Annotated in this window: 46 protein-coding genes; 16 read left to right on the forward strand and 30 right to left on the reverse strand. The window is 70.8% G+C overall.

Annotated elements, in window-relative coordinates; all coding sequences use genetic code 11:
• Positions 1-554 precede the first annotated feature (554 nt).
• Genes ACIBO2_RS07045 through ACIBO2_RS07070 form a run of 6 tightly spaced genes read left to right on the forward strand, consistent with a single transcriptional unit; the run spans position 555 to position 7,285 of the window.
• Positions 555-2,303 carry a protein kinase gene (locus ACIBO2_RS07045; protein ID WP_358538178.1) on the forward strand — a complete coding sequence of 583 codons (1,749 nt, stop codon included), beginning with the start codon at positions 555-557 and terminating at the stop codon, positions 2,301-2,303.
• Between the two features lie 10 nt (positions 2,304-2,313).
• Positions 2,314-3,975, forward strand: coding sequence for a serine/threonine-protein kinase (locus ACIBO2_RS07050; protein WP_397295806.1), 1,662 nt, complete (start codon positions 2,314-2,316; stop codon positions 3,973-3,975).
• Positions 3,976-3,983: 8 nt separating this feature from the next.
• Positions 3,984-4,850, forward strand: a complete 867-nt coding sequence (locus tag ACIBO2_RS07055; RefSeq protein WP_358538184.1) for an AraC family transcriptional regulator — start codon at positions 3,984-3,986, stop codon at positions 4,848-4,850.
• 11 nt (positions 4,851-4,861) lie between these two features.
• A complete protein-coding gene (locus tag ACIBO2_RS07060) occupies positions 4,862-5,524 on the forward strand; it encodes an AzlC family ABC transporter permease (RefSeq protein ID WP_358538187.1) in 663 nt (220 codons plus the stop codon).
• Positions 5,521-5,832, forward strand: a complete 312-nt coding sequence (locus ACIBO2_RS07065; protein ID WP_357641961.1) for an AzlD domain-containing protein — start codon at positions 5,521-5,523, stop codon at positions 5,830-5,832. Before ACIBO2_RS07060 ends, ACIBO2_RS07065 begins: the two co-directional genes overlap by 4 nt.
• Before the next feature lie 10 nt (positions 5,833-5,842).
• Complete coding sequence (locus tag ACIBO2_RS07070) at positions 5,843-7,285, forward strand: protein kinase (RefSeq protein ID WP_358538189.1); 1,443 nt, start codon at positions 5,843-5,845, stop codon at positions 7,283-7,285.
• Positions 7,286-7,326: 41 nt separating this feature from the next.
• Here the strand turns inward: ACIBO2_RS07070 and ACIBO2_RS07075 are convergent, their stop codons facing one another.
• The 3 genes from ACIBO2_RS07075 to ACIBO2_RS07085 are packed head-to-tail and all read right to left on the reverse strand — an operon-like array spanning position 7,327 to position 9,183.
• Positions 7,327-8,256, reverse strand: a complete 930-nt coding sequence (locus ACIBO2_RS07075; RefSeq protein ID WP_397295810.1) for an RluA family pseudouridine synthase — start codon at positions 8,254-8,256, stop codon at positions 7,327-7,329.
• Positions 8,249-8,830, reverse strand: coding sequence for a signal peptidase II (gene lspA / locus ACIBO2_RS07080; protein ID WP_358538195.1), 582 nt, complete (start codon positions 8,828-8,830; stop codon positions 8,249-8,251). The genes ACIBO2_RS07075 and lspA overlap by 8 nt, the downstream gene beginning before the upstream one ends.
• Complete coding sequence (locus ACIBO2_RS07085) at positions 8,794-9,183, reverse strand: TraR/DksA C4-type zinc finger protein (protein ID WP_357945428.1); 390 nt, start codon at positions 9,181-9,183, stop codon at positions 8,794-8,796. The genes lspA and ACIBO2_RS07085 overlap by 37 nt, the downstream gene beginning before the upstream one ends.
• 440 nt (positions 9,184-9,623) lie before the next feature.
• Between ACIBO2_RS07085 and ileS the strand changes: the two genes are divergently transcribed.
• Entirely contained in the window at positions 9,624-12,770 is a 3,147-nt protein-coding gene (ileS, locus tag ACIBO2_RS07090; protein ID WP_397295813.1) for an isoleucine--tRNA ligase, read from the forward strand.
• A gap of 240 nt (positions 12,771-13,010) precedes the next feature.
• Here ileS and ACIBO2_RS07095 read toward each other — a convergent pair whose 3' ends face one another.
• The gene (locus ACIBO2_RS07095; RefSeq protein WP_358538201.1) at positions 13,011-13,961 is read right to left on the reverse strand and encodes an SDR family NAD(P)-dependent oxidoreductase; all 951 of its coding nucleotides are present in this window, start codon (positions 13,959-13,961) and stop codon (positions 13,011-13,013) included.
• A 111-nt stretch (positions 13,962-14,072) separates the two neighbouring features.
• On the opposite strand from ACIBO2_RS07095, the gene ACIBO2_RS07100 reads away from it, so the two are divergent.
• Positions 14,073-14,663, forward strand: a complete 591-nt coding sequence (locus tag ACIBO2_RS07100; protein ID WP_358538204.1) for a TetR family transcriptional regulator — start codon at positions 14,073-14,075, stop codon at positions 14,661-14,663.
• A 485-nt stretch (positions 14,664-15,148) separates the two neighbouring features.
• Here the strand turns inward: ACIBO2_RS07100 and ACIBO2_RS07105 are convergent, their stop codons facing one another.
• The 18 genes from ACIBO2_RS07105 to mraZ form a co-directional block, all read right to left on the reverse strand.
• Positions 15,149-17,722 (reverse strand): hypothetical protein, encoded by a 2,574-nt coding sequence (locus tag ACIBO2_RS07105; RefSeq protein ID WP_397295815.1) that lies wholly within the window; start codon positions 17,720-17,722, stop codon positions 15,149-15,151.
• Between the two features lie 42 nt (positions 17,723-17,764).
• Positions 17,765-18,637, reverse strand: coding sequence for a DivIVA domain-containing protein (locus ACIBO2_RS07110; protein ID WP_357945415.1), 873 nt, complete (start codon positions 18,635-18,637; stop codon positions 17,765-17,767).
• A gap of 106 nt (positions 18,638-18,743) precedes the next feature.
• Positions 18,744-19,037, reverse strand: a complete 294-nt coding sequence (locus ACIBO2_RS07115) for a YggT family protein (protein WP_357945412.1) — start codon at positions 19,035-19,037, stop codon at positions 18,744-18,746.
• Between the two features lie 80 nt (positions 19,038-19,117).
• Complete coding sequence (locus tag ACIBO2_RS07120; protein ID WP_225291780.1) at positions 19,118-19,618, reverse strand: cell division protein SepF; 501 nt, start codon at positions 19,616-19,618, stop codon at positions 19,118-19,120.
• Positions 19,619-19,758: 140 nt separating this feature from the next.
• On the reverse strand, positions 19,759-20,463 hold the full coding sequence (locus ACIBO2_RS07125) for a YggS family pyridoxal phosphate-dependent enzyme (protein WP_397296616.1): 705 nt from the start codon (positions 20,461-20,463) through the stop codon (positions 19,759-19,761).
• A gap of 734 nt (positions 20,464-21,197) precedes the next feature.
• A complete protein-coding gene (gene ftsZ / locus ACIBO2_RS07130) occupies positions 21,198-22,691 on the reverse strand; it encodes a cell division protein FtsZ (protein ID WP_358538210.1) in 1,494 nt (497 codons plus the stop codon).
• A gap of 640 nt (positions 22,692-23,331) precedes the next feature.
• Positions 23,332-23,994: a cell division protein FtsQ/DivIB gene (locus ACIBO2_RS07135; protein WP_397295819.1), complete on the reverse strand. Its 663-nt coding sequence runs from the start codon at positions 23,992-23,994 to the stop codon at positions 23,332-23,334.
• 413 nt (positions 23,995-24,407) lie between these two features.
• Positions 24,408-25,808, reverse strand: coding sequence for a UDP-N-acetylmuramate--L-alanine ligase (gene murC, locus ACIBO2_RS07140; protein WP_358538216.1), 1,401 nt, complete (start codon positions 25,806-25,808; stop codon positions 24,408-24,410).
• On the reverse strand, positions 25,805-26,881 hold the full coding sequence (murG, locus tag ACIBO2_RS07145; protein WP_358538218.1) for an undecaprenyldiphospho-muramoylpentapeptide beta-N-acetylglucosaminyltransferase: 1,077 nt from the start codon (positions 26,879-26,881) through the stop codon (positions 25,805-25,807). Before murG ends, murC begins: the two co-directional genes overlap by 4 nt.
• 12 nt (positions 26,882-26,893) lie before the next feature.
• Positions 26,894-28,189, reverse strand: coding sequence for a putative lipid II flippase FtsW (gene ftsW / locus ACIBO2_RS07150; protein ID WP_358538220.1), 1,296 nt, complete (start codon positions 28,187-28,189; stop codon positions 26,894-26,896).
• Complete coding sequence (murD, locus tag ACIBO2_RS07155; protein WP_397295822.1) at positions 28,186-29,565, reverse strand: UDP-N-acetylmuramoyl-L-alanine--D-glutamate ligase; 1,380 nt, start codon at positions 29,563-29,565, stop codon at positions 28,186-28,188. The genes ftsW and murD overlap by 4 nt, the downstream gene beginning before the upstream one ends.
• Positions 29,550-30,605: a phospho-N-acetylmuramoyl-pentapeptide-transferase gene (mraY, locus tag ACIBO2_RS07160; RefSeq protein ID WP_357945394.1), complete on the reverse strand. Its 1,056-nt coding sequence runs from the start codon at positions 30,603-30,605 to the stop codon at positions 29,550-29,552. Before mraY ends, murD begins: the two co-directional genes overlap by 16 nt.
• Complete coding sequence (gene murF, locus ACIBO2_RS07165; protein WP_358538224.1) at positions 30,602-32,062, reverse strand: UDP-N-acetylmuramoyl-tripeptide--D-alanyl-D-alanine ligase; 1,461 nt, start codon at positions 32,060-32,062, stop codon at positions 30,602-30,604. Before murF ends, mraY begins: the two co-directional genes overlap by 4 nt.
• A complete protein-coding gene (locus ACIBO2_RS07170; RefSeq protein ID WP_358538226.1) occupies positions 32,059-33,591 on the reverse strand; it encodes a UDP-N-acetylmuramoyl-L-alanyl-D-glutamate--2,6-diaminopimelate ligase in 1,533 nt (510 codons plus the stop codon). The genes murF and ACIBO2_RS07170 overlap by 4 nt, the downstream gene beginning before the upstream one ends.
• Before the next feature lie 40 nt (positions 33,592-33,631).
• Positions 33,632-36,055, reverse strand: coding sequence for a penicillin-binding transpeptidase domain-containing protein (locus tag ACIBO2_RS07175; RefSeq protein WP_397295824.1), 2,424 nt, complete (start codon positions 36,053-36,055; stop codon positions 33,632-33,634).
• Positions 36,052-36,570 carry a hypothetical protein gene (locus ACIBO2_RS07180; RefSeq protein WP_358538231.1) on the reverse strand — a complete coding sequence of 173 codons (519 nt, stop codon included), beginning with the start codon at positions 36,568-36,570 and terminating at the stop codon, positions 36,052-36,054. Before ACIBO2_RS07180 ends, ACIBO2_RS07175 begins: the two co-directional genes overlap by 4 nt.
• A complete protein-coding gene (gene rsmH / locus ACIBO2_RS07185) occupies positions 36,554-37,525 on the reverse strand; it encodes a 16S rRNA (cytosine(1402)-N(4))-methyltransferase RsmH (protein WP_358538233.1) in 972 nt (323 codons plus the stop codon). Before rsmH ends, ACIBO2_RS07180 begins: the two co-directional genes overlap by 17 nt.
• A 215-nt stretch (positions 37,526-37,740) precedes the next feature.
• Complete coding sequence (mraZ, locus tag ACIBO2_RS07190) at positions 37,741-38,172, reverse strand: division/cell wall cluster transcriptional repressor MraZ (RefSeq protein ID WP_214637671.1); 432 nt, start codon at positions 38,170-38,172, stop codon at positions 37,741-37,743.
• A 408-nt stretch (positions 38,173-38,580) separates the two neighbouring features.
• On the opposite strand from mraZ, the gene ACIBO2_RS07195 reads away from it, so the two are divergent.
• From ACIBO2_RS07195 to ACIBO2_RS07205, 3 genes are read left to right on the forward strand one after another with little or no spacing between them, the layout of a single operon-like run.
• The gene (locus ACIBO2_RS07195) at positions 38,581-39,624 is read left to right on the forward strand and encodes an AAA family ATPase (protein WP_393472151.1); all 1,044 of its coding nucleotides are present in this window, start codon (positions 38,581-38,583) and stop codon (positions 39,622-39,624) included.
• Positions 39,621-40,883: a DUF58 domain-containing protein gene (locus tag ACIBO2_RS07200; protein WP_357945380.1), complete on the forward strand. Its 1,263-nt coding sequence runs from the start codon at positions 39,621-39,623 to the stop codon at positions 40,881-40,883. Before ACIBO2_RS07195 ends, ACIBO2_RS07200 begins: the two co-directional genes overlap by 4 nt.
• The gene (locus ACIBO2_RS07205; RefSeq protein ID WP_397295827.1) at positions 40,880-43,309 is read left to right on the forward strand and encodes a transglutaminaseTgpA domain-containing protein; all 2,430 of its coding nucleotides are present in this window, start codon (positions 40,880-40,882) and stop codon (positions 43,307-43,309) included. Before ACIBO2_RS07200 ends, ACIBO2_RS07205 begins: the two co-directional genes overlap by 4 nt.
• Positions 43,310-43,380: 71 nt before the next feature.
• Here ACIBO2_RS07205 and ACIBO2_RS07210 read toward each other — a convergent pair whose 3' ends face one another.
• The 3 genes from ACIBO2_RS07210 to ACIBO2_RS07220 form a co-directional block, all read right to left on the reverse strand.
• A complete protein-coding gene (locus ACIBO2_RS07210) occupies positions 43,381-43,776 on the reverse strand; it encodes a DUF3040 domain-containing protein (protein WP_358538237.1) in 396 nt (131 codons plus the stop codon).
• Between the two features lie 203 nt (positions 43,777-43,979).
• Entirely contained in the window at positions 43,980-45,221 is a 1,242-nt protein-coding gene (dinB, locus tag ACIBO2_RS07215; RefSeq protein WP_358538239.1) for a DNA polymerase IV, read from the reverse strand.
• A 42-nt stretch (positions 45,222-45,263) separates the two neighbouring features.
• On the reverse strand, positions 45,264-45,983 hold the full coding sequence (locus ACIBO2_RS07220) for a methyltransferase domain-containing protein (protein WP_358538242.1): 720 nt from the start codon (positions 45,981-45,983) through the stop codon (positions 45,264-45,266).
• 295 nt (positions 45,984-46,278) lie between these two features.
• Between ACIBO2_RS07220 and ACIBO2_RS07225 the strand changes: the two genes are divergently transcribed.
• Positions 46,279-46,959 (forward strand): hypothetical protein, encoded by a 681-nt coding sequence (locus tag ACIBO2_RS07225; RefSeq protein WP_358538244.1) that lies wholly within the window; start codon positions 46,279-46,281, stop codon positions 46,957-46,959.
• A 327-nt stretch (positions 46,960-47,286) separates the two neighbouring features.
• On the opposite strand, the gene nusB is transcribed toward ACIBO2_RS07225, so the two are convergent.
• The 3 genes from nusB to ACIBO2_RS07240 are packed head-to-tail and all read right to left on the reverse strand — an operon-like array spanning position 47,287 to position 49,333.
• Positions 47,287-47,697 (reverse strand): transcription antitermination factor NusB, encoded by a 411-nt coding sequence (gene nusB, locus ACIBO2_RS07230; protein ID WP_225291799.1) that lies wholly within the window; start codon positions 47,695-47,697, stop codon positions 47,287-47,289.
• 1 nt (position 47,698) lies between these two features.
• The gene (gene efp / locus ACIBO2_RS07235; protein ID WP_357639628.1) at positions 47,699-48,259 is read right to left on the reverse strand and encodes an elongation factor P; all 561 of its coding nucleotides are present in this window, start codon (positions 48,257-48,259) and stop codon (positions 47,699-47,701) included.
• A 24-nt stretch (positions 48,260-48,283) separates the two neighbouring features.
• Positions 48,284-49,333 (reverse strand): Xaa-Pro peptidase family protein, encoded by a 1,050-nt coding sequence (locus ACIBO2_RS07240; RefSeq protein ID WP_358538247.1) that lies wholly within the window; start codon positions 49,331-49,333, stop codon positions 48,284-48,286.
• A gap of 102 nt (positions 49,334-49,435) precedes the next feature.
• Between ACIBO2_RS07240 and ACIBO2_RS07245 the strand changes: the two genes are divergently transcribed.
• The 3 genes from ACIBO2_RS07245 (at position 49,436) to ACIBO2_RS07255 (ending at position 53,414) form a co-directional block, all read left to right on the forward strand.
• Entirely contained in the window at positions 49,436-51,313 is a 1,878-nt protein-coding gene (locus ACIBO2_RS07245) for a glycoside hydrolase family 9 protein (protein ID WP_397295832.1), read from the forward strand.
• A 202-nt stretch (positions 51,314-51,515) separates the two neighbouring features.
• The gene (locus tag ACIBO2_RS07250; protein ID WP_358538253.1) at positions 51,516-52,232 is read left to right on the forward strand and encodes a helix-turn-helix domain-containing protein; all 717 of its coding nucleotides are present in this window, start codon (positions 51,516-51,518) and stop codon (positions 52,230-52,232) included.
• Positions 52,233-52,244: 12 nt separating this feature from the next.
• Positions 52,245-53,414, forward strand: a complete 1,170-nt coding sequence (locus ACIBO2_RS07255; protein ID WP_397295835.1) for a cytochrome P450 — start codon at positions 52,245-52,247, stop codon at positions 53,412-53,414.
• Between the two features lie 214 nt (positions 53,415-53,628).
• On the opposite strand, the gene ACIBO2_RS07260 is transcribed toward ACIBO2_RS07255, so the two are convergent.
• Positions 53,629-55,329 (reverse strand): serine/threonine-protein kinase, encoded by a 1,701-nt coding sequence (locus ACIBO2_RS07260; protein WP_397295837.1) that lies wholly within the window; start codon positions 55,327-55,329, stop codon positions 53,629-53,631.
• 270 nt (positions 55,330-55,599) lie between these two features.
• The gene (locus ACIBO2_RS07265) at positions 55,600-55,905 is read right to left on the reverse strand and encodes a hypothetical protein (RefSeq protein ID WP_358538261.1); all 306 of its coding nucleotides are present in this window, start codon (positions 55,903-55,905) and stop codon (positions 55,600-55,602) included.
• Between the two features lie 536 nt (positions 55,906-56,441).
• Here ACIBO2_RS07265 and ACIBO2_RS07270 point away from each other — a divergent pair.
• Entirely contained in the window at positions 56,442-56,813 is a 372-nt protein-coding gene (locus tag ACIBO2_RS07270) for a hypothetical protein (protein WP_397295839.1), read from the forward strand.
• Positions 56,814-57,671 lie beyond the last annotated feature (858 nt).

A 57,671-nucleotide genomic window follows, 5' to 3' on the forward strand; every position in this document is an offset into this window, starting at 1 on the left:
CCGGCCCTCCCGGAGCCGGCTCGGTAAACGCGTAGCGACAAGTCATGTCTAGACTTTACACCGGCCCTCCACCTGCTGGACTCCCCCTCTCACATAGCGGACTAGCGTCTTCGGTTCCCTGTGTTTACCTAGGTAAAGCGGACATCGGCGTAGGCTCGTCGCACCCAACCGGGGCCGGGCAGTGATCCGGTGGAAGCCGAAGCCGCGTCCGTCCGGCAAGCCGGGCGGACCGTGGATGAGAACCGCGTTGTCGGGGCCTGACTGCGCACTCCTGGAGGAAGTGCGCCTCTTGGGCCGCCGCCCCGCCGGACGCTGTCCCGTTGGTGCGGACACCAACGGGGGCGGGGACCGAGCGCCAGTCAGGCACCCGGCTGTGACAGAAAATTACCTCACGATTACCCTCCGTCGCAACCGAGCGATCAAACAACAGTTCTACCGGTAGCCATCGACTCGCATAGCGAGCGCCAGCAACGGTTCGTAGCCTTCAGGCGAGTCGCCGTTGATCCCTCGCTATGGGAGTATTTCCTGGCCTAGAGGAGGGTACGAGGCCGTTGATGTCGGATCGCAAGCGGGACGGACGCCGCATCGCCGGTCGTTACCAGCTGCAGGAACCCATCGGCAGGGGTGGCATGGGCATCGTCTGGCGAGCCCATGACGAGCTTCTGGACCGCACTGTCGCGGTCAAGGAGGTCAGATACGCCGCCGCCCTGGGTGACGAGGTGCAGCTGCTGAACCGGCGCACGATGCGTGAGGCGAGGGCAGCGGCCAGGTTCGAGCACCCGAACGTGATCGTCGTACACGACGTGATCGAGGAGGACGGCCGGCCCTGGATCGTCATGCAGCTCGTCCAGTCACGCTCCCTGGGAGCAGTGATCAAGCAGGATGGGCCATTGCCGCCCAAGCGGGTGGCCGAGATCGGCCTGGCCGTGCTCGACGCGCTGCATCGCGCGCACGAGTCCGGCGTCCTGCACCGGGATGTCAAGCCGGAGAACGTACTGCTCGCCGATGACGGCCGGGTGGTGCTCACCGACTTCGGCATCGCGACGCTGGAGACGGAGACGCAGCTCACGGTGACGGGGCTGGCGGGCACTCCGGCGTTCATCGCGCCCGAGCGGCTCAAGGGGCTGCCCGCGCGGCGCGAGTCGGACCTGTGGTCGCTCGGCGCGACCCTTTACACGGCGGTGGAAGGCCGCTCACCCCACGAGCGCGGCATGGCGCTCGCGACCATGCACGCTGTCTTAACCGACGAACCGGACCCGGCTCCCCACGCCGGGCCGCTCAGCGGCGTGATCAGCGGCCTGCTGACCAAGGAGCCGGTGCAGCGCCTCGGCTACGAGGAGACCGGGGAGTTGCTGCGGGCCGTCATCACGCAGCAACGGTCACGGAAGTCCTCGGCGTCCGCGCCCGCGCCGACCGCGGTGATCCCGCCGGCCGTGGACGAGACCCCGACCGACCCCAACCTGCTGGAGGCCGCCGCAGCCCCGCTCGAGACCGGTGCGCGGCTCACCCCGGCGACCGGCGAGCATTCCGAGGAACCTCCCCAGTCCACCCAGAACGCCGTCCGGCACGACGGCCGACGGTGGGGCCCGATCGTCGCCGTGGTCGTCGCGGTCGTGCTCGTGGCGGGCCTGGGCGGCTATCTCGGCCTGCGCTCGGCCAAGGACAGCCCGGAGGAGGGGACGAAGTCCGCGTCCGTCACGCCTCCTGTCAAGGAGTCGGCCAAGCCGCCCGCGGCGACCGCCGACCCGCCGAAGACCACGCCGAGCAGCGCGGCTCCATCCGCCACGCCGACCGTCAGCCCGTCCGCCGCGCCGACTCCGACGCCGACGGCGAAGCCCACTGAGACGGCCGCCGCGGTGCCCGACGGCTGGAAGATGTACACGAACAAGAAGCTGAAGTTCTCCGTCGCGCTGCCGAAGGGCTGGACGAGATACCGGCACAGCAGCAACCAGATCGCCTTCCATGGCAAGGGTGCGGGCAGCAACGCGTACATCATGTTCGAGATGACGAAGAGCCCCGGCAAGGACCCCCTCAAGGACTGGAAGAATCAGGAGAAGACCGCCAAATACGGGTTCGGCGGCTACGACAAGATCAGCATCAAGGCGGTCGACTTCCGCGGCTGGCCGGCCGCCGACTGGGACTTCACCTGGAACACGAACACGGGCCCGACCAAGGTGCGCAACCGCGGCTTCGTCGCCAACGGCCGCGGCTACGCGATCTACTGGCACAACCTCACGAGCAGGTGGAAGAAGGACAAGCACTTCTTCGACACGTTCGCCGCGACCTTCACCCCGGCCAAGTAGGCTTCCCTGCGTGGAAAGGCAGGTCAGTAACCGATATAGGCTCATCGAACCGCTCGGCGAGGGCGGGATGGGCGTGGTATGGCGTGCCTACGACGAGCTGCTCGACCGTACGGTAGCGATCAAGGAAGTCCGCTACACCGGTGTCGGTGAGGACAAGCGGGCCGAGCTCAACCGCAGGACCATCAGGGAGGCCAGGGCGGCGGGCCGCCTTGACCACCCCTCGGTGATCGTCATCCACGACGTCGTCGAGGAGGACGGCCGCCCGTGGATCGTCATGCAGTTGATCCGCTCGCGGTCGTTGGCCGAGGTGATCCGCGAGCACGGTCCGCTGCCGGTCGCGCAGGCCGCGGCGATCGGCGGCAGGGTGCTCGACGCGCTGCGGGCCGCGCACGCGACCGGGGTGCTGCACCGCGATGTGAAGCCCGAGAACGTGCTGCTCGCCGATGACGGCCGGGTGGTGCTCACCGACTTCGGCATCGCCTCGCTGGAGGCCGAGGCCGGTCTGACCGCCACCGGTGGCCTGGTGGGCACGCCCGCCTACATGCCGCCCGAACGCCTCAACGGCGAGCCCGCCCGGCCCGAGTCCGATCTGTGGTCGCTGGGCGCGACGCTGTACGCGGCCGTCGAGGGCGCGCCGCCGTTCAAGCGCGACTCGTGGGCGGCGACGGTCGCGGCGGTGCTGCGCGACCTGCCTGGGCAGCCGGTCCGGGCAGGCGTGCTCGGCCCGGTGATCATGGGCCTGCTGCAGCGGGACCCGGCCGCGAGGATGCCCGCCGACGAGGCCGCCCACCTGCTGCGGACCGCCGCCGCCGAACCCATGGTGTACGGATATGCCGGACCTCAGACCCCGCAACCCGGCGGCCCGGTAGCCGGCGGGTTCGGGTCCGCGGGAGCCCAGCTACCCGGCGGGTTCGCGTCCGCGGGAACCCAGGTACCCGGCGGATTCGCGTCCGCGGGAACCCAGGTACCCGGCGGATTCGGGCCCGCGGGGACCATGCCCGTACGGACCCGTCGCCGCGGGTGGCTCATGGCCGTGCCCGCGGTCGTGATCGCCGTCGGGGCGCTGGGCACGGGCGGCTGGTACGTCATCTCCTCCCAACAGCCCCCTACCGGCACGTCGACCCCCACCCCCACCCCCAGCGGGACGACGACGCCCACCCCCACCCGTACCGCCGAGCCGTCCGCGACTCCCAGCCCGCCGCGTCTGCCCGACGGCTGGCGCCGGCTCGTCAACTCCACCGGGCGCTTCTCGATCGGCCTCCCCGAGGGCTGGCAGGCCAAGAAGAACCCCAACCGGGACAGCGTCACGGTCACCGGCCCCGGCTCAGTGGGCCAGATGATCGTCGAGTGGACCGTCCCCGAGAAGCCTTCGGCCGACCCCGAGCGCCGCTGGGTGGAGCTGGAGAAGGAGATCCAGGCCAAGGGGGAGTTTCAGCGCTATAAGCGGATCGGCATCCGGGCCACGACCTACCTCGGGCGGTCGGCCGCCGACTGGGAGTTCACCAGGCTGCGCGGCAGCACGCTGATCCACGTGATCAACCGCGGCTTCCGCACCGCCGACGGCCGCCACTTCGCCCTCTACTGGGACACGGCCGACTCATCGTGGGACCAGGACCGCCACTACTTCGACGAGTTCGTCAAGACGTTCAGGCCCCAGCGAACGATCCAGTGAACGATCCAGTGAACGATCCAGTGAACGAGGCGGCGAAGGAGCGGGCGCGCTTCTGGCGCCACCCGGCGCTGCCCCAGCTGGACCTGCTCAAGGCCCACTACGTCACCCACCGCTTCACCCGGCACGTGCATGACGGCTACGCGATCGGGCTCATCCTCGACGGCGTGGAGGAGTTCGAGTACCGCGGCGACCTGCACCGGGCGGGCGCGGGCGAGATGGTGCTGGTCAATCCGGACGCGGTGCACACCGGCCAGGCGGGCACGGCGGACGGCTGGTCATACCGGATGCTCTACCCCTCGGTGGAGGCGCTCTCGGGGCTCGCGGCCGAGCTCGGCCTGCCGTACACGACGCCGTATTTCCCCGAGCAGGTGGTGCGGGACCAGGCGGTCGCGGCGCTGCTCGGCCGGGCGCACCTGGCCGCCGAGCGCGGTGACGCGCTGGCCGCCTCGTCGCTGATGCGCGGCTTCTTCGCCCGGCTGCTGATCCGGCACGCCACGCCGCGCCCGTCCGCCGTCCTGCCCGCCGAAGGCGGACGAGCGGTCGCCGAGGCGCTGGAGGTCCTGCACGAGAGCCTGGTGGACCCGCCGTCCCTGGACGATCTCGCGCAGGCCGTCGGAGCGCGGCCGTTCCCGCTGCTGCGCGCGTTCAAGGCCGCGACCGGCCTGCCGCCCCACGCCTACCTGATCTCCGTGCGGATCCAGCGGGCCCGCCGGCTCCTGGATTCGGGCGTACGGCCGGCGCAGGTGGCCGCCGAGCTGGGCTTCACCGACCAAGCCCACCTGAACCGGCACTTCAAACGCATCGTGGGCGTGCCACCCGCGGCCTACCAACGGTCAGCAGGAACGTACAAGACCGGCGATTTCCTCTTCACCTAGCCTCACCTCTCATGGGACAGACAACACACCGTTCCGCCGCAATACGGGACGGTCTTGGCGTGGGCCTGGCCGTGGGGCTGTCCGGGCTCGCCTTCGGCGCCGCGGCGATCACCGCGGGCCTCAGCGTGGCGCAGGCGTGCGTACTGAGCCTGCTGGCCTTCACCGGCGCCTCGCAGTTCGCGCTGGCCGGAGCGGTGGGCGCGGGCGGCGACCTGGTGGCGGCCGCCGCGGGCGCGCTGCTGCTGGGCGGCCGCAACACCCTGTACGGGCTGCGCCTGGCCGACCTGCTCCGGGTACGCGGCCCGCGTCGCCTCCTCGCCGCGCAGGGCGTGATCGACGAGACCACCGCCGTCACGCTCGCCCAGCCCTCGCCCGAGGCGGCGCGCACCGCGTTCGCGACCACCTTCGCCAGCCTGTACGTCACCTGGAACCTCACCACGCTGGCCGGAGCGCTCGGCACGTCGTTCCTGGGCGATCCTGGTGCGCTGGGCCTGGACGCGGTCGGCCCGGCGACCTTCCTGGCCATCCTGTGGCCGCGCCTGACGGGCAGCGCCCAGCTCAGGTGGCTGGCGCTGGCCGGCGCGGCGGTCGCGCTCTGCGCCACGCCGTTCTTCCCGCCGGGCGTGCCGGTGCTGCTGTCGGCGGTCGTGGTTCTGGCGGTGCTGGTCCGATGACGCTGTGGTGGGCGATCGCGGCCGTGTGCGCCGGGTGTTACGCCCTCAAGCTGGCCGGGCTGGCGGCACCGCGCCGGGTGCTCGACCATCCCCGGGTCCGCCGCTTCGCCGAACTCGTGCCCGTGGCGCTGCTGGCCGCCCTGATCGCGGTGCAGATGTTCACCGAGCACGGCGAGCTCCACTTCGACGCCGCCCGCACGGCCGGGCTGGGCGCGGCCGTCGTCGCGCTCCTGCTGCGCGCCCCTTTCCTGGTGATTCTGGCGACAGCAGCAATAGTGACCGCGCTTGTCCGGGTTTTTATCGGGTAGACGGCGGAGCATGTCCGATTCTGCGCTGCTGGTCGGCGGACGTTACCGACTGATCAGAACCATCGGCCAGGGTGGGATGGGAACCGTCTGGCAGGCCCACGACGAAGTACTCGGCCGAGACGTGGCGGTCAAAGAGATCCATCCCCCTCCTGACCTGACCGACCCCGAGCGAGACGTCTTCTCGGTGCGTACCTTCCGCGAGGCCAGAGCCGCGGGGCGGGTGGCGCATCCCGGCGTCGCCACCGTCTATGACGTGCTCGAAGAGCACGGCCACCCGTGGATCGTCATGCAGCTCGTCCACTCGCGCACCCTCGGCGAAATGGTGCGCGAGGACGGCCCGATGGCACCGGCCGAGGCCGCCGACATCGGGCTGCAGTTACTGGAGGCGCTGCGGGCCGCGCACGCCGCCGGGGTCCTGCACCGCGACGTCAAACCGGACAACGTGCTGCTCACCCCGGACGGCCGGGCGGTGCTCACCGACTTCGGCATCGCCACCACCGAGGGAGAGGCGCCCGTCACGAGGACCGGGGTGCTGCTCGGCACGCCCGCGTTCATGGCGCCGGAGCGGGCGGCCGGCGGTGAGGCCCAGATCGCCTCGGACCTGTGGGCGCTGGGCGCGACGCTGTACTACGCCGTCGAGGGCCAGTCGCCGTTCCAGCGCCCCCACGCGCTGGCCACGCTGGGCGCGGTGCTGCACTCCGAGCCCGCCCCGATGGCCCGCGCGGGCATGCTGGCCCCGGTCATCCTCGGGCTGCTGCGCAAGGACCCGGCCGAGCGGATGGCGCTGGACGAGGCCGAGCAGCGGATCCACCGGCTGCTGATCGGCAGCTCTCCGGAGGAGACCGCGCCGGTGAACGTCCCGGCGCCGCCCATGGAGCTCAAACGGGACCCCATGCCGCAGACGGGCGCGATGATGGGGCCGGGAGCCATGGCCGCGCCCGCCGCGGCGGCGGAACCCGAGGCGGACCCGGCGCCATCCGGGAGGCGTCGCAGACCGCCGCTCACCGCGGTCGCGGCCGGCACGCTCGCCCTCGTCGTCCTGACCGCGGGCGCGGCGTGGTGGACGAACCGGCAGTCCCAAGTCCGCCAGCCGGCCACGACGGTCCCGGCCGTGGTGCGTACGACCAGCGTCCGCCCCTCGGGCCCGACCCCCTCGGCGACGCCCACACAGACGGTGACAGAGACGCACGAGCCGACCACCAACCAGAACCAGGTACGGCAGAGCGCCCCGCCCTCCAGCGACCGGACCGGCGAGCCCACCCCGGCCCCGACCGGAACGCCGACGAAGAAGGAGCCCACGAAGGAGCCGACGAAAAAGAAGGAGCCGACGAAGAAGCCCTCGGCCACGCCCACCAAGAGCAAGACCCCCAAGAAGAGCACCAAGACCTCGGCGAAGGCCACCGACGAGCCCGACCAGCCCGTCGACGTCCCTCCGGCCGACAACGCCGACTAGGACGCCGTCCCGCACCGGAGAAGACCGGAGAAGGGCGCCGGTCAGGACTCGTCGCGCACGGCGTCCAGGGCCCGCTGGAGGTCGGCGGGGTAGTCGGTGGTGAACGTCAGCCACTCGCCCGAGCTGGGGTGCTCGAACCCGAGCGACACCGCGTGCAGCCACTGCCGGGTGATGCCCAGCCGGGCGGCGAGCGTCGGGTCGGCGCCGTACATCAGGTCGCCCACGCACGGGTGGCGTAGCGCGGACATGTGCACCCGGATCTGGTGCGTACGGCCGGTCTCCAGCTTGATGTCCAGCAACGAGGCCGCCCGGAACGCCTCGATGGTGTCGTAATGGGTGACCGACGGCTTGCCCCCGGCGACCACGGCGAACCGGCCGTCGCCCGACGGGTGCCGGTCGATGGGCGCGTCGACAGTGCCCCTGAACGGGTCGGGATGTCCCTGTACGAGCGCGTGGTAGCGCTTGTCGACCGTGCGCTCCTTGAAGGCGCGCTTGAGGTGGGAGTAGGCGTGCTCGCTCTTGGCCACGACCATGGCGCCGGTCGTGTTGGCGTCGAGCCGGTGCACGATGCCCTGCCGTTCGGCCGCGCCGCTGGTGGCGATCGTGTGACCGGCGCCGAGCAGGCCGCCGATCACGGTCGGGCCGGTCCAGCCGACGGTCGGGTGGGCGGCCACCCCGATCGGCTTGTTGACCACGACGATGTCGTCGTCCTCGTACACGATCGACATGCCGGGCACCGGCTCGGCGATCGGCATGGGCGTACTGACCGGCGGAGGGAGGGTCACGTCGAGCCAGGCGCCCGCGTGCACCCGGTCGGACTTGGTGGGCGCGTGCCCGTCCACGAGCACCTCGCCCGCGACGATCAGCTCGGCGGCGCGGGTGCGGGAGAAGCCGAACAGGCGCGAGATCGCGGCGTCGAGCCGCTCGCCCTCCAGCCCGTCGGGCACGGGGAGGCTACGCTGGTCAGCCACGCTTGCCGCCCTCCCTGGTGCCGTCGATCTGGTAGCCCCGCCAGGCCAGGACCACCGCGAGGATCCCGCCGCAGACGATCGCCGAGTCGGCCACGTTGAACACCGGGAAGTAGTCGATCACCGGGAAGTGTCCGGGCAGCACCTCGATCCAGTCGACCACGTGCCCCTGGAACTGCACGGACCTGCCGATCCCGGACGGATAGCGCAGCAGCCGGTCGGTCAGGTTGCCCAGCGCCCCGCCGAGCAGCAGCCCCAGCGTGATCGCCCACGGCAGGCTGCGCATCTTGCGGGCCGTGCGGAGGATGGCCACCACCACACCCGCCGCGATGAACGTGAAGATGATCGTCATTCCGGTGCCGATGCTGAAGGCGGCACCGGAATTGAAGATCACCCGGAACTGCAGTACGTCCTGGATGACCACCATGGGCGCTTTGCCGTCGAGCGTCCGCAGGACGAGCGTCTTGGTGATCAGATCGGCCGCGTAGATCACGACCGCCAGCACGACGAGGACCGCGAAGAGGCGGCCGCGCCGCCCCCCTACCGGCGCTCCTCCTTCTGCTTGCAGGCCACGCACAGCGTCGCCCTCGGGAACGCCTGCAGACGTTCCTTGCCGATCGGCTTGTGGCACGATTCGCACACTCCATAGGTCCCTGCGTCGATCCGGGCGATCGCACGTTCGTTCTGCGCGACGAGGTCACGCGCATTCAGGGTAAGGGCGATCTCGCGTTCGCGCTCATACGTCTTGGCACCCGCGTCGGCCTGGTCGTCACCGGCCCCCTGGGTGACGTCACCCGAGGCGATCTCGGACTCATGGCGAAGAATGTCGGTGTTGAGCTCGTCGATCTCGCTCTGCAGCCGGCCGCGGACGTCGGCGAGCTCCTCCTCAGACCACATCGACGGTGTAGCGGTCTGCGTGACTGGCGCCATGGCTACCTCCCCATGCTGGAACAAGGCCGTAAATGGTGCGGGCAGCTTAGGTCCCCCATAACAGAACAGCAAACGACCCGCCGGACGATTTACCTCTCCCGTAATATCCCGCCCCGCTCGTTCAACTCCTCCTCAGAGGCGCCCATTCCCACAACTTTGTCGGGGTTTACGAGTTCACTACCTGCCGAGCGCCAACCCGGAAGCTTTGCGGTCCACTCTGCGTTATGGTGTGAAGCTGCAAGGCGTTGATGGGGCCCGTCTGTGACGGACATCACCCCGGAGCCGCCGGAAGAACGGCTCTCACGAGCTCACTAGACCCGGCCGCAGCCCGAACGAAGAGGGCCTCACCTGAGGCCAAGAAGGGTGGTACCGCGGGGCCGCACGGCTTCGTCCCTTCACGCTCACCTGTCAGTCAGTGATCGCGTGGAGGCCCGCCCGAGATGTCTTCCCCTTCTTTCCGCCCTCTTCCCGCGCAGGTCGACCTGCCCGCGCTCGAGCGCGAGGTCCTCGACCGCTGGCGGGACGGGAAGATCTTCGAGCGCTCCGTCGAGCAGAACGACGGCAACCCCTCCTGGACCTTCTACGAGGGCCCGCCCACCGCCAACGGCCTGCCCGGCGTCCACCACGTCGAGGCCCGGGTGTTCAAGGACCTGTTCCCCCGCTACAAGTCGATGCGGGGCTTCAGCGTGCCGCGCAAGGCGGGCTGGGACTGCCACGGCCTGCCGGTCGAGGTCGGCATCGAGCGGGAGCTCGGCCTGAGCGGCAAGAAGGACATCGAGGCGTACGGCATCGCGGAATTCAACGCCAAATGCCGCGAGTCGGTGCTGCGCCACGTCGACGCCTTCGAGCAGATGACCGAGCGGATGGGTTATTGGATCGACCTGTCCACCGCCTACCGGACCATGGACCCGTCCTATATCGAATCGGTCTGGTGGTCACTCAAGGTCGTCTTCGACAAGGGCCTGCTGTTCCGCGACTTCCGCATCACCCCCTACTGCCCGCGCTGCGGCACCGGCCTGTCCGACCATGAGCTGGGCCAGCCCGGCGGCTACGAGACCGTCTCCAGCCCATCGGTCTACGTGCGCATGCCCGTCACCTCCGGCCCGCTGAGCGAGCTCGGCGCGTCCCTGCTGGTGTGGACGACGACGCCGTGGACGCTGGTCTCCAACACCGCCGTGGCCGTACACCCCGAGGTCACCTACGTCGCGGCCCGCACGGCGGACGGCGAGGTGCTGGTCGTCGCCGAGCCGCTGCTGGCGGTGCTCGGCGAGGGCGCCACCGAGGTCGCCCGCTTCACCGGCCGCGACCTGGAGCACACCTCCTACACGCGGCCGTTCGAGCTGGTCGACATCCCCGGCGCCCACTACGTGGTGCTCGGCGACTACGTGACGGTCGAGGACGGCACCGGGCTGGTCCACCAGGCTCCGGCGTTCGGCGCCGACGACCTGGCGGTGACCAAGCGCTACGACATGCCGGTCGTCAACCCGATCGGCCCCGACGGCCGCTTCCTCGACGACGTGCCGATGGTCGGCGGCCAGTTCTTCAAGGACGCCGACGAGGGCCTCACCGAGGACCTGCGGGCCCGCGGCCTGCTGTTCCGCGGCACTCACTTCGAGCACAGCTACCCGCACTGCTGGCGCTGCCACACGGCGCTGCTCTACTACGCGCTCCCCTCCTGGTACATCCGGACCACCTCGGTCAAGGACCAGATGCTGGCCGAGAACGCCAACACCAACTGGTACCCCGACACCATCAAGTGGGGCCGGTTCGGCGAGTGGCTGCGCAACAACGTCGACTGGTCGCTGTCGCGCTCGCGCTACTGGGGGACCCCGCTGCCGCTGTGGGTCTGCTCCGCCGACGAGTCCCACGTGACGTGCGTCGGGTCGATGGAGGAGCTGGGCACACTGGCCGGCCGCGACGTCTCCGCGCTCGACCCGCACCGCCCGTACGTCGACGACGTCACCTTCCCCTGCCCGACCTGCTCGGCCGAGGCCCGCCGCGTGCCCGACGTCATCGACGCCTGGTACGACTCCGGATCCATGCCGTTCGCCCAGTGGGGCGAGCGGGGCAAGCCGGAGGGCCTCTACCCGGCGCAGTTCATCTGCGAGGCCACCGACCAGACGCGTGGCTGGTTCTACTCGCTGATGGCCGTGGGCACGCTGGTGTTCGGCCAGTCCTCCTACGAGAACGTGCTCTGCCTCGGGCTCATCCTGGCCGAGGACGGCCGCAAGATGAGCAAGCACCTGGGCAACATCCTGGAGCCCATGCCGCTGATGGACGAGCACGGCGCCGACGCGCTGCGCTGGTTCATGGCCTGCTCCGGCTCGCCGTGGGCGGCCCGCCGCGTGGGGCACAACGCCCTTGAGGAGATCGTCCGCAAGGTCCTGCTGACGTACTGGAACACGGCCTCGTTCTTCACCCTCTACGCCAACGCCGAGTCGTGGACACCCGAGCGCCTCGCGCAGGCGACTCCCGCCGCCGAGCGGCCGCTGCTCGACCGCTGGGCGCTGGCCGAGCTGCACCGCACGGTGGCCGAGGTCACGGGCGCGCTGGACGAGTACGACACCCAGCGGGCCGGGCGCCGGCTGGCGGAGTTCCTGGACGACCTGTCCAACTGGTACGTGCGCCGCTCGCGCCGCCGCTTCTGGCAGGGATCGGCGGACGCGTTCGCGACCCTGTACGAGTGCCTGGAGACGGTCACGCGGCTGATGGCGCCCATCGCGCCGTTCGTCACCGACTACCTCTGGGACGTGCTGCGCGGCGAGGGCGCGCCCTCCTCCGTACACCTGACCTCCTGGCCCGCCGTACGCGAGGACCTGCTCGACCCCACGTTGTCGGAGCGGATGGCACTGGTACGACGGCTGGTCGAGCTGGGCCGCTCGGCCCGTGCCTCCTCCGGCGTCAAGACCCGCCAGCCGCTCGGCCGGGCCCTGGTCGGGGCGCACGGCTGGCCCTCGCTCCCGTCCGAACTGCGGGATCTGATCGCCGACGAGCTGAACGTCCAGGCTCTCGAGGACATGTCCGGCTTCAGCGCCGATCTCGTGTCCTACACCGTCAAGCCCAACTTCCGGGCCCTCGGCAAGCGGTTCGGCTCGCAGACCAAGCTGGTGGCGGCGGCCGTCGGCGCGGCGGAGGCCGCCTCCCTGGCGCCCACCCTCCGCTCCGGCGCCTCTGTCACGGTGGACGTACCGGAGCTCGGCACGGTGTCGCTCGGCCCCGACGACGTGATCGTCACCGAGCAGCCGCGCTCGGGCTGGGCCGTCGAGACCGGCGCCGTCGACACGGGCACCGGCGAGACGGTGGCGCTCGACCTGGAGCTGACGGACGAGCTGCGCCAGGCCGGTCTGCTGCGCGAGGTCATCCGCCTGGTCCAGGAGGCCCGCAAGTCGACGGGCCTGACCATCACGGACCGGATCTCCCTGTGGTGGTCGGCCTCCGACCCGGACCTGGCCCAGGCGCTGCGGTCGGGGTGGCAGGCGGTGGCGGAGGAAGTACTCGCCACGACCGTCACGGAGGGGTCCGAGGACGGGCTGCCGTCGCACTCGGAGACGGACCTGGGGCTGACGTTCCAGCTGCGCCGCGCCTGACGGGCCGTATGGGGTTTTGACTGGGTGGGACGTGTCACTTAGACGCGTCCCACTCGGCTGACGGGCGACGCGCCTGGCCGCGTCCCACTCAGCTGACGACCTGCGCGCCTGGCCGCGTCCCACTCAGCTGACGACCTGCGCGCCTGGCCGCGTCCCACTCAGCTGACGACCTGCGCGCCTGGCGGCGTCCCACGCCGCTTCGCGCCTGGCGGGCCCTCTCGGGCCGATCGACCATCGGGCTCACCCGAGGCCAAAACTCGGATCGAGGCCGGTCAGATCGGCGCTGGCGGTCCACACGCGCGCCGCGAGATCGGCGTCGGCCAGGTGACCTCGCACGGGTTCGAGAGTGGGCACGCCGCGGATCCCGAAGACCCGGGGCCCCCACAACTGGCCGCCGCGCACGGACGGATCGAGGACGGCCCGGACGGCGGGCCAGGCGGCGGCCTCCTTGCCCTGGAGGAGGAGGCCGGCCGGCAGACCGCGCAGCCGTTCGCCGGTGGTCCTTTGGTGGACCGGTGGGCGTGATGGGGTGAGGGAGTCGAGCGCGCCGCCGGGGTGGGTGAGCACGCTCAACGTCGTACTGCCGACGGCGCGCAGGCGACGGTCGAGTTCGAGACCGAAGAGCATCTGCGCGAGTTTCGATCGCGCGTACGTTCGTTTCGGCCGGTAATCGCGCGTGCTCTGGAGATCGTCGAGATCCAGGCTCTCGGACTTGGCCGTGAAGCTACCGGTGGTCACCACCCGGCTCGCGGACCCGGCCGTCAGCAGAGGTGCCAGCCACCAGGTCAGCGCGAAGTGCCCCAGGTGATTGGTGGCGAACATCAGCTCGTTGCCGTCCTTGGTCTCGCGCCGCGGCGGCTGATCGAGCAGCACTCCGGCGTTGCAGACGACCGCGTCCAGCCTGTCCAGACTCAGCGCGTCCACAGAGGCTTTGAGCGAGGAGAGATCGGCCAGGTCCAGGCGGATGTGACGGACGCGCGCGCCGGGGACGCGGGCGCGGATCGAGACCTGAGCCGCTTCGGCCTTGGCGGTGTCCCGGCTGCCGAGGATGACGGTGGCACCGGTGCCGGCGAGTTGTTCCGCGACGAAGTATCCGATGCCCGCGTTGCCACCGGTGACCAGGAAGTTCTTGCCGTCGGCGCGCGGCAGGCGGCGCACGTCCCAGGGGTCTGGGCTGTGGGGGTCGGTCATGTCCGGCTCCTTACATGGGGAGGTCGTCGTGTCGGCCAGGCGCCATACCGGCCAAGAAACTATAATCACTATAGATTCAGATGCATTCTAGTTTTGGGATACGGTGGAGGCATGGCAACGACGATGGGGCGCCGCGAGCGCAAGAAGGCACAGACCCGCCGGGCGTTGTCGGACGCGGCGTTGCGGCTGTTCGCCGAACATGGCTACGACGGCGTCACCGTCGCTCAGATCGCCGACGAGGCGGACGTCTCCATCGCCACCCTGTTCGCGCACGTGCCGGACGGCAAGGAAGCGCTGATCTTCGACGACGGCGCCGAACGACACGTGTGGCTGGTCGCCGCGATCCACGACCGCCCCTCCGGTCAGTCGGTGCTGGAAGCCCTGCGCCGCTGCCTGGCCGGCCGGGGACCCTTCACCGAAGACCTCCCGCCCGACCTTCGGCGCAAACGCGACCTGATCGTGGGTACGCCCGCCCTGCGGGAATACTCACGCAAGCTCTGGATAGCGAGCGAGGGCGCCCTGGCCGAGGCGATCGCCACGGAGAGCGGCCGCGACCCCGCCGACATGACGGTCCGCGCTCTCGCCCGCTACGTCCTGGAGATCCCGGAGCTCGCGGGCACGGAAGCGGACCCCCTGGCCGCGATGCACGCCATCTTCGACCTCCTCGAATCCGGCTGGCCCGAATCACCCACGGACACCTGACCGGCCCACCTGACCGCGCCTCACCCGGACGGGCCCTACCCACGGGCCCCTATCCGGACGGGCCCGCCCCGCCCGCTCCGCCGCTCAACCCGATCCGACGGGACCCCTGACCGCACCCCGCCCGACCAGACCCCTAATCGCACCCCACCTGACCGGGCCTCACCCGGTCCGCTCGCTCCGCCGCTCAACCGACCCGCTCGACCCGACCAGCTGGACCCGGCTCACACGCTTCTGCCGATCGACCTGGCCCCTTGCTCGGCCTGGGCCGTGCGGTCTTCAAGGGCGGCCGAGGTGATTTCCCAGGCGAAGGGGCCTCGATGGCTGGCCCGCCCCGCCGACGATCTCGCTGGCCAGCCCGCCCGCGATCTACATGCCCGCCGGTCCGGCCTCCACGACCGGCGGCCCGACAAACCGCAGTGGCCCAGCATCCGGGCAGCCTCTACGTTGGCCGCTGAACCAACGTCGAGGCTTTCGCCCGGGCTCACCTAGCTGACGGACTCGCGATCGTTCTGGCAGACCGAGCAGCTCGTCAAGCCAGCCGACTCGGCCTGCGAGATCGTCATGGTCTCCACACCCGTTTCACCCGCGCCCCGGATGAGGGGGCAGGCGGTGCTGTGGTAGCGGCGAGTGCCGACGATGACCTTCACCGTGGCCGACCGCCCGCTCTTCCCCGCGCCTTCGCTGTCGGGCTTGCCACCCTCACTGTCGGGCTTGCCGCCCGTGGTGGTCGCTTCTTTGGCGGGGTCGGCGTCTCCCCCGCCAGAGGACCCCTTGGCAGACGCGGCGCTGTCCGACTTAGTGGACGAGACGCTATCCGGCTTCGCAGACGCGGCACTGTCCGACCTGGCCGATGCGGCACTGCCTGGCCTGGCCGATGCGGCACTGCCTGGCCTGGCGGGTGCCGGGGTGTCCGGCCTGCCGGACGCGCCGCTGTCCGGCCTGGGCGGCGTGGGCCCGGATGCGGGCTCGGGCGCTTTGGCCGCTGCCTTGGCGCTCTCGGCTGCCTTGGCGCTTTCCGCGGGTCTGCTCGCCGCAGGCGTCGTACCGGCAGCGGGTCTCCCACTGGCCGGGCGCGACCCACTCGGCGGCCCAGCGCTCTCTGCCTTGGGCGTAGCCCCGGAAGCGGCTCCGGGCTGCACCGGCATGATCACGGTCCCGCCCACCGACTCGGACCGCTCTCCCTTGGCCCCGGACGTCTCCCTCTTGGCCCCGGACCGCTCTCCCTCGGAGCCGGACGTCTCCTCTCCGGAGCCGGACGCCTCCCCTCCGGATCCGGGCCGCGCCGGCTTACCGGACGCGGTCGGCGCCGTAGGCAGAGGACCCTTGGGCTTGGCCGCGGACTCGGCCGTCGAGGCGGGACGCTCGGGCGCCACGGCCGGGTGCTCAGGCCGGTCCGACGACGGGCTCCAGCCGGCTTTGCCGGGGCCGGGGCGCTGCGGCGCGGGCTCTCCCGCTTGTACGGCACGCTGAGGCGCCGTCGCGGGCCCAGAGTCGTCGACGAGGTCCGGCGCGGCACTTCGGCCCTGAGCATCACGGCCCTGACCGCCACGCTCCTGACCGCCACGCTCGGAGGTCCCTTGGGCCTGACCGCCACGCTCGGAGGTCCCCCGGGGCCGACCACCACGTTCGGTGGCCCCTTGGGCCGGTCCGCCGCGCTCGGGCGCACCTCGGTCCGGTCCGCCACGGCTCTGACCGGCGGCCTCTGCCGCAACGGACGAGGGGCGCTCTCCGGGCCGACCTACTCCCGGCTTTCTGGGCGTCTCGGGCCTTCCGGGCGTCTCCGGCTTGCCGGTCGCCCCAGGTTGGCGGCTTCCGGGCTTGCCAGTCTCGGTACGTCCGCTTCCGGACGGGCCGGACGACGGCTGACCGGACCCAGGCTTGCCCGACGCTGACTGGCCGCTCCCAGGCTTGCCCGACGACGGCTGCCCGCTCCTGGTCTGCCCGGACGACGGCTGCCCGGACGACGGCTGGCCCGACGACGGCATGGTGGTGATGTACGGGGCCAGCCTCGGACCGGCGGAAGGGTCGGACGACGGGGGTTCCGTACGGTCCTTGCCGGGCCCTGAGGCGGCCGGCTTGGTCGTGGCGCTGGACGACGGCGCGGGCTCCGCGGGGCGGGCGAACCAGCCCGTCGGCTCGGCCGGGGCGTCGGCGGGGTCCGGGGCGGGGGTGGCGGCCTTCGAGTCGGGCTTCGGCTTGGTCGGGCCGCCGGACACCGGGGGGCGCAGGTCGCGCGTGGCGCCGGGCGCCTCGGCCCGGAGGTCTGCGGGGACCTTGGGAGTCTGCGAAGGCTCGGGGCCACGCTTGGGAGCCGATGAAGGGCCGGAACCAGGCTTGGGAGCCGATGAAGGCGCGGATCCGGGCTTGGGGCCGCCGACCGGCGCGGGGCCCATAGCGGACACGGAGCCGGTAACGGGGCCGGAAGCGGCGCCGGTAGAAGAGCCGGGGCCGGAAGCGCCGGGCAAGGGGGTGACGGCGGGCTCAACGCCGCCGGGCTTGGAGGCGGCAGCGGGCTCGGGGCCGGCGGCAGGCGGCAGCTGCCGTCCGCCGAGCGCTGCGTCCGGCAGGCACGCCGTACAGGGCGTGAAGCCCTCCTCGCGCGCCTCCTCGTACGTGAGCTCCTCTTGATCCCGTCCGATCAGCTGGCGGCAACCCGGGACGTGATAGCGCTTGCGTCCGGGGATCACCAGGACGAGCGCGTCCGGGGAGATCCCGCGCACCGCGGGACGGCGTTGCGTCGGCGCGGTGGCCGTCTGCTGGTGCGTCTGTGGACGCGGCGACGGCGGCGCTCCCATCGGGGCCCCCAGGGGACCCGGCTGGGTCTGGCCATGCGGCAGGCCGACCGGCGCGTGCCCCACCGGCGGGGTGGCCGGCGCAGCGGCCCGCCCACCACCGGGAAACAGCTCGTGACGCCGCAGCAGCGCCCCGATCACCAGGAACAGCGCGGACAGCACGCTGACCACGATGGACCACATGATCAGGAACGGCTTTGCCAGAACGAAGCCCGCGATCAGCAAGACAACCGCCGCGAGCACCAAACCAGCACTGATTAGGATCACAAAGGGCTCTTTCGAGTGACGGGTCCTTGATGACCCGCTACTTTACCGGCGGTCGTTGTGCGGACCGTCACCGCCGGGGAAAGCGCCCTGCGGGGAGTCACCGCCGAACGGGTTGGGACCACCGGGGAGAGGCTGCTGACCACCCTGAGGCACCGCGTGCGACATGGCCGGGGCCGCCGCCGAGGGACCGCCGCCGGTCATGACCGGGAAGCCACCGCTGCCTTCCGCGGAGACGTTCAGCTCGGCGAGCTGGTTCTCCAGGTAGAGCTTGAGGCGGCTGCGGTATTCGCGTTCGAAGCTGCGCAGCTCCTCGACCTTGCGCTCCAGCTCGTCACGGGTCTGGACGAGAGAACCCATGGCCTGGCGGTGGCGCTCCTGCGCGTCGCGCTCGAGCGTCTCGGCGCGGGCACGGGCGTCGCCGATGACCTGCTCGGCCTGGCGGCGAGCCTTGGTGAGGATCTCGTCGGCCTCGCGGCGGGCGCGGGTGACCGTCTCGTCCGCCTCGCGGCGGGCGTCGGAGATCGCCTGGTCGGCGGTCTGCTGGGCCAGCGCGAGCACGCGGGCCGCGGTGTCCATGTTGTCCTCGGCCGGAGGCATGTTCATGACGGGGACCGGCTGAGGCTGCTGCTGCGGCTCGGGAACCTTCATCGGCTCCGGCTGCGGCGGCATCATCATCTCGGGCTTCGGCTGCTCCTGCACCGGAGCGGAGGCCATGGGCATGCTCATGCCCCCGGGCACCTTACCGCGCAGGCACTCGGCCAGCTTGGCGCGGAGCTCCTCGTTCTCTTGGATCAGGCGGTCGAGCTCAGCCTCGACTTCGTCGAGGAAGGCGTCGACCTCTTCCTCGTCGTAGCCCGGCCGTAGCCGAGTGGTACTGAACTGCTTGTTCCGCACATCAGCGGGCGTCAGCGGCATCTTTTGGTCTCCTTGGCGCGCTTGGAGTCTGTCCGGAGGGACGGTTAACCCGAATCACTTCAGCGCGGACACGAGTTGGATCACGACCGGTGCCCCACGGCCTCCATCACCGCGGGCCCAGTGATCCGGCGATCTGGATCAAGAGCAGAACGATGATGAAGAGGACTGTGAAGCTTAGGTCAAAGGCCACCGTACCCAACCGGAGCGGGGGAATGAAACGGCGGAGGAACTTGAGAGGTGGGTCGGTTGCGGTGTAGGTGGCCTCGGCAAGCACGAGCACGACGCCCGAAGGGCGCCACTGACGGGCGAACGCCTGGACCGTCTCAAAGATCATCCTGCCGATGAGCAGCACCAAATAGAGAGACAGGACTACGACCAAGATCTGGCTTACGATCCCCACGGTCTGGCCGCGCCTCCACTTCTGATGTGCCCGCCGGGCCTCGGTGAGGCCTGGTTGGGTGCGATAGACATACAGAGACTCTAACTCTGGTTGAAGAACCCGCGTTCCGCGATTCGAGCCTTGTCCTCGGCGGTCACCTCGACATTGGCTGGGGACAACAGGAACACCTTGTTGGTAACACGTTCAATGCTGCCATGTAGGCCAAAGACCAGACCTGCCGCGAAATCGACCAGGCGTTTTGCGTCGCTGTCAACCATCTCGGTCAGGTTCATGATGACCGGGGTGCCGTCGCGGAAGTGCTCGCCGATCGTCCGGGCCTCGTTGTAGGTCCGGGGATGGAGGGTGGTGATGCGCGCCAGATCGGTCGTACGGCGCTCCAGGACGGTCGTGGATGGCCTCGGCGCGGGGACCCCGGAGTCTGCCTCGTCGTCGCGTTCCTGGACCGCTACGGCCCGCTCCTCGCCGGTCCGCGGGGGCTCGTCCTCGTAGGCGTACTCGTCCGGGTAGGTCTCATACCTCTCGTAGCGGTCGTCCTCCACGAGACCGAGGTAGACCGCCATCTTGCGCATCGCGCCGGCCATCGCTACGTCGTCCTCCTGCTCATGGTCGCACTCGCTCGGGCCTGTCGCCGGGTCCGAGGCGGTAGCCGTACCCCCTTGGAGCTCACCGCTGATCGACCTCTACTGGTGGTGTGAGCCTGTAAGACCCACTTGACGGGACATTACCTGACGAAGGGCTTGCGACGACCGAGCAACGCCGTACCGACCCGAACGTGTGTCGCGCCGTGCGCGACGGCCGCGCCGAGGTCATCGCTCATGCCCGCCGACAGCATCGTGGCACGGGGGTGGCGCTCGCGTACGGCGGCGGCCAACTCTCGCAGCCGGGCGAACGCCTTGCCCGGGTCCTCCCCCAGCGGCGCCACGGCCATCACCCCGCCCAGCCACAGGTGCGCGGCCGCGGCGATCAGGTCGGCGATCCCCGGCACGTCGGCGGGCCTGGCGCCGCCTCTGGCCGGGTCGTCGTCGAGCGCCACCTGCACGAGGCAGCCGACCTGGCGCCCCTGCTTCCCGGCCTCCCGGCTGATCACCTCGACCAGCCTGGGCCGGTCGACGGAGTGGATCACATCGGCGTAGGAGACCACCGAACGGACCTTGTTGGTCTGCAACTGGCCGACGAAGTGCCAGGTCAGGGGGAGCTCCTGGCATTCGCGCGCCTTGGGGGCGGCCTCCTGGTCGCGGTTCTCGCCGACCTCGCGGACGCCGAGCTCGCACAGCAGGCGGACGTCGGAGGCGGGATAGGTCTTGGTCACGGCGATCAGGGTCACCTCACTCCGATCACGCCCGACCGCCCGGCACGCCTCGGAGATCCGCCCCTCCACCTCCGCCAGCCCCGCCGCGATCTCATCCCGCCGCGCCCGATCGGTCACGTCTCGCCGCGCCGGGCCACTCTCGTCCCGCCGCGCCTGGTCAGTCTCGTCCCGCCGAGTCCGGTCGGTCTCGTCTTGCCGCGCTCGATCCGTCTCGTCACGCCGCGTCCCGTCACTGGCGTCTTGCCGCGCCCGGGCCGTCTCGTCACGCCGCGTCCCGTCACTGGCGTCTTGCCGCGTCCGGCCGGTCTCGTCCGTACTCACGCTCACGTCCACCTCTTCGCTCCGCTCGGGTATCTCTCTGCCGCAGGGCGCGCCTCCCATGTGGTGCGGCGCTGTTCTTCTGGTACGGCAGGCCCGGTGGGCCCCACCCGCCGCACGGGGCCAGGGGCCTCCAGGAAGACGGCCGCTGATCCCGCACGGGGCCGGCCGCCGTGACGAGGCACGTGAGTCCGGTCACCCCAGCTCTACACGACTCCCGACCACCCCGACCACCTGAGTCGACCACCCCGGCTCCATGCGGGCCCAACCACCCCGGCTATGGGAAGTCCCGACCATCCCCGGCCGCGTGAGTCCGATCGCTCCCGCTACGTGGGTCCGGCCACCCCGCCACGTGGGTTCAGCCACCCCGGATACGTGAGTGAGATCACCCCGGTTACGTGAGTGAGATCACCCCGGCCCGGTGAGCCAGATCACCTGGCTGGAGGAACCGGCCCCGAACGCGGCTGCGCCGCTCCATTCCCCCGGTGAAGGGCCATCGAGGCCCGGTGAGGAAGGAGCGGCGGAGAGTCGGACTACTTGAGGAAGTCGGGGACGTCGAGTTCCTCCTCCTGCTCCTCGAAAACCACCGGACGGCGTTTGGCGGGCTCCGACATGCGGGAGGTGATGGGCGTGGGCGGATTGGCGGGCTCGGGCGTGGGCCGCGGGATCGAGACGGGGCCGGAGGGCTCGTCGGCGATCGGCTCGTGGGCCGCCGGCTCGGGCGCGCTCTCCACCGGACGCACCGGCTCGGGCCGATGGTCGGAGCGGAAGTCGGACCGCTGGTCCGGGCGCGGCGGTTCGGGACGGAGGTCGGCGCGCGGCTCGGACAGGGGCTCAGGGCGAGGCTCGGGCCTGAAGTCGGAGCGCGGCTCAGGGCGAGGCTCCGGCCTGAAGTCGGGGCGCGGCTCGGGACGCAGTTCGGGCCGGGGCTCGGGGCGCTGGTCGAAACGCTGCGGCGCGGGCTCGGCCTTCACGCTGGGCGCCGAGACGCTGGGGCGTACCGGCGACGACACGGGCGGGGCCGTGGACGCGGCGGCGGGACGGCTCTGCGGGCGCGGGAGCGGCTTCTCCGCCGGCGGCGGCACGTCGTCGAACCCGGCGGCGATCACGGTGACGCGGACCTCGTCGCCGAGCGCGTCGTCGATGACCGTACCGAAGATGATGTTGGCGTCGAGCGCGGCCGCCATCGACACGAGCTGGGCGGCCTCGTTGATCTCGAACAGGCCGAGGTCGGAGCCGCCGGCGATCGACAGCAGCACGCCGTGGGCGCCGTCGATGCTGGCCTCCAGCAGCGGGCTGGAGACTGCCATCTCGGCGGCGGCGACCGAGCGGTCGTCACCGCGCGCGTGGCCGATGCCCATCAGCGCCGAACCGGCGCCCGACATGACCGACTTGACGTCGGCGAAGTCGAGGTTGATCAGGCCGGGCGTGGTGATCAGATCGGTGATGCCCTGCACACCCGACAGCAGCACCTGGTCGGCCGCCTTGAACGCGTCGAGCACGCTCACCTGCCGGTCGGAGATCGACAGCAGCCGGTCGTTGGGGATCACGATCAGCGTGTCGACCTCGTCGCGCAGGGTCTCGATGCCGGCCTCGGCCTGCGAGGCCCTGCGACGGCCCTCAAAGCTGAACGGCCGGGTCACGACACCGATCGTGAGCGCGCCGAGCGACCGGGCGATGTTCGCCACGACGGGCGCGCCGCCGGTGCCGGTGCCGCCTCCCTCACCCGCGGTCACGAAGACCATGTCGGCCCCCTTGAGGACCTCCTCGATCTCCTCACGATGGTCTTCGGCCGCCTTGCGCCCCACATCGGGGTTGGCGCCGGCTCCCAGCCCGCGGGTGAGCTCGCGGCCCACGTCGAGTTTGACGTCGGCGTCACTCATCAGCAGCGCCTGGGCGTCGGTGTTTATCGCGATGAACTCGACGCCCTTGAGTCCCTCCTCGATCATCCGGTTGACGGCGTTCACTCCGCCGCCGCCAATGCCGACGACCTTGATGACCGCGAGGTAGTTCTGCGGTGCTGCCACGACGAGGGGCCTTTCCGCTCGTTGACTTGCCATTTCGGTGCGGATCGTCTCCGCGTTCTCTGCTTCGTTAACTCTCAACCTCAAGTTGAGATTCAGATTTATGTCAACCTGAGGATTGATACGGACAGTAGGAGTTACGCTCCGGGCGGGTCAACTAACCGCGCCGCAAGCACGTCCGGCGTGTCGCGGGCTGTCCGTTTCGCTCCGTCGTCCCGCCAGGTCGGAACCCTCCTCTGCCACGCGCCGTGTTACAGGCTCTCACGCCGGAAGCCCCATCCCGGACAGACTCGGCCATCGGCGGGCGGCATGATCGGCGCGCTCTGACAGGTGCGCCGCCCTTTATGCGACGCATATCCCGTAGGACGCGCCAACCCCACCCCCGGATCACGCCGTACGACGGCTCCGTTGGCGGCACGGTGGAATCCGGGCGCTTGACCGTCACCACGTGGGCGGGGGTCCAGCTCCGACGCTTGACCGCCACCACGTCGGTGGGGTCCAGCTCCGGCACTTGGCCGCCACCACCTCGGCAGGGTCCAGCTCCCACGCTTGAGGGTCACCACGTCAGTGGGATCCGGCACTTGAGCGTCACCACCTCGGTGGGGTTCGGCACTTGAGCGTCACCACCTCGATGGGATCCGGCTCATTTGAGCGTCACCACGTCGGGTGAGCTCACGTCGTAGACGCTGGCCTTGCGGCGCAGGAGGGACTTGAGGATGCGAGCCTTGTCCGCGCCCCGGTCGGCCCCGCCCCAGACGACGCCGCGGCCGTCGGAGAGCTCCAGCGACACACCCTCGGGCGAGGAGGCCCGGACCCCCCGTACCTTGGCCGCGAGATCGTCGGGCAGTGACTGGATCACCCGCAGCGCGGCCATGGTCGTGGGGTCGCCGGCGGCGGGGCGGTCCACCTTGAGCGTCGGCAGGCCGGGCGGGACCGTGTCCTGGAGCTCGATGACGACGCCCCCCTTGTCGATCAGCGCCGCCTTGCCGCCGGCCGTGATCGCGGCGATCGGCTCGCGCTCGACCACCTCGATCTTCAGCGTGCCCGGCCAGACCCGGTCGACCTTGGCCGAGGCGAGCTGCCTGATCTGCATCACCCGGGCCTCGACGCCGGCCAGATCGACGGTGGCCAGCGGGTGCAACTCGGGCACCCCGGCCTGTTGCTCTATGCGCTCAGCAGGCACTGTGACATTTCCCACGATGTCGATCGATCGTACGCCGAGCACGGGCGAGAAGAAGATCAGCCAGACGGCGCAGCCCACCACTCCGGCGGTCAGCAGTACCAGAAAAGCGTTGCGCGCCTTCATCGCCCTCCCAGGGTCACCCACCTTGCGCAACCGGCACGCCGTGCGCCACCGAACCTACGCCGCAAGAGTCACCGCCACGCACGCCGCGCGCCACTGAACCTACGCCGCGTCCGGCCACCGCCCACGGCGCCACGCCAGAGTCCCACCGCCAGAACCCCCGCCACCCGGCCGCCTGTGGCCGCCGGCCGTGAGGGACGGCGGGGTCATACGGCGAAGAGCCACGCCACGCGCAGCGGACCACGGCGTCGTCCCGCGCGGAGCCACGCCAGATGTAGTGGACCGCGGAGTCGTCCCCTGCGGAGCCACCCCAGGCGCAGCCGGCCGCGCAGCCGTCCCGCAAAGAGCCACGCCACGCATAGTCGCCCGAAGAGCCGTACCGCGCGGAGCCACACCCGAGGTGGCCGGCCGCCGAATCAGCCCGCGGAGAGCTGCTCAAGGATCTGCGGTCCGAGCTCCGTCACGTCGCCCGCGCCCATCGTCAGCACGATGTCGCCGCCCCGGGCCCGAGCCGCCACCAGGGCCGGCACCGAGGCCCGGTCCGGGGCGTAGACCACCTGCTCGGCGGGCAGCCGCACGCGGCCCGCCACCATGGCCCCCGACACGCCGGGCTCGGGGTCCTCGCGGGCGCCGTAGACATCGAGCACGATCGCCTCGTCGGCCAGCCCGAGCGCCGTCCCGAACTCCTCGGCGAAGAACCTGGTGCGCGAGTAGAGGTGTGGCTGGAAGATCGCGATGACCCGTCCGTCGCCCGAGTAGGAGGCCACCACGTCACGCGCGGCCCTCAGGTCGGCGGCCAGCTCGGTCGGATGGTGGGCGTAGCTGTCGAACACCGCGACCCCACCCGCCTCGCCCTTGGCCTCGAAGCGCCGCTTGGCCCCGGTGAAGGTCGCCAGCCCGTCTCTGATCTCCTCGAACGGCAGTCCCAGCGCCACGGCCACGGCGACCACGGCGGTGGCGTTGAGCGCGTTGTGCGCCCCGGGGACGGCCAGCCGGACCTCGCCCATGCCCTCGATGGTGTACGTGGTGCCGAACCCGTCGGGCCTGACGTCGCGCACGCGGTAGTCGCCCGTCTCGCCGTACGTGATGACCTTGATGCCGCGCGCCCGCGCCACCTCGGCCAGCTCGGCCGCCCCAGGGTCGTCGGCGCAGGTGATCAGCAGCGACCCGACGCGGTCGGCGAAGCGGGCGAAGCTGTCGTGCACGGCGCGCGGATCGCCGTAGTTGTCGAGATGGTCGGCCTCGACGTTCGTCACCACGGCGATGTCGGGCGCCAGCATGAGGAAGGACCCGTCGCTCTCGTCGGCCTCGGCGACGAACACCTCCCCCGACCCCTCGTCGGCCCCCAGCCCGGTGGTGACGAGCTGGCCGCCCACGCAGTAGGACGGGTCGGCCCCGCACTTCTGCAGCGCGACGGTCATCATCGAGGCGGTGGTGGTCTTGCCGTGGGTGCCCGCGACGGCGACGCCGTTGCGCCCGGCCATCACGGAGGCGAGCGCGGCGGCTCGCGGGATGACCCGCAGCCCCTGCTTGAGCGCCTCGCCCAGCTCCGGGTTGGAGTCGCGGATCGCGGTGGACACCACCACCGTGTCCACGTCCCTGATGTGGGAGGCGGCGTGGCCGATGTGCACGATCGCGCCGAGCTCGCGCAGCTCGTTGACCTGATCGGTGCTGCGCGCGTCGCTGCCGGACACCCGCACCCCGCGCTTGAGCAGGATGCGCGCGATCCCGGACATCCCCGCGCCGCCGATGCCGATGAAGTGCACGCGCCCCAGCTCTTCTGCGGCGACGGGATCGACCAGCTTGACGAGACTCATCGGGCTATCTCCAACACTTTCCTGGCCAGAATGATATCGGCGTCCTTCCGTCCCAGTCTGGAGGCGGCCTCCGACAGGGCCACGACCCGCTCGGGACTGTGGAGCACGGGAAGGACGTTGTGGACGATCCAATCAGATGACAGGTCGGCGTCGCCGACCACGAACCCGCCACCGCCCGCCGCGATGCGCTCGGCGTTGATCCGCTGCTCGCCGTTGCCGTGCGGCAGCGGCACGTAGGCGGCGGGCAGTCCGACCGCGGTGAGCTCGGCGCAGGTCAGCGCGCCGCTGCGGCACAGCGCGAAGTCGGCGGCGGCGTACGCGAGATCCATGCGGTCGAGGTAGGGCAGCAGGACGTATTGGGGGTCGCCGGGCGGCGGCTCGCGCTCGACGGTGTTCTTGGGGCCGAGCACGTGCAGCACCTGCACGCCGGCCGAGCGCAGGACCGGCGCGGCGGCCAGCGCGGCCTCGTTGAGCGACCTGGCCCCCTGGGAGCCGCCGAACACCAGCAGCGTGGGCCGGTCGGTCTGCAGGCCGAACCAGGAGCGGGCCTTGTCGCCCATCGACAGCCGGTCCAGCGAGACGATCTCGCGGCGCAGCGGGGTGCCGATGTATTCGGCCTTGCCCAGCACGTGGTCGGGGAAGCCGGTGAAGACGTGGTCGGTGAGCCGGGCGCCCAGCCGGTTGGCCAGGCCGGGCCGCGGGTTGGCCTCGTGCACCACGATCGGCAGGCCGCGCCGCTTGGCCGCCAGGTAGGCCGGGGTCGCCACGTAGCCGCCGAAGCCCACCAGGACGTCGGCCTGGACGCGGTCGAGTATCGCCGCCACCGCGTTGACCGCACCGGCCAGCCGTCCGGGCACGGTCAGCAGCCGGGGCGTGATCGCCCTCGGCAGCGGCACCGCCGGCACCAGCTCCAGCTCGTATCCCCTGGCCGGGACCAGGCGGGTTTCGAGGCCGCGTTCGGTGCCCACACAGGTTATGCCGATGCGCTGGTCATAATGGCGCAGCGCGTCCGCAAGGGCGAGAGCCGGCTCGATGTGCCCGGCCGTCCCGCCACCGGCGAGGACCACCCTCATCTAGGTCACTCCCTAACGTCTCACTCGGCCTTTGGTCGTTCCCCCCAGGCCAAGCCAGCTTAGGGCCCGTACGGCCGGTCCGGGGCCACGAGCGGCCAGAGCCTCGCGCGCGCCCGGCTCACGTTTCGCGAACGACAACAGCATCCCCAGGGCGGCGAGGGTCGGCAGGAGGGCCGACCCCCCGTAGGAGACCAGGGGCAGCGGGATGCCGGTGATGGGCACCACGCCGAGCACCGCGCCCATGTTGATGATGGCCTGGCCGACGATCCAGGCCACGATGGCGGCGGCGGCCAGCCGTACGAAGGAGTCCTTGACCCGGGCGGCGACCCGCAGGCCGGCGTAGCCGAGCAGCCCGAACAGCACCACCACGGTCAGGGTCCCCATCAGCCCGAGCTCCTCGCCCAGGATCGCGAAGATGAAGTCGCTCTCGCCGTGGGGCAGCCAGCTCCACTTGGCCCGGCTGCTGCCCAGGCCGAGCCCGAACCAGCTGCCGGAGCCCATCGCGATCTGCCCTTGTACGGCCTGGTAGCCGTCGCCCTGGGCGTCGGCCCACGGGTTGAGGAAGGCGCCGATGCGCGCCATGCGGTACGGCTCCACCTTGATCATGATCAGCGTGGCCAGCACGGCGAGCGCCAGGATGCCGCCGAACAGCTTCACCGGCGCGCCCACCACCCACAGCAGCGACAGGAAGACCATGAACAGCACCAGCGTGGTGCCCAGGTCCCGGCCGAACATGACCATGACGGCCAGGAGCGCGGTGCCCGGCATGAGCGGGATGAGCAGCTGCCGCCACTCGATGCGGCCCTGCCGCGCCCTGCGGGCCAGCAGGTCCGCTCCCCACAGCGCGAGGGCCAGCTTGGCGGGCTCGGAGGGCTGGATGCTGTAGGAGCCGACGTCGATCCACCGCTGCGCGCCCAGCTGGGACGAGCCGATGAACAGCACCATGACCAGGCCGATGAACGACAGCGCCATCAGCGGGTAGCCCGCCCAGCGGAAGAACTTGTGCGGCAGCCTGGAGCAGACCCACATGAGCGTCACGCCCAGACCGGCCGACAGCGACTGCTTGATGAACCAGGTGAACGGGTTGTCGGTCTTCTGCATCGCCTCGATGCTGGAGGCCGACAGCACCATCATCAGCCCGAGCGCGAGCAGCAGCCCGCAGCAGCCGATGATGAGGTAGTAGGTCGCCAGCGGCTTCTCCAGCAGCTCCTTGAGCACGGCGAGCTGGTCGCGGATCCAGCCGGTCGGCCCTTCGACCGCGCTCTGCCGTGGCCGCTCAGGAGCCTGTGGAGAGGTGGTCGTGCTCACGTGGCCGCCTCCAGGCCGCGTACGGCTCGCGCGAAGGCCTCCCCTCGGGCCGGGTAGTTGGCGAACATGTCCAGCGACGCGCCGGCCGGCGACAGCAACACGGTGTCTCCGGGGGAGGCGAGCCTGGCGGCTTCGGTGACGACACGATCCATCGCACCAGTGTCTTGGGCGGAGATGTCCACGACGGGGACATTCGGCGCGTGTCGCGCCAGAGCTTCGGCGATCCGGGCGCGGTCCACGCCGAGCAGCACCGCGCCGCGCAGCCTGGGCACTGCCTGGCGTACCAGGTCGTCCACGTCGGCGCCCTTGAGCTGGCCGCCCGCGATCCACACGATCGAGGGGTAGGACGACAGCGCCGCGCCGGCTGCGTGCGGGTTGGTGGCCTTGGAGTCGTCGACGTAGTCGACCTCGCCGACCCGCTCGACGTGCGCCATGCGGTGCGGGTCGGGCACGAAGTCGCGCAGGCCCTGGCGTACGGCGTCGGGGGTGACGCCGAGCGTGCGGGCCAGCGCGGCGGCGGCGAGCGCGTTGGCCACGTTGTGCGGCGCCAGGGGGCGCACGTCGGCGAGGGTCGCGAGCTCCTCGGCGGCCTCGGCGGGGTTGGCCACGAACGCCCGGTCCACCAGCAGGTCCTCCACCACGCCCAGCTGGCCGGGCCGGGGCACGCGCAGCGTGAAGCCGACCTTGTCCGGGTAGGGGGCGGCCAGCCGCGACGCCTCGGGGTCGTCGGCGTTGTAGACCACGGTGCCCGCGCGCTCGAAGATGCGTCCCTTGGCCTCGGCGTACGCCTCCATAGAGCCGTGCCAGTCGAGGTGGTCGGGCGCCACGTTGAGTATCGCGGCGGCGTGCGGGGCGAGCGTGCTCGACCAGTGCAGCTGGAAGCTCGACAGCTCGACCGCCAGGGCGTCGTACGGCTCCCCCACGGCCTCGACCACGGGCAGGCCCACGTTGCCCACGGCCAGCGCCTTGCGCCCGGCGGCCAGCAGGATGGAGGTGAGCATGCGGACCACGGTCGTCTTGCCGTTGGTGCCGGTCAGCGCGAGCCACGGGGCCGCCTGTGCGGGGCGCAGCCGCCAGGCCAGCTCCACCTCCCCGACCACCTCGACGCCCGCCGCGAGGGCCGCGGCGATCAGCGGGTGGTGCGGCGCCCAGCCGGTGGTGACGAGCCGGGTGACGCCCGCCGGCAGCTCCATCGGGCCGAAGCGCACCTCGACGCCGAACCCGGCGAGCTCGGCCGCCACGGCGCGCCGGCGTTCGTCCTCGGCGGCCTCGACCACGACGACGGGCTCACCCCGCGCGGCGAGCACCCGCGCCACGGCGGTGCCGGAGACGCCGAGCCCGGCCACGCAGGTGAGAGCCATTACTTGGGCATCCATTCGACGTAGAACAACCCGAGCCCGAGTGCCGCGCAGAGTCCGGCGATGAGCCAGAAACGGACCACGATCGTGGTCTCGGCCCAGCCCTTGAGCTCGAAGTGGTGCTGCAGCGGCGCCATCCTGAACACCCGTTTACCGGTCATCTTGAAGAAGCCGACCTGGATGATCACCGACATCGTGATGATCACGCACAGCCCGGCCAGGATGATGAGCAGCAGCTGGGTGCGGGTGGCGATGGCCAGACCGGCCAGCACGCCGCCCAGGGCCAGCGAGCCGGTGTCGCCCATGAAGATCTTCGCGGGCGGGGCGTTCCACCACAGGAACCCGATCAGCGCCCCGAGCACGGCCGCCGCCACCACCGCCAGGTCGAGCGGGTCCCGCACCCAGTAGCAGTTGGGGCCGAGCTGGTCGATGCAGTTGTTGCGCAGCTGCCAGTTGCCGATCAACACGTACGCGCCGAGCACCACCCCGGTCGCGCCACTGGCCAGGCCGTCGAGGCCGTCGGTGAGGTTCACCGCGTTGGAGAACCCGACGATCATGATGAGGACCCAGATGGTGAAGCCCACGATGCCGAGCGAGGGCCCGAAGTCGCGCAGGAACGACAGCCTGGGCTCGGCGGGGGTGATGCCGTAGACGTTGGCCTGCTGGGTCACCAGCACCGCGAAGACCGCGCCGATGACGAGCTGGCCGAGCGCCTTGGCGCCGCTGCGCAGGCCGAGGCTGCGCTGCTTGTAGATCTTGATGAAGTCGTCGAGGAAGCCGACCGCGCCGAGCCCGGTCATCAGGAACAGCACCAGCATCCCCGAGACGGTCGGCGCCGACAGCGTGGCCAGGCGGGAGGCGCCGTAGGCGAGCAGCGAGGCCAGCACGATCACGGTGCCGCCCATGGTGGGCGTGCCCCGCTTGCCGTGGTGCCCGGACGGGCCCTCCTCGCGGATCTCTTGGCCGTAACCGCGCCGGGAGAACAGCCGGATGGCCAGGGGCGTCCCGAGCATCGACAGGATCAGCCCCACCGCACCGGCGATGATGATGTCGGTCACTGCGTGGCCCCCCCGAGCAACTGCTCGGCCGTCCGCTCCAGACCCATCGCCCGGGGCCCCTTGACCAGCACCGCGTCACCCGGCCGCAGCCAACCGGCCAGCTCGGCCGCCGCGGCGGCGGCGTCGGGCACGTGCAGGATGAGCGTCTGGGGCGGCTGCGCGGGTGCTCCCGCCATCGGCGGGCCTCCCGCGAGCGGGAGCGGCGGGCCCGCGGCGGAGGCCGCCTGAGCGGCCGCGTAGGCCCCCTGAAGCACCGGCTGGGCGTCGGGCCCGGCCACGATGAGGCCCGCCAGTCCGGAACCGCCAGCCAGGCGGCCCAGCTCCTCGTTGAGCGCTGCGCTGTCCTCGCCCAGTTCGCGCAGGGCGGCGATCACGGCGAAGCGGCGGCGGCCCTTGCCGAGCACGCCGAACGTCTCGAACGCGGCCCGCATCGAGTCGGGGTTGGCGTTGTAGGCGTCGTTGACGATCGTGACCCCATCGGGGCGGTCGGTGACCTCCATCCGCCACCGGCTGCGCGGCGTGGCCTCCGACAGCTCCGCGGCGATGGTGGCGACGGGCAGGCCGAGCTCGTAACCGGCCGCGGCGGCGGCCAGGGCGTTCTCCACGGCGTGCGCGCCGTACAGCTTGAGCCGGACCTGCCCGGAGCCCGAGGGGGTGCGCAGCGTGAACGAGGCGCGCCCGCGCTCGTCGACGACGACGTCCTCGGCGCGGATGGCGGCGGCCTCGGAGCGGCCGAACAGCGTGACCCTGGCGTCGGTGCGCGAGGCCATCTCCAGGACCAGCGGGTCGTCGGCGTTGAGCACGGCCACGCCGGTGCGCGGCAGCGCCTCGACGAGCTCACCCTTGGCCTTGGCGATGGCCTCCTTGCCGCCGAACACGCCGATGTGGGCGGTGCCGACGTTCAGCACCACGCCGATCCGCGGCGGCGCGATGCGGGCCAGGGCCTGGATGTGGCCGATGTTGCGGGCGCTGAGCTCCAGCACCAGGTAGCGGGTGTCAGCGTCGGCCCTGAGCACGGTCAGCGGGTGGCCGAGCTCGTTGTTGAAGGAGCCGACGGGCGCGATGGTCGGCCCGATCCGCCCGGTCAGCCGGGCCAGGAGGTCTTTGGTGGAGGTCTTTCCGGCCGAGCCGGTCACGCCGATCACGGTGGCCTGGGGCAGCGCGGCGGCGTGGGCCGTGGCCAGGTCGGCCAGCGCGGCGGCGGCGTCGGGGACGATCACCGTGGGGGCCTCGACCGGCCTGGTGGCCAGCACGGCGACGGCGCCGGCCCGGATGGCCTGGGCGGCGTAGTCGTGGCCGTCGACCCGCGCGCCCTTCAGGGCGACGAACAGGGATCCCGGTTCTACGCCCCGTGAGTCGATCACGACGGGACCGCGCACCACGGCGCGAGGGTCGGCCATGCCCGACAGGGCGCCCGAGGTTATCTCGGCGATCCTGGCCAGAGGCAACGGGATCATGCGTGCTTCCTGCTTTCCTTGCGTGCGTCGATCGCTCCGGCGACCACTTCGCGATCGTCGAAGGGGATCACCTCACCTGAAACGTACTGGCCCTGCTCGTGACCCTTGCCTGCCACGACGATCACGTCGCCACGCCCGGCCCGGCCGATCGCCAGGTCGATCGCGGACGCGCGGTCGGGCTCAATGATCACATGAGCGCGGTCGTGCTGCGGAACGCGGAGCGCTCCTTCCATCATCGCGGCCAGAATGTCCAGAGGGTCCTCGGAACGAGGATTGTCGCTCGTGAATATGGCCACATCGGCCAATCTCGCCGCGGACTCGCCCATGACGGGCCGCTTGCCCGCGTCGCGCTCGCCGCCACAGCCGAGCACGACGACCAGCCGGCCCGCGGTGACCTCGCGCAGCGAGCGCAGCACCGACTCGACCGCGGCGGGTTTGTGGGAGTAGTCGACGATCGCCTGGAACTCCTCGTCCGCCTGCGTGATGCGCTGCATGCGGCCGGGGACGCCGATGAGCGTGCCGACGCCGTGGACGGCGGTCTGCAGCGGCACCCCGGCCTCGACGAGCGTGACGATCGCGCCGAGCGCGTTGGCGACGTTGAACGGGCCGGGCAGCGAGATCTGCGCGTCGGCCTCGACGCCGCCGGGACCGGTCACGCGGAAGGTGCTGCCGTCGGCGCCCAGCCGCACGTCGAGCGCCCGCCAGAGGGCCTCGGGCGCGCCCAGCGCGGAGAACGTGGTCATCGGCACCTTCGCCACCGACAGCAGCTCGCGGCCATAGGGGTCGTCGATGTTCGTCACGCCCACGCGGGCCAGCTCGGGCTGGAAGAGCCGGGTCTTGGCGGCGAAGTAGTCGTCGAAGTCCTTGTGGAAGTCGAGATGGTCCTGCGACAGGTTGGTGAACAGGGCCACGTCGTAGTGGAGGCCGTCGACCCGGCCGAGCGCCAGGGCATGGCTGGAGACCTCCATGGCCGCTGCCGTGACCCCCGCCTCACGCATGAGCGCGAACAGGCCGTGCAGCTCGGTGGCCTCGGGGGTGGTCAGCCTGGGCTCGAAGCGCAGGTCGCCGGCGCGGATCTCGACGCCGCCCACCAGCCCGGTGGTGTGGCCCGCGGCCCGCAGGCCGGCTTCGAGCAGGAACGAGGTGGTGGACTTGCCGCTGGTGCCGGTGACGCCGAGCAACTGGATGTCGTCGGCCGGCCGGCCGTAGACCCAGGAGGCGACCTGCCCGAGCACGGCTCGGACGTCGGGCACGACGAGGACGGGCAGGCCCGTGGCGGCGGCGGCCGCGCGGCCGCCGGGATCGGTGAGGACGGCCACGGCGCCGAGCGCCATGGCCTCGGCGGCGAAATCGGCGCCGTGGGACCGGTTGCCCGGCAAGGCCACGTAAAGATCTCCGCGCCGCACGTGGCGGGAGTCGATCGTGACACCGGTGAGCGGGGCGTACGGCGACCGCGACGTGCCGGAATCGGCGTCGAGCATGGTCGCCAGCCCGGTCAGCGGGCGGGGCGGACTGGTCGTTGGACGCATAGACGACGGGGGACGCACGGCCGCAGCGTACCTTCCCTGGTCACTGTCCCGCGCGCGTCCGCACCGTGGGTGCGGCCGAGCCGGTCGGCGGAATCTTCTTGCTCTTGATGGCGAACGTCATCACGTCCTTGAAAACAGGGGCCGCGACCTGGCCCCCGAAGTGGTCCTTCGTGGGATTCTGCAGCACGGACAGCACGACCAGCCGCGGCGCGTCGGCGGGGGCGAATCCGGCGAACGACGCCGTGTAGCCGTCATAGCGGCCGAGCTGCGCGTCGTAGCGGTTGGCGGTGCCGGTCTTGCCCGCCACCCGGTATCCCGGGATGGCGGCCAGCTCGCCGGTGCCCTCGGCGCTCACCGCGGTCTCCAGCATGGTGGTGATCTCCTTGGCGGTCTTGTCGCTGACCACCCTGGTCTCCTTACCAGGAGCGGACGGTACGAACCTGCCCGACTCGTCCGTCGTGCCCGCGACGATCTGCGGCTCGATCTTGACGCCGCCGTTGGCGATGGTCTGGTAGACGCTGGCCATCTGCAGCGCGGTCACGGACACGCCCTGCCCGTAGGCGATCGTGCAGCTCTGGCTGCCCGACCAGTTCTTGTAGTTGGGCAGCAGGCCGGCCTCCGCGTTGGGCACGCCGCCGCCCGGCCGCGCGCCGAAGCCGAAGCTCTTCAGCATCTCGTAGAGGCGCTGGCTGCCGACCTTGCGCGCGGCCATGATGGTGGCCACGTTGCTGGACTCGGCCACGGCCTGGCGGTAGGTCATCGGCTCCGGCTTGTGCGGGTGCGCGTCGTGCAGCACCCGGTCCGCGCACCTGATGTTGTCCTTGACCTGGAAGACCGTGTCGGGCGACACCACGCCGGCCTCCAGGGTGGCGGCGGCGGTGATCACCTTGTTGGTGCTGCCCGGCTCGAAGACCTCGGAGGCGGCCCGGTTGACGTAGAGGGCCGCAGGGCCCTTGCGCCAGTTGTTCAGGTCGAGCTCGGGGGCGTTGGCCATGGCGATGATCTGCCCGTTGCGCACGTCCATGACGATGACCGTGCCGCTGCTCGCGCCGGAGTCGCTCACCTGCTTGGCCACCGCCTGCTGGGCGGCCCACTGGATGTCGCGGTCGATGGTCAGCCGCACGTCGCGGCCGTCGACCGGGACCGTACGCTGGCTGCTGGTCATGGGGATGCGCTGGCCGTCGCGACCGGTCTCGACGCGCTGCTGGCCGTCGCGCCCCTTCAGCAGGGTGTCGCGCGCCTGTTCCATGCCGCCCAGCCCGCTCTGCTCGTCGCCGACGAACCCGATCAGGCTGCCCGCCAGGTCACCGCCCGGGTAGACGCGGCGGTAGGTCTTCTTCGTGGTCATCGCGGGCACTTCCGCCTTGAGCAGGCGGCTGGCTACGAGCGGATCGGCGTCCCTGGCCAGGAGCTGGTATTGGGTGTTCGTCTTGGCGAGCTTGGCGGCTATCTCCTCCTGGGGCCGGCCGAGCTGCGCGGCGAGCACGGCGGTGATCTTCGGCCGCACCTCATCCTTGATCTTGCTGGGGTCGATGGCGATCTCGCGGGCCTCGACGGTGACGGCCAGCGCGTGACCGTTGACGTCGGTGATGGACCCGCGCTTGGCCGGGATCTCCTCGGTCTGCGTGCGCTGGCCCACGGCCCGCGCCTCGTAGACCTTGGAGTCGAGGCCCTGCATCTGGACGAGCCGGCCGCCGAAGATCGACAGGATGAACGTCATGCCGATCAGGCCGATGTTGATGCGCCTGCGCGGGTTGCCCAGGCGCAGCACGGGCGACGGCTTGGGCGGGCGCGGGGGCGCCGGGGGCCTGCGGGGCGGCCCCTCGCCGCCGCGCCGCGCGGGGGGCTGCACGCGCGTGTGCTCGTCGTCGCGGGTACGGCGAAGCCTGCCGCCGTCGCCGGGAGCCTCGTCGCGGGCCCGGCGCACCTCACGGGGGACCTCTTCGCGGGTACGGCGGAGCGGCCCGTCGTCCTGGCGGGCCCGGGAGCGCTCGTCCCTGGCCGGGGGGATGCGATCCCTGGGGCGTTCGGCCTCCGGGCGCGGGCGTACGGAACGCTGGCGGGCACGCTCCTTGGCGGCGTCGTCCCCGTCCTGCCGGGAACGGCCCTTCGGCCCGTCGCCACCCTGCCGAGGCCGGGCACGCGGGCCCTCGCGGTCGTCCTCGCGAGAGCGGCCGCGGGGCCCGTCAGCCGGGTCCTGCGGGCGTCGGGCCCCGCGGTCGTCTCCGTCGTCGCGGCCTTCGTCCCTGACGAACGGACCGAACGGGAGGTCGAGCGGGTCCGGCCGCTTTCTCGGCTCCTTGGGTGGATCATCGGGCCGGCCCGCCCCCTCCGAGCGAGCCGACCCCGCTTGCCGCCCCTGCCGCCCCGGCCCGCCGGGGGTACGGCGAGAGGCGCCGGGCCCTCCCTGAGAACCGGCGCCGCCGCGGCCGGGACCCTGCCCCCTGCCGCCTGTGTCTCTCACCGTCCCTGGTCCACCTGGCTGGTGTCGGCGCCCGCCTCGGTCAGCACGTTGGGCTTGTCCCAGTCACGGTGCTGACCCTGCATCTCGGCCTGGTCGGCGACCGGGCCGGGACCCATGTTCGTCTCGTTGACGAGCTTGGCGTCCTCGTTGGCCTGCCGTGCCACCTCGATCTCTTTGCGCAGGTTGGCCGCGGTGTTGGAGTCCTGCGCGAGAACGACGTTGAGCAGCAGCAGGCTCATCAGGCCGCCGCACATCAGCCCGACGACGAGCAGCACGAACGGGGCCCGCTGGCGCCCCCGCGACGGGCGTCGCTTGAGCGCCGGGCGCGCCCGGTCCTGGCCCGCCGATGTCCCGCCGGGACCGGTCGTCTCGGGACCGTCGGGGCGCGAACGCGGGATGGGCTTGGACTGGTGAGGCACGCCGGGCCTGCGCGGGCCGGTCTTGGGCGCCGTCTTCTGCGGGACGCCGCGGACGGCCGCGCCCCGCCTGCTCTCCTGCTCAGTCCTGGTGGTCAACACGGATCCTCTCTGCCGCCCGTAGCCGGGCCGAGGTCGCCCGCGGGTTGCGGGCCAACTCTTCTTCACTTGGGAGCTCGGCTCCCCTCGTCACCAGGCGGAACCGCGGCTGATGAGCCGGCAGCGGGACGGGCAACCCAGGGGGGCCGGTGTCCTTGGTTCGCGCCGCGAGGACCTGCTTGGTGAGCCGGTCCTCCAGGGAGTGGTAGGAGAGCACGACGACTCGCCCACCGAGCACCAGCGCGTCGAGCGCCGCGGGCAGCGCCACCTCCAGGGCGGCGAGCTCCGCGTTGACCTCGATGCGCAGCGCCTGGAAAGTTCTCTTGGCGGGGTTGCCCCCTGTGCGCCGAGTGGCGGCTGGAATCGCCTGACGAACGATCTCCGCCAACCGCTTAGTCGACGTTATGGGGTCCTTGGCCCTTTCCTGGAGAATTAGGCGCGCGACACGCGGTGCGAACCGTTCCTCTCCGTAATCGCGGAGGATGCGGGTTAGCTCCGCGGCCGAGTAGGTATTGACCACCTTCTCCGCTGTGAGCTCTTGATCCGTATCCATCCGCATGTCGAGCGGAGCGTCATAGGAATAGGCGAATCCGCGTTCGGCCTCGTCCAGTTGCGGCGAGGACACCCCCAGGTCGAACAGCACCCCGTCGACGGTGGCGTGGCCCGCGCGGGCGAGCACGTCGGCCAGTTCGTCGGACGAGGCGTGGACCAGCGTGGTCCGGTCGGCGTAGGGGGCGAGCCTGCGCGTGGAGAACTCGATCGCGAACGGGTCGCGGTCGATGCCGATCAGGTGCAGAGACGGATGAGCGGCGAGCAGGGCCTCCGAGTGGCCACCGAGGCCGAGGTTGGCGTCGACGACGACGGGCTCCTGGCCGGTCAGGGCCGGAGCCAAGAGCTCCAGAACGCGGTCGAGCATGACCGGAACGTGACCGCCCGTGCCTGCGTTGTCGTACATCTCCAACCCCCCTCTCGCGTCCTTGCTCGCGGATGACGCGTCCGGACGATCATCGGCCCACCTGGCCCCCACCCGGCGCCGTCCGGCCAGGTCCCCATCCGCACCCTCTTCGTGGACGCCTGCCATCTGACACCGGGGAAGGTGCATCAGCTGGCCGGCAGTGGTTGCGGGTGGAGACCTCGCCGAACGACATCTCCGACGGATCGACCGTGGCTCTACAGAATCCCTGGCAGCACCTCCTCCGACAGATCGGCGAACGCCTGCTCCTGCGCGTCGAGATAGGTGTCCCAGGCTTGGGCGTCCCAGATCTCCAACCGGGTGTTGGCCCCGATGACCGCGCAGTCACGCACGAGGCCCGCGTATTGGCGCAGGCTCTGCGGGATCGTGATGCGCCCCTGCTTGTCAGGCGTCTCGTCGGACGCGCTGGCGAAGAAGACGCGGCTGTAGTCGCGCACCGCCTTGGCGGTGACCGGGGCGGTGCTGAGAGCCTCGGTAATGCGCTGGAACTCCTCTACGGGAAAGACGTAGAGGCATCGCTCCTGGCCTTTGGTGATCACAAGACCCTCCGCCAGCTCCTCACGGTACTTAGCCGGCAGGAACAGCCGTCCCTTGTCGTCCAGACGCGGCTGATGGGTGCCGAGGAACATCGGCCCCACCTCCCGTGCCTAGCGAAGCGCTCAGCGCTGGCGCACCGGGCCCTCCACTGCGCACCACCATACTCCACTTCTCCCCACCGTCAACTGATTCCCAGCCGCTTCGCCACTAGATCGCCGCGCGTTAGTGCAGGTCAGAGCCATGCCGTCGGGTGGGGGGCGGTGGGGCGCGACCCAACCCTCATGGGCGTGTCGAGGGTTGGAATGACCATGGAATTAGCGGATCAAGCGCTTCACGAAGCGCCGCGTGGTGGAAAGTGGAGCGCATCGCGAGGGCCACTGTCACGGGATTCGCACCCGTATGGCACAAGAACCACAACTGGGGGCAGGTTCTCTGGAATATCGGTAAAAGTCGCCCAAGAACCCCCAGCGTCGTAGGGTCGTACACACAATGGAAAAGGAATGGCATGGCTCCCGCAATCACGCCCTGGCACGCGGGACTGCCGTAGCACTTCTCATGGAGGCCTGGTGGCAGTAACCCATGACGTCCCTAGCCGGCTCGACGAGCTGGTCTCCACCGCGCACCGGATTCGGCAGGCGATCGAGTCGGTGATCGAGGGCAAAGGGGACGCCGTCCGCCTCACCCTGACTGTCCTGCTGGCCGAAGGCCACCTGCTGATCGAGGACGTGCCCGGAGTCGGCAAGACCATGCTGGCCAAGGCACTGGCCAGGTCCATCGACTGTCCGGTCCGGCGCATCCAGTTCACGCCGGACCTGCTGCCCAGCGACATCACCGGTGTGAGCGCCTACAACCAGCAGACCCGGGAGTTCGAGTTCAAGCCGGGGCCGGTGTTCGCCAACATCGTGGTGGGCGACGAGATCAACCGGGCTTCGCCCAAGACGCAGTCGGCGCTGCTGGAGTGCATGGAGGAGCGCCAGGTCACGGTCGACGGAGTGACCTACCCGCTCGACGCGCCCTTCATGGTGATCGCCACGCAGAACCCGATCGAGATGGAGGGCACCTATCCCCTCCCGGAGGCGCAGCGCGACCGTTTCACCGCCCGCGTCGCGATGGGCTACCCGGAGCCCTCGGCCGAGCTGGAGATGCTCGACGTGCACGGCGGCACCCCGCCACTGGACAAGCTGCAGCCGGTCGCCACGACCGCCGAGGTGCGCGCGCTGATCGAGGCGGTCCGCGGCGTGTACGTCTCGCAGCCGGTCAAGAAGTACGCCATCGACCTCGCCGTCGCCACCCGCCACTCCCCCGACCTGCGGCTGGGCGCCTCGCCGCGCTCGACATTGCAGCTGGTCAGGGCGGCCAGGGCCAACGCGGCGCTGTCCGGGCGCGACTACGTCATCCCCGACGACCTGCAGGAGCTGGCCGTGCCGGTGCTCGCGCACCGGCTGCTGCCCAGCGTCGAGGCCCAGGGACAGCGCCGCCTGCCCGAGCAGGTGGTGACCGAGCTGGTCAGGCGCGTGCCCGTGCCGGAGACGCGAGCGTCGTGAGAGACGGGCTGCGGGCGCTGACTTCCCGGGGACGCTCGTTCCTGGCCTCCGGGGTGGCCGCCATGTTGATGGCCTTCCTCCTGGGCGAGAACGACCTGTTCAGGATCGGGGTCCTGGTGACGGCGCTGCCGCTGCTGGCCGCGATGGTGGTGGCGCGCACCCGCTACCGGCTGAGCTGCGCGCGGCGCCTGGACCCGGCCAGGGCGGAGGTGGGCGGTGAGGCGACCGTGACGCTGCGCCTGGAGAACGTCACCCGGCTGCCCACCGGGCTGCTGCTCATCGAGGACACCGTGCCGTACGCGCTGGGCGTGCGGCCCCGGTTCGTGCTGGACCGGGTGGAGTCGCGCGGGATCCGGGAGATCGACTACCGGGTCCGCTCCGACCTGCGCGGCCGCTACACGATCGGCCCGCTGTCCGTGCGCATCACCGACCCGTTCGGGCTGGTGGAGCTCACCCGGGGGTTCACCATCAGCGACACGCTGGTGGTGACGCCGCAGGTGGTGGCGCTGCCCCACGTACGGCTGTCGGGTGAGTGGACCGGGGGCGGCGACAGCCGTACCAGGAGTGTGGCGGCGGCCGGCGACGACGACGTGGCGCCGCGCGAGTACCGGCAGGGCGACGACCTGCGGCGGGTGCACTGGCGCTCCACCGCCCGCCACGGCGAGCTGATGGTGCGGCGCGAGGAGCAGCAGTGGCAGAGCCGCGGCGCGCTGCTGCTCGACACGCGCCGCTACGCCCACCGCGGCGAGGGCCCGCGTTCCTCCTTCGAGGTGGCGGTCTCGGCCGCGGCCTCCATCGGCGTGCATCTCGCCCATGAGGGCCTCGGCCTGAGACTGGTGACCGACCAGGGCGCCGAGCACCTGACCGACACCGGGTTGAGCTGGTCGCTGCTCGACACCCTCGCGGTGGTACGGAACAGCCCCGCCCGCTCGCTGGAGCTGGGCGTGTCCGCGCTGCGTCAGGGCGGCGGCGACGGGCTGATCGTGGCCGTGCTCGGCTCGCTGGACCCGGAGGAGGCCAGGGAGCTGGCCAGGCTCAGGCACAGCGGCATCACCGGCGTGGCCGTACTCCTCGACGTGGGCACGTGGGACGGCGGCGAGCCGGGCTCCACGGAGAACTACCAGGCGGTGCAGGCGGTCCTCGCCGGTTACGGGTGGCGCATCGTGCGGCTGCCCGCCGGCGTGCCGATCGCCTCGGTCTGGCAGGACGCCGCCAACCGCGGCAGGTACGCGCTCAACTCGGCAGGAGGTGCGGCATGAGGCTGTCGATCGCCTCGGCGGTGGCCACGTTCTGCGCGGCCGTCCTGCTCTATCCGCTCTTCCAGGGCGGCTCCTGGTTCTGGGCGTCGCTGGGGGCGGTGCTCGCGGTGATGTGCGGTGGCCTGGTGAGCGGGCGGCTGTCGCTGCCCGCGTGGGCGGCGGCGCTGGTGAGCGTGGCCGCGCTGTGGATCTATCTGACCATGGCCTTCGCCTCCGACAAGGCGTGGGCCTGGGTGGTGCCGACCAAGGGGTCGGTGCTGGAACTGGCCAAGCTGCTGGGCACCGGCTGGGCCGACATCCAGCGCTTCGCCGCGCCGGTGCCCGCCACCGAGGGCATAGCGCTGCTGACGACCGGCGGCGTGGGGCTCATCGCGCTCATGGTGGACCTGTTCGCCGCGCGGTTGCGGCGGGCGGCGCTGGCGGGGCTGCCGATGCTGGCGCTGGCCACGGTGCCAGCCACGATCCTGCCGGATCCGATCAGCTGGCCCGCGTTCATCATCGCCGCTCTCGGCTTCACCGGTCTGCTGATCGCCGACGGCCGCGAACGCGTCGGCCACTGGGGACGCGCGGTGCTGGTCAGGCGGACCCGCGCCGCCACCTCACCGGTGCCGGGCGCCGAGCGCGAGACGGCCGACACCCGGGGGCTGCGCCTGTCGGGCAAGCGCATCGGGTTCGCCGCGATCGCGCTGGCGGTCCTGGTGCCCGCGGCGCTGCCGGCGATGGAGCCGGTGTCGTTCTTCACCTTCGGGGTGGGCGGCAACGGGTCGGGCAGGGGCAATTCGATCAGCATCCCGAATCCCATCGCCGGTCTGAAGGGCCAGCTGGAGCTGCCGGAGCGGCGCGTCGTCCTGTCGTACACCAACACCGATGACAAGCCCCGCTACCTGCGGATCTACTCGCTCGACACCTTCGACGGCGAGCAGTTCGGCATGACGGAGCCGAAAGGCTCACCGGACAACAGGACGGAGAACGGCCCGCTGCCCACTCCGCCCGGCCTGTCACCGGCGACCAAGGTCTCGAACGTGACGACCAAGATCCAGCTCAGTGACGAGATCGAGCGGCTGTCGTTCCTGCCCCTGCCGTACCCGCCGCGGCAGATCAACATCGACGGCGACTGGCGCGCGGACACCACCACCCTGATGGTCTTCTCCACCAGGGACGAGGCCGCCGGACTCGGCTACGAGGTCTTGACCACCGAGCCAGCGGTGACCGGCGACCTGCTCGAAGCGCTGCCGCAGGCCAGGGCCTCGGCGAGCGACCCGCGTTACCTCAAGCTGCCCGACAACCTGCCCCCGGAGATCAGGGACCTGGCGGCCAAGGTGACGGCGAACGCCCGGAGCAGCTACGAGGCCGCGGTGAAGATCCAGGAGTTCTTCACCAAGACCGGTGACTTCACCTACAGCCTCAAGACGCAGGGCTCCGGCAACTCCGCGCTGAAGGACTTCCTGCTGCGCAGCAGGGCCGGTTACTGCGAGCAGTTCGCCGCGTCGATGGCGGTGCTGGCCAGGCTGGTGGGCATCCCCGCCAGGGTGGCGATCGGCTACACGGGCGGCACGAAGGACGGCGACAGGTGGACGGTCGGCACCAACGACTCCCACTCGTGGCCGGAGCTGTACTTCGACGGCGTGGGCTGGCTGCCGTTCGAGCCCACTCCGACGGGCTCGCTCGGCCAGGGCAGCGCCCGGGTGCCCGCCTACACGCAGCCGCTCCCCCGTTCCACGAGCGACAACTCCACGCCGACGCCCGGGGCGACCAGCACGTCCGACGACTCGCCGCTCGGCCCGCAGAACCGGAACAACCCCCGCGCGCTCGACCGCGAGGCCACCATCGCCGACAGCGGGCTGCCGGTGGACGACTCGATGCCGCTGATCGGCAAGATCGGCATCGGCGCGGGCGTGCTCCTGCTCATCCTGCTGATCCCGGCCGGGATACGGCTGATCACCAGGAGCAGGCGGGTCCGCGCGCTGGGCTGGAAGGTGTCCGAGCCGTCTGACGAGATGACGGCCAGGGTCGCGGCGGGCAGCCACCCGGCCGTGGCGGCCGCCTGGGCGGAGCTGGACGACGTGCTGTTCGACTACGGAATGGCCCGCGAGCCCAGCGAGACGCCCCGGGCGCTGGCGCGGCGGCTGACCGAGCGCTATGAGTTCGGGGCCGAGCCGGCCGCGTCCATCGCGGCGATCGCCTCGGCGGTCGAGCGGGCGTTGTTCGCGCGGGACGCCGGAGAGATCGCGCCGATGAGGAAGGACCTTCACAAGGTACGGCAGGCGCTGGCGGCCACGGTGTCGCGCTGGAGGCGGGTGCGGGCCCTGCTGCTGCCTCCGTCGACGCTACGGCGGCTGCGTCAGATGGGCGAGGGTGTGCTCGACGGCTTCGACCGGCTGGAGAACATCAGGTGGCGGCGGACGGCGGCCCACAAGGGCTCGTGAACGTCCGAATCGACCGTGCGGTCGTCCCCTTCCGGGGGCGGCCGCACGGTCGTCTGGAGGTCGTCCGGCGCTCAGCGCTCGTCGTGACGACGGCGCCAGCGCTCCTCCATGCGCTCCATGAAGCTGCCTCGGTTGCCCCGGCGGGCCGGCTTGCCCGAGACGGAGGCACCAGAGGCGGGCGCGGCGTCGCCGAACCCGTTCATGCGTTTCCAGCTGGACAGACCCCACAGACACGCGGCGAGCATGACCACGAAACCGCCGACGCCGAGGGGGATCATATTGATCACTACGCCGACCATCAGCAGGACGACGCCGAGCGCAAAGCCGATGGAGGCCTTGATGAGGCGACGTTTGTAATGGCTGCGCGGGTCACTGATCCTTACGGTGTTGGCCCACTTCGGGTCCTCGGCGTAGAGGGCCTGCTCGATCTGGTCGAGCAAGCGCTGCTCGTGGTCAGAGAGCGGCACGGCGCCTCCCAAGGACGGCCCCAGGACGGGGAAGACGGCAACGGACGACACGGGGTGTCCGAACCTCGCGGTCGGTTATCCCCAGAATACGAGGCCGGAGACGTAGGCGAAAGCGAACGCCCAACGCAGACCAAACCGGAGGTGACGTCATGACTCCATTGTGGGTCATCCAGCGCCCCTCCTCAGAAATCGTGACATCGACGTCATGCCTCCATTTCATCAAGTCTGCCGCGTACAAGCGACGCCGGGAGCACCGCATCGGGACCAAATCTCCGGATTGCTCGATCCATCGCCTGTTCGGCCTCCCGCCAGCCGGTCTCCCGCTCGCCCAGACCGAGCTGGCGGGAGGATGAATCGGCGGGGCGCAGGTTTTCCATCCTCACCCCGACCAGGCGCAGCCGCACCCGCTCGAGCCCGGCGGCCTCGAAGAGCTCGCAGGCGGTCGTGTAGATCTCCTGGGCCACGTCGGTCGGCTCTCTGAGGGTCTTGGACCGGTTGATCGTGGAGAAGTCGGCTCGGCGGAGCTTCACGCTCACTGTCCTGCCCACGTGACCGGCCTTACGCATCCGGGCGGCCACTCGCTCGGACAGGCGCAGCAGTTCGCGTTTGATCACTTCGGGATCGTCGACGTCGGCCGCGAAGGTCTCCTCGTTGCCGATGCTCTTGTCGGGCACGTGCGCGGTCACCGGGCGCTCGTCGCGCCCCCATGCCAGCGCGGCCAGATGGCCCCCCACGGCCTGGCCCAGCTCGCGCCGCAGGGTGTTGACGGGGACCTTGGCCAGATCGCCGACCGTGCGGATGCCGAGGCGCGTCAGGGACTGCTCCGTGCGCTCACCAACGCCCCACAGGGCCGAGACGGGCAGCGGGTGGAGGAAATCCACCACCTCGCCCTCAGGCACCACCAGGAGGCCGTCTGGCTTGCACTGCTTCGAGGCGAGCTTGGCCACGAACTTGCTGCTCGCCACCCCCACCGAACACGTGATGCCGTAGCGCTCCAGCACCTGGGCCCTGATCATCGCGGCGATCGCGGCGGGCGGGCCCAGCCGGCGCCGGGCGCCGCCGACGTCGAGGAACGCCTCGTCGGAGGCGATCGGCTCGACCATCGGGGTGATCGCGTGGAAGATCTCCATGACCCCCTTGGAGACCTCGGAGTATTTGCCGTGGCTGGGCGGGATGATGGTGGCCTGGGGACACATCCGGCGCGCCCTGCTCATCGGCATCGCCGAGTGCACGCCGTAGGCCCTGGCCTCGTAGGTGGCGCTGAGCACCACGCCGCGCCCGGCCGGCGAGCCGACGATCACCGGGCGCCCTCGCAGCTCCGGGCGGTCGAGCAGCTCGACGCTGGCGAAGAAGGCGTCCATGTCGACGTGCAGGATCGGGCAGCCGCCGTCATCGGCCCCGGTCTGAGGAGCGGGGCCGATGCCCGTGATCTGCTTGCGAGACACGCCACCATTCTATCCGAACACGTGTTCCATGGTAGGGGCAGGTCAGCCGCGATGGCCCAGGACGTGGAGCTGCGTGGCGATGTCACGCAGCACGGGATGGACGGCGGCGGCCTGTTCGAGCGCCACGAGGGCCTCGGCGGCGCCCGGCTCGCCGTCGACCAGCCTGCTGGGCACCAGGTCGGCGAACACCCGCACGCCGTGCACCTCTCCGACCGTGAACCCGGTCGCGGCCAGCAGCTGGGCGAGCGTCTCCGCGGTGTAGCGGCGCGGGGTGGGGTCGCGGTCGCCCCAGCTGCCCCTCGGGTCGCTCAGCACGGCCCTGGCCTCGTCGAACTGGCCCGCGAGCGCCCGGTGGATGGCGCTGGAGACCGGATTGGCGGCCAGCACGCTGACCGCGCCGCCCGCGCGCAGCACCCCGGCGACGGCCGTGAGGGCGCTGATCGGGTCTTCGACGTATTCGAGCACGCTGTGGCAGATGACCAGATCGGCACTGTCGTGGTCGAGCAGGTCGCCCAGGTCGGCGGCGTCGCCCTGCAGGGCGCGCACGCTCACGCCCTTCTCCTTGGCCCGGCGCTCCAGCGCGGCCAGCGAGTCGGGGCTCGGGTCGACCACGGTGACCGTGTGGCCCAGCTCGGCCAGCGGCACCGCGAACCCGCCGGTCCCGCCGCCGGCGTCGACGATGTCGAGACCGTCGCGCCCCGTGGCGGCCGCCCGCTCGGCCAGCACCGCCCGCAGCGCCGCCCAGACGACGGCGGTCCGCACCGCCGGAGTCCTCGTCACGCCCGCGGTACGCCCTTCAGAACGCAACCTCGGCTCGCCTCCCTCTGCTCCACGAACCTATGTCGCCCGACCCATGCCGCTGAAGCCCTGTCCCATAAAGCTCCCGCCCCAGCCTACGCGGTGTGGGAGATCGCCCGCTCCGCCTCCTCGCTTCCAGGCTCGCTTCCAGAATCATCGAAGCGCCCTCGCCGGTGCCGCCCGGTGCGATGGACTTGCCGCCGACGATCTATGCACAGAGGGACATATGAGGATTTTTCGGTATATTGCGCTGGCAGTGGTGGCCCTGGGGCTCCTGCCGTTCGTACCGGCCCAGGCGGAGACGGCGGGTGAGGTCTACGGCGCGTACTCGCGGATGATGTCGCGCAGCGCCGGCCAGTTCTGGGCCGACGGCAGGGCCGCCGGGCAGTGGGCCTGGAAGCCGCTCTCGGACACCACGTCGGAGATCAGCTGGGGCGATCCCGCCAAGTGGCCGCCGAGCTACGCGGAGAAGTTCGTTCACGACGGTGACTGGGTCATGCTCGACGGCTGGCGCGACAACGGCACCTACTACCGCGTGCGGGTCACCAAGGAGCAGATCGGCGACGCCAAGTGCGACGATCTGCGCACCCTGGCCACCAGCGGCCGGCAGCACTACGTGAAGTGGGACATCCCCGGCCAGGCGTACTGCCTCAAGGCCTGGGGCACCATCACCGAGGAGTCCTCGGGCAAGGTCGTCGACTTCGGCCACACGCAGATCTGGTCGCCGCCCGCGCCCTGCTCCAACGCCAAGTACGGGCGGAAGACCTGCGTCAAGCAGTGGGAGTCCTGGTGGGACAACCAGGGCGCGCCCGGCCAGCCGATCACCAGGAAGCTGGAGCGCGACCAGTTCATCGCCCGGGGCATCGGCATGGCCTTCGCCATCCAGCAGTATTTCCCCAAGACGTGGCGGGCCGAGGCGCACTCCGACTGGACCTGGTAGGACGCTGGTGCCCCGCCGGCTGGGATGGGCCGGCGGGGCCTTTTGTGGGGCGTCGGCGCCCATGGCCGGCGCTGTCTTCCTGGCTCGGGACGGGACCGGGGCGGGTGGGCTCCTGGCCGAGCCGCACGGTCAACCATGCGCCCGGCGGGCGTCGAACGGTTGACCGTGCGGCATACACGTCCCTCGCCTAGCGCAAGCCGTGCAGGCCGCGTATGTGGAACGTACCTCGCGAACATGGACGGACTTCGGATCAGAAGTAGGAACTTCTTCTACTCGGTGGGGCCGGTATCCGCCGGGGGTAGAACCCGATGCATCCGAAGAGGCTGCCTAAAGGGTGATACTTGGCTTCAGCTGCTTGAAGCGGGCCAGCAGCCCGTTCACGAACTGGGGCGACTCATCCGTCGACAGCTCGCCCGCCAGGTGCACCCACTCGCTGATGACCACGCCCTCGGGGACGCCGGGCATCCACAGGAGCTCATAGGTGCCGCCCCGCAGCAGGTTGCGATCGACGGCGGGCATGCGGTCGAGGGTCCAGCCCTCGGAGTAGGTGGTGATCAGCTCGTCGATGCGGGCCTGGTGACGGGCCACGCCCTCGACGATGGTCGAGGTGTATTCGTTGACCGGGGGCTCCTGCCGTTCGACCCGCTCGGCGAGGATCCGCAGTGGATCCTCGCCGCGCAGCTCGGACTCGAAGAGGATGTCGAGCGCACGCCTGCGTGCTTTGCCTCGCGCCGACACCTCAGGCCCGGCCGAGGTATTCGCCGCTGCGGGTGTCGACCTTGATCTTCTCGCCGGTGGTGATGAAGAGCGGGACCTTGACCTCGGCGCCGGTCTCCAGGGTGGCGGGCTTGGTGCCGCCGGTGGAGCGGTCGCCCTGCAGGCCCGGCTCGGTGTTGGAGATGATCAGCTCGACCGCCGCGGGCAGATCGATGTAGAGCGCGGAGCCCTCGTTGAAGGCGATCGTGGCCAGGGTGTTCTCGAGCATGTAGTTAGCGGCGGTGCCGACCGTGCCGGAGGGCACGTTGACCATGTCGTAGGTCTCGGTGTCCATGAAGACGAAGTCGTCGCCGTCCTTGTAGGAATATTGCATCTCGCGCTTGTCGACGTTGGCCACGTCGACCTTCACGCCGGCGTTGAAGGTCTTGTCGACGACCTTGCCCGAGAGCACGTTCTTGAGTTTGGTGCGGACGAACGCGCCGCCCTTGCCCGGCTTGACGTGCTGGAACTCCACAACGGCCCACAGCTCACCGCCGTCGAGCTTCAACACCATGCCGTTCTTGAGGTCGTTGGTCGTCGCCACTCGTATTCTCCCGCGTGTGGCCGCTCAAAGGACGAGCAGCTCCTTGGTCGTCTTCGTGAGGAGTTCCGGCCCGCCCGTGCGTGTCACAAGGGTGTCCTCGATGCGAACACCGCCCCGGTCCGGGAGATAGATCCCCGGCTCGACGGTGACAGGAACTCGATCCTCAAGTCTACCGGTCCTCAACGGGCCCAGGAACGGGTCCTCGTGGATCTCCAGCCCGACGCCGTGGCCGAGGCCGTGCCTGAAGTGGCCGCCGTGACCCGCCGCCTCGATGACCGAGCGGGCGGCCGCGTCCACCTCCTTGGCCGTCGCGCCCGGCGCCAGCGCCTGGCTGCCCGCGCGCTGCGCCTCGGCGACCAGGTCGTAGATCTCCCGCTGCCAGGCGGCCGGGCCGCCCAGGGCGACCGTACGCGTCATGTCGGCGTGGTAGCCCTGGTAGCAGGCGCCGAAGTCCACGGTGACCAGGTCGCCCGTGCGCAGCTCCCTGCCGGTGGGCGCGTGGTGCGGGATGGCGCCGTTCTCGCCCGCCGCGACGATGGTGGCGAAGGCCGGTCCGTCGGCGCCCAGCTCGATCATGCGGGCTTCAAGGAGCCGGGCGACGTCGCGCTCGGTGACGCCGGGGCCGATGTTGCCCATCACGTCGGCGAGTGCCTGGTCGCTGATCGCGCAGGCCGTACGGAGGAGTTCGAGCTCGTCGTCGTCCTTGACCGCCCGCAGCACCTCCACGAGCGGCTCCAGCGGCACGGGCCCGCTCTCCAGCAGGCTGCTCAGCCGGTTGAACGTCGCCACGCTCATGCTGGCCGCCTCGATCCCGATGCCGGGCGCGGCCAGCCGGGCCGCCACGTCGGACGCCTCGACGGCCGCCACGTCCAGCCCGCGCGTCTTCTCGATGTAGCGGTTGTCGGTCACCAGCAGCGCGGAGCCGTCGGCCTTGACGAGCACCGCGGCGTTCGAGCTCTCCAGCCCGGTGAGGTAGCGCACGTTGACGCCCGAGGTGACGAGGATCGCGTCGACCTCGCGCGCGGGCAGCATTTCCGCGACCCGCGCCCGGCGTTCCGGGTAATTGACGGTCATTTCGTCAATGTACGTGTATTAACCCTCGCGCCACTATTGACCTCCCCTGTCACACGCGAATACCGTGCCGAACGCTGTTCTCATAATTCCATGGAGCGCCCCATGATGAGGTACGCCTTAGCTGTCGCCTTGACCGTTCTGACCATGGGGAGCGTCCCGGCCGCCGCCGCACCGCCGCCACCCGGTCACATCCGGGTCGATCAGGTGGGCTTCGCGCCCGCGGAGTCCAAGCACGCCTTCCTGATGACCCGCGCGCGATCGGCGGGCGCGCGCTTCAGCGTCGTCCGCGACGACGGGCGCGAGGTGCTCAAGGGTACGGCGGGCCGCGACCTGGGCTCGTGGAACGGCACGTACGGGCACGTGTACGGCCTGGACCTCACCTCGCTGAAGGACCCGGGCCGCTACCGGATCAAGTCGGGCACGATCACCTCCCCCGCCTTCCGGATCGCCCCGGCCTCGCCCACCTCGAAGATCCTCACCTTCTTCGAGGGGCAGCGCGACGGCGGCCGCAGGCACGCCAACGACAAAGCCGCCTCGGTCTACGACTGGCCCGTGTTCACCGGGCCGGACACCGACGAGATCAAGGGCGGGCTGCGGAAAATCGGCGGGCCGGTGAACGTCGAGGGTGGCTGGTTCGACGCGGGCGACTATCTCAAGTTCACCCACATCCTGGCTTATGTCGACACACTGCTCTGGGCCTCGGTTCGGGACGGCGGACCCGATCAGCGTCTCAATCGCGAAGCCAGCCACGGCCTGAAATATCTGGACAAAATGTGGGACGGCGCTTCCAAGACCCTCTACATCCAGGTCGGCATCGGCGCGGGCGACAAGGAAGCCACCTACGTCGGCGACCACGACGTCTGGCGGCTGCCCGAGTCCGACGACTCCTCCAAGCACCGCTACCTGCGCCACCGGCCGGTCTTCCGCGCGGCCGCCCCCGGCAAGCCGATCAGCCCGAACCTGGCCGGCCGTACCGCGGCGGCCTTCGCGCTGGCCGCGCAGCTGGAACCCTCCCGGGAGCGGGCGACGGCGCTGCTGGGCAAGGCGGCGGCGGTCTACGCGATGGCCAAGACGGAGAAGGTGGGGCAGCTCGTCACCTCGCTGCCGCACGCCTTCTACCCGGAGAGTGCCTGGCGCGACGACATGGAGCTGGGCGGCGCCGAGCTGGCGCTGGCGGCGCTGCGGCTCGGCGACGACCGGGCCGTGGGCTGGCTGGAGCAGGCGGCGCGCTGGGCCGGCCAGTACCTGGAGCACGAGGCCGGGGACGACACCCTCAACCTGTACGACGTGAGCGCCCTCGCCCACACCGACCTGGTCAAGGCGATCCGGCAGGCGGACGCGTCCAGCCCGGTGCAGGCCGACCAGGTGATGGGTCCGGACGGGCAGCCGGCGCTGGTCGGCTCGGGAGGTCAGCGGAAGATCTCCGACGGGCTGGCGGTCTCCGAGCAGCAGCTGGTGGGCGATCTGCGGGCCCAGCTGGAGATCGGTTCCGCGCGGGCGGCGAAGGATCCGTTCCGGGCGGGGGCCGCGTACGCCGAGTTCGACGCGGTGCCGCACGCGTTCGGGCTGGCGGCGACGTCGCGGCTGTACGCGTCGGTGAGCGGGGACCGGGCCTACGACGCTTTCGGGACGCGGCAGCGCGGCTGGGTGTTCGGCGCCAACGCCTGGGGCGTGTCGTTCGTGGCCGGGGCGGGCGAGAACGCGATCAGGTGCCCGCACTACCAGATCTCCGACATCACCCGTAAGCCCGCCACTGGGGCCGTGGTGAACGGGCCGAACGACGCGTCACTGTTCCACGACGGGCTGGGCGGCCACCTGGAAGGGATGGTGCCCTGCCCGTCGGACGGCGTGGACCGCTACGCGCCGTTCACCGGGCGGGGCAGCCGGTTCGTGGACGACGTCCGGTCCTGGCAGGCGTCGGAACCGGCGGACGACTTCGCGGCCATCGGCGTGTACGCGCTCTCGCTGATGTCGCGTTGAGTGCGATGACCACCATGGGTCCCCGGGTGGTTCGTCACACGACCGCCTGGGACCCCGGCCCGGCCACCACCCCGAAGGCAGGATGCCCGATGACCCGACGGACACCGCCCAACCCCTGCTCGGGCTGAGGCGGGCGCGGATCGCGATCTCTCCGTCCAGTTAATCGCTGGCGGGCGCGGAGGTCTCCGGGTTGACTGCACGGGTGACCGCTTTGCCCGTGCCCGCCGACCTGGCCCATCTGGTGGCCGGGATCTGGGTGCTTGACGGTGACGTGGTGCCGAGAGGGCTGCCGCAGCCGGCCGTCGACCTGCTGGTCATGCCCGATGGGGCGTGCTGGCTGGCCGGGGCGGAGACGCGCGCTCGGCAGGGGGCGCTGCCCAAAGACGGGTCCCTGGTCGGGGTGCGGCTGCGACCGGGGACGGTGGCCGGGCTGTTCGGGGTCGCTGCCGACGAGGTGCCGCTGGCCGGGGCGCCCATCGCGGCCGGGCAACTGGACGGGTCGGTGACCCAGCGGCTGGCAGGGGCGCTGGCACTGGTGCGGGCACGGGCCGGGCGATGCCGGGTCGACGAGCGGGTACGCATCGTGCTGGCGGCCATGCACGCGGCGCCGGGCGCGCCGGTCGACCGGCATGCCGCTCAGGCCGGGTTGTCCGAACGGCAACTCCGGCGGCGTTTCGGGGCGGCGGTCGGCCTGCGGCCCAAGTCCTACGCACGCGTGGTGCGGCTGCACCGAGCACTCGCCGACGCGCACGCCGCGGTGGCCAAGGGCGAGCGCCCGGACTGGAGCGCCATCGCCGTGCGCAGCGGCTGCTACGACCAGTCTCACCTGCTCGCCGAATTCCGGCACGCGGTGGGGGTGCCGCCGACCACGTTGCTGGCGGATGACCGTTTTCTCCAAGCCCCGGCCTGCCAGGGCTAACACACTCGACGCATGACTGATGATGTCGTCAAAGAAATCTTCGACTGGCACCGGGAGACCGCCCGGGTCGGTCTCGCCGGGGACGGGGTGCGCTTCGTCGAACCGCTCGGCGCCTGGGTGGTGCACGGCTACTCCGAGGTGAACCAGGTGCTCACCGACTACTCGACGTTCTCCTCCGACGAGCTGCGCTACAGCGCGCGACCCATACCGCACCGGGACAACCCGGTTCTCAGCAGCCTGTCGGCGATGGATCCGCCCCGGCACCACCTGCTGCGCCGACTGGTCAGCCGGGCCTTCACGCCCCGCGCGATCCAGGCGTTACTCCCCTCGATCACGGACACCGTGCGGAGGCAACTGGCCGATGCGGACGGTGACCTGGACGTGATCGGCCGGCTCGGCTACCCGTTGCCGGTGCGCACCATCGCCGCGCTGCTCGGAGTCGAAGCGGACCGGCAATCGGACTTCATGCGCTGGACCGAGGCGATCACCTCCTTCGCCGGGTCGTTCGCCGAGGACCCGGTGCGTCAGGCCGCGTTCCGCACCGCACACGCCGAACTGGTCGAGTACTTCCGGGAGGTGTTCGCCCAGCATCGTGTCCGCCCCCAGGGCGACGTGATCGACACTCTGCTGGCCGCCGAACCGGACGGCAGCCGACTGTCCGACGAGGAGTTGATCGACTTCTGCACGCTGCTGCTCATCAACGGCCACGAGACGACCAAGACCCTGCTGGTCAACACGGTGCTGTGCCTGGCGGCTCATCCGGACGCACTGGCCCGGCTGCGTGCCGACCCTGGACTGGTACCGGATGCCGTCGAGGAGGTGCTGCGCTTCCTGCCCCCGGTGGGTGGCACCGACCGTTTCACCACCGCCCCGGCCGAACTCGCCGGGCACGCGATCGAGACCGGCCAGCGGGTGATCGCCATGGTGCTCTCGGCCAACCGGGACCCTCGGGTGTTCGCCGAGGCAGCGGAGTTCCGGCCCGGCCGAACGCCCAACGAGCACCTTTCCTTCGGCCATGGTGTGCACTTCTGCCTCGGCACGCACCTGGCCCGGCTTGAGCTCGCGATCGCGGTCAACGCGCTGTTGCACCACTTCCCCGGTCCGTGGTCGGTGGGCCGGATCGCGACCGGGCGCACTCCGGTCGGCATCGACGTACTCGATCTGGTGCTAGTCAGCCCGTAGCCGGGGACCGATCCCCGAGCGGGGGAAGCCGAGGAGAATCCAGTAGGCGCAGCTCAAGAACTGTTGCTCAGGCCCTTCGGGGGAACGGATACGCGGCGAACGTTGGTGGAAACCGCGCTGGCCACTACCGGTTACTGAAGTCCGCCCTTCCGATCGTGGAACTGGGCGACCGGTCCGAGGAGTCTCGGACCGGTCGTCGCAGCGGGCGTCGGGGTCAGGGCTTCCAGTTGTCGAGGAAGTCGTTGAGGGGGCCGGAGGTAGGTACGTCGCCCTTCTCCTGGGCCTTGCGCAGATCGCGCATGATCCCCGTGATCTGGTCGAGCGCCGAGTCGTCGTGGTTCTCCAGGAACTTCTGACCGGCCTTCCTGATCTTCTCGTGGGCCTTCCTCGCGGTGCGGGGCTCGATGTCGCCGATGGTCTCCTGAGCCGTGAGCGACTTGTCGAACTCACCCAGCCACTTCACCCACCCACCGGGCGGGACGCTGTTGGCCAGCGTGCCCTTGGGGCTGGGTGTCGGGCCCACCGGATCGGTCGGGAGGGGCGCGATGGACGTGGACGGTTCGGGGGTCGGGGTCTCCGTCGGCTCCGGGGCCGACGTGGTGGTGATGGGCGTCATCGAGGGTGTCGGCCCGGCCTCGGGTTTGCCGCGTGAGCCCGCCCACAGGACCAGGCCCACGGTGACGACCGCGATCACGGCCAAGGCCACGCCCAGCTGCACGAACAGGCGGCGGTTCGACGGCGGCGGGGATGGCGGCGAGTCATAGATCGCCGTGTCCCCGTTGCGCGGGCCGGCGCCGTGGTGAAACACCCCGGCGGGCATGGCATGAGTGTCACCCGCCCGGGCCGCATCCACGCCACGCCCGGCCGCCGGCCCGCCCGCACCCGGCTGGGTGAAGATCTGGCCGGTCTGGGGAACGCCGCTCGGGTGGGATGTGGCCTGACCGGGCTGAGGCGCACCACCCTGATATGGCCCCGCCTGGCCGCCCTGAGATGCGCCGCCCTGAGATGCGCCGCCCTGAGATGCGCCGCCCTGATCGCCCAGATATGGACCAGCCTGACCGCCCTGGGATGCCATGGGAGACGTGGCTTGGCTGGGCTGCGGCCCCGTGGCCGGGCCGGGCTGGGCACGGGATGGCCGGGCGATCGCGGCCAGCGCTCGGCGTACCGTCTCACCGCCGGCCGGGCGAGCGGCGGGATCCTTGGCGAGCATGGCCAGCACCAGCCGGTCCAGCTCGCCCGGTACCTCCGCCCGGTGACGGCTCGGCGGCTCGGGCTCGGCGTGCAGGTGCCGATCGCCGACCTCGTCCGGCGAGCCTTCGAACGGCGGGCGCCCGCACAGCACCTCGTAACAGACGCACCCCAGCGCGTACAGGTCGGCGGCGGCCTCTCCGCCGCGTCCGTCGATCACCTCGGGCGCCCGATACAATACGCCGTCGTCGGAGGACACCTGGTCGGCCAGCCCGAACCCGACTACCTTCAGCACCCCGCTCCCGGCCCGCCGGAAGCTGTCGGGCCCGATCTGGCCGTGCATGACCCCGGCCCGGTGCGCCGCTTCCAGCCCCGCGGCCGCCTGCCCGATGAGATCGCATGCCTCCACGATGGGCAGCGGCCCCCCTCCTGCCACCTCCTCACCGAGGCTCTCCCCTGTGAGGAACTCCATCACCAGGAACGGCGCCCCCTCGTGGTCGCCCACGTCGAGCACCATGGCCACGTTCGGATGGATCACCCGGGCCACGGCCTGGGCATGCTGCCGGAGCACCTCGGGCGTGGCCGCCCCGGTGTCCAGCATCTTCACGGCCACGGTCCAGTCGGCGCGCTGGTCGTAAGCGCGCCACACCTCGCCCGTCGGCCCGCTGCCGATGAGCTCATCAAGCCGATACCGGCCGGCGACCAAAGACGGCGTCGCTTCGGACATTATTTCCGCCAATAACTACAGAAACGGCAATTTCGACCCACCCTAGGCCCCCACGAACCTCAACCGCCCCATAACACGGTCCGAAGGGATCAGGTCCTGGCACAGTCGGATACCGGGACCGGTCACCGCCCCTGTCAACCCGCCGGGTCGCGCAGGCGTCTCACAACGTCGCGAGGAGGCGCCATGGGTGAGGGGGCGGTGCGGACAATCGTCGTCAAAGAACGTGACGGTCCGGGACGTACGCCGTACGGCCTATGACGGGCCCGGGCATCACGCCCGGGGCGCATCGTCCTCGGGCCAATCCTCGGCGTAGATCAGCGCGAGCTCCTGCCACACCTCTTCCACCGGCCGTCCCTGCACCCGCGCGAGGTGCCGTACGAGCAGGAGGATGAGATGCAGGGAGGCCATCGCGGCGACCTCACGCGGAACGTCGTTGATGACCCGGCCGATCACCTGCAGGCCGACCGGGTCGCTGGTGTCGCCGCTCTCCCGTGCTTCCAGAGCGACGGTGACCATCGCCAGCACGGCGTTCATGTGCTCTTTGAGGAAAGCGCCCCGCTGAGGGCTGCCTGTCATGACTAGTGCACCTTCCGGCATGGAGGGATTGGCGCCCTGGGGCACCCGAACCAGCATGCCGTCTCAGCCGGTGCGATGCGCATCGATTCGCCCAGGAGACCGCTTACCGTCCCGGGTAGTCTTTCGCGACCCGCGCCCACCACGTGAACTGCTGTCTGCCCGGATTCGGTGACGCGCCGACGAAGCCGGCACGACATGAAGAACGCCGATCTCCGGGAGAAGAGCGGGGAGCGCTATAGCTGGGGCAGAATTTGAACCTGCGATCTCTGGGGTTGCGAGCAGGCCGCCAGACGCCTCAGGCTGCTCACCGGATCGCGCGCGATGGCACCTGAACTGCTCCGACGCCCGTGAGGAACATCCGCCCACGGCCCTTTTTCTGCGGGTACTCCTCACGAACCTGGGAAGCAGAACCTGGGAAGCACTTGACACCCGGCCTGTTCGTCACCGAGTTCTGGACGTCCGGTTCGAGCCCACGTCCGTGGGACGAGTCGTGACAGGCTGGGATATGGGACGCTGGCGCCAGTACTCTCACGCACTTGCCCCTCGTACGTTCCAGCATGAACGCCTTCGGCACCACGAACATCCAAATCCACCAGCTCTCGGCAGCCGTAGCCGTCGGCGATGCACTGTCGGCGATCGAGATCGGCGAGTCGCTTGACGTGTCCCGTATGCCTGACAGCCTGGTCGGACGCCGGACCCAGGTTCACCTCGACCTCGCGCACGCCTACGCCGTCCAGCGCAAGGACGCGGCAGCCGTGCACATGCTGCTCCACGCCGAACGGCAATCCCCCGAACTGGTCCGCTACGGCCAGCGCACCCACGACGTGCTGACCCAACTCATCAAACGCGAGCACCGGCCCAGCACACCGCAGCTACGCGGGCTGGCCCAGCGGGCGGGCGTCGTCTGACCCGCACAAAAGTACGGGCCCTTTACCCGCACATCAGTCACAGGCGTTCGCGGTAGCGGTTCCTACAGCCAGCGTTCATGGACCGTGACCACCTGACCGCACCGCCCCGACGACCCGGTGCCGACATGCCATCCGCTGACCGGGCTCGTCGAGATCGGCGCGCCTACGGTGCCTCACGCGTCATCGAACGGCCCGGCCAGTCGCTGCCGTCAACAGCCGGCAGGCCGGGCAGGTCTTCATGGAGGGGTGGTGCGGGGCCACCGTTCCGCTGTCCGGCAGCGCACGCCCGTACGGCCGGACGAGTCCCCGCCCGCTCCGGGGTGGGCGGGGACCACACGCAAGAGCCCACTGTCATGATCCTGTGGGAGCCGTACATACCCTGCGGCGCGAACCTCCGGGTGACCGAGACCTCCTGCTGTGGCAGATATGAGTGGTGCAGCGAAGGCGGCCGGTTCCTCGTCCTGCGGCACAACGGCAAGCACTTCGAGGAGGCAACTCGCGGCCGCTATGCGGAAGCCCGGCTGGTCTGGGACGCACTCGTCCGAGGCCATCGGCGATGCCGGCGAGCGTCGTAGGAAGAGGCGACGAAGCAAGCCGCGCCTGTCGTGCGGCGTCTCATCGGCCATATGGGGCCATATGGAGGGACGCCCGCCCGATTCACCCCCACGGGCGTGGGGAGCACACTTCGTGAGCAGCCACAATAAACGCGACTTGGGATTACCCGTATTTCGGGGTTTGTCGCGACACGACAGGCTGCCGCGGGCGAGCGATCATGGCCGTCGACTCCGGTCAGCAGGTGGCCGCAAGCGCCGACCATGGGGGTTGCGCGCCGGCACGGCGCCCCAAGAAACACAGCCC

Origin of the sequence: Nonomuraea sp. NPDC050022 (genome assembly GCF_044460705.1) — a bacterium.
Taxonomy (GTDB): Bacteria; Actinomycetota; Actinomycetes; order Streptosporangiales; family Streptosporangiaceae; genus Nonomuraea.

Bases quoted from the DNA above. Each gene is read 5' to 3' on its own strand.
- ACIBO2_RS07045 (WP_358538178.1), top strand. From the start codon at position 555: ATGTCGGATCGCAAGCGGGACGGACGCCGCATCGCCGGTCGTTACCAG.
- ACIBO2_RS07060 (WP_358538187.1), top strand. From the start codon at position 4,862: ATGGGACAGACAACACACCGTTCCGCCGCAATACGGGACGGTCTTGGC.
- ACIBO2_RS07065 (WP_357641961.1), top strand. From the start codon at position 5,521: ATGACGCTGTGGTGGGCGATCGCGGCCGTGTGCGCCGGGTGTTACGCC.
- ACIBO2_RS07070 (WP_358538189.1), top strand. From the start codon at position 5,843: ATGTCCGATTCTGCGCTGCTGGTCGGCGGACGTTACCGACTGATCAGA.
- ACIBO2_RS07085 (WP_357945428.1), bottom strand. From the start codon at position 9,183: ATGGCGCCAGTCACGCAGACCGCTACACCGTCGATGTGGTCTGAGGAG.
- ileS (WP_397295813.1), top strand. From the start codon at position 9,624: ATGTCTTCCCCTTCTTTCCGCCCTCTTCCCGCGCAGGTCGACCTGCCC.
- ACIBO2_RS07095 (WP_358538201.1), bottom strand. From the start codon at position 13,961: ATGACCGACCCCCACAGCCCAGACCCCTGGGACGTGCGCCGCCTGCCG.
- ACIBO2_RS07100 (WP_358538204.1), top strand. From the start codon at position 14,073: ATGGCAACGACGATGGGGCGCCGCGAGCGCAAGAAGGCACAGACCCGC.
- ACIBO2_RS07110 (WP_357945415.1), bottom strand. From the start codon at position 18,637: ATGCCGCTGACGCCCGCTGATGTGCGGAACAAGCAGTTCAGTACCACT.
- ACIBO2_RS07120 (WP_225291780.1), bottom strand. From the start codon at position 19,618: ATGGCCGGCGCGATGCGCAAGATGGCGGTCTACCTCGGTCTCGTGGAG.
- ACIBO2_RS07135 (WP_397295819.1), bottom strand. From the start codon at position 23,994: ATGAAGGCGCGCAACGCTTTTCTGGTACTGCTGACCGCCGGAGTGGTG.
- murC (WP_358538216.1), bottom strand. From the start codon at position 25,808: ATGAGTCTCGTCAAGCTGGTCGATCCCGTCGCCGCAGAAGAGCTGGGG.
- murG (WP_358538218.1), bottom strand. From the start codon at position 26,881: ATGAGGGTGGTCCTCGCCGGTGGCGGGACGGCCGGGCACATCGAGCCG.
- murD (WP_397295822.1), bottom strand. From the start codon at position 29,565: ATGGATGCCCAAGTAATGGCTCTCACCTGCGTGGCCGGGCTCGGCGTC.
- murF (WP_358538224.1), bottom strand. From the start codon at position 32,062: ATGATCCCGTTGCCTCTGGCCAGGATCGCCGAGATAACCTCGGGCGCC.
- ACIBO2_RS07170 (WP_358538226.1), bottom strand. From the start codon at position 33,591: ATGCGTCCAACGACCAGTCCGCCCCGCCCGCTGACCGGGCTGGCGACC.
- rsmH (WP_358538233.1), bottom strand. From the start codon at position 37,525: ATGTACGACAACGCAGGCACGGGCGGTCACGTTCCGGTCATGCTCGAC.
- mraZ (WP_214637671.1), bottom strand. From the start codon at position 38,172: ATGTTCCTCGGCACCCATCAGCCGCGTCTGGACGACAAGGGACGGCTG.
- ACIBO2_RS07195 (WP_393472151.1), top strand. From the start codon at position 38,581: ATGGCATGGCTCCCGCAATCACGCCCTGGCACGCGGGACTGCCGTAGC.
- ACIBO2_RS07205 (WP_397295827.1), top strand. From the start codon at position 40,880: ATGAGGCTGTCGATCGCCTCGGCGGTGGCCACGTTCTGCGCGGCCGTC.
- ACIBO2_RS07240 (WP_358538247.1), bottom strand. From the start codon at position 49,333: ATGACCGTCAATTACCCGGAACGCCGGGCGCGGGTCGCGGAAATGCTG.
- ACIBO2_RS07245 (WP_397295832.1), top strand. From the start codon at position 49,436: ATGATGAGGTACGCCTTAGCTGTCGCCTTGACCGTTCTGACCATGGGG.
- ACIBO2_RS07255 (WP_397295835.1), top strand. From the start codon at position 52,245: ATGACTGATGATGTCGTCAAAGAAATCTTCGACTGGCACCGGGAGACC.
- ACIBO2_RS07260 (WP_397295837.1), bottom strand. From the start codon at position 55,329: ATGTCCGAAGCGACGCCGTCTTTGGTCGCCGGCCGGTATCGGCTTGAT.
- ACIBO2_RS07265 (WP_358538261.1), bottom strand. From the start codon at position 55,905: ATGACAGGCAGCCCTCAGCGGGGCGCTTTCCTCAAAGAGCACATGAAC.